Annotated in this window: 53 protein-coding genes and 1 pseudogene (1 of these 54 running past the window's edge); 35 read left to right on the top strand and 19 right to left on the bottom strand. The window is 60.8% G+C overall.

Features of this window, described 5'->3' with window-relative positions; all coding sequences use genetic code 11:
- The 4 genes in view from N554_RS0103275 to phnG are tightly spaced (at most 3 nt apart) and all read right to left on the bottom strand, a layout consistent with a single transcriptional unit that may run on beyond the window.
- Positions 1-371, bottom strand: partial view of an alpha-D-ribose 1-methylphosphonate 5-phosphate C-P-lyase PhnJ gene (locus N554_RS0103275; RefSeq protein ID WP_029582163.1) — the start only. Its footprint begins 514 nt before the window's first position; the window shows 371 of its 885 coding nt (coding positions 1-371); the start codon lies at positions 369-371; the stop codon falls past the left edge of the window.
- Positions 368-1474 carry a carbon-phosphorus lyase complex subunit gene (locus N554_RS0103270; RefSeq protein WP_029582162.1) on the bottom strand — a complete coding sequence of 369 codons (1107 nt, stop codon included), beginning with the start codon at positions 1472-1474 and terminating at the stop codon, positions 368-370. Before N554_RS0103270 ends, N554_RS0103275 begins: the two co-directional genes overlap by 4 nt.
- 2 nt (positions 1475-1476) lie before the next feature.
- Positions 1477-2085 carry a phosphonate C-P lyase system protein PhnH gene (phnH, locus tag N554_RS0103265; protein ID WP_029582161.1) on the bottom strand — a complete coding sequence of 203 codons (609 nt, stop codon included), beginning with the start codon at positions 2083-2085 and terminating at the stop codon, positions 1477-1479.
- A 3-nt stretch (positions 2086-2088) separates the two neighbouring features.
- The gene (gene phnG, locus N554_RS0103260; protein WP_029582160.1) at positions 2089-2550 is read right to left on the bottom strand and encodes a phosphonate C-P lyase system protein PhnG; all 462 of its coding nucleotides are present in this window, start codon (positions 2548-2550) and stop codon (positions 2089-2091) included.
- A gap of 118 nt (positions 2551-2668) precedes the next feature.
- Here phnG and phnF point away from each other — a divergent pair, with 118 nt between their 5' ends.
- Positions 2669-3397, top strand: coding sequence for a phosphonate metabolism transcriptional regulator PhnF (phnF, locus tag N554_RS0103255; protein ID WP_029582159.1), 729 nt, complete (start codon positions 2669-2671; stop codon positions 3395-3397).
- Positions 3398-3404: 7 nt separating this feature from the next.
- On the opposite strand, the gene phnE (N554_RS0103250) is transcribed toward phnF, so the two are convergent.
- The 4 genes from phnE (N554_RS0103250) to phnC form a co-directional block, all read right to left on the bottom strand.
- A complete protein-coding gene (gene phnE / locus N554_RS0103250; protein ID WP_029582158.1) occupies positions 3405-4253 on the bottom strand; it encodes a phosphonate ABC transporter, permease protein PhnE in 849 nt (282 codons plus the stop codon).
- The gene (phnE, locus tag N554_RS0103245) at positions 4250-5134 is read right to left on the bottom strand and encodes a phosphonate ABC transporter, permease protein PhnE (RefSeq protein WP_029582157.1); all 885 of its coding nucleotides are present in this window, start codon (positions 5132-5134) and stop codon (positions 4250-4252) included. The genes phnE (N554_RS0103250) and phnE (N554_RS0103245) overlap by 4 nt, the downstream gene beginning before the upstream one ends.
- Positions 5135-5212: 78 nt before the next feature.
- Positions 5213-6151, bottom strand: coding sequence for a phosphonate ABC transporter substrate-binding protein (phnD, locus tag N554_RS0103240; RefSeq protein WP_029582156.1), 939 nt, complete (start codon positions 6149-6151; stop codon positions 5213-5215).
- A gap of 72 nt (positions 6152-6223) precedes the next feature.
- Positions 6224-7039: a phosphonate ABC transporter ATP-binding protein gene (phnC, locus tag N554_RS0103235; RefSeq protein WP_029582155.1), complete on the bottom strand. Its 816-nt coding sequence runs from the start codon at positions 7037-7039 to the stop codon at positions 6224-6226.
- Positions 7040-7227: 188 nt separating this feature from the next.
- Between phnC and N554_RS0103230 the strand changes: the two genes are divergently transcribed.
- Genes N554_RS0103230 through N554_RS0103220 form a run of 3 tightly spaced genes read left to right on the top strand, consistent with a single transcriptional unit; the run spans position 7228 to position 9823 of the window.
- The gene (locus N554_RS0103230; RefSeq protein WP_029582154.1) at positions 7228-7890 is read left to right on the top strand and encodes a transferase hexapeptide repeat family protein; all 663 of its coding nucleotides are present in this window, start codon (positions 7228-7230) and stop codon (positions 7888-7890) included.
- Positions 7887-9080, top strand: coding sequence for an alpha-D-ribose 1-methylphosphonate 5-triphosphate diphosphatase (locus N554_RS0103225; RefSeq protein ID WP_029582153.1), 1194 nt, complete (start codon positions 7887-7889; stop codon positions 9078-9080). The genes N554_RS0103230 and N554_RS0103225 overlap by 4 nt, the downstream gene beginning before the upstream one ends.
- A gap of 20 nt (positions 9081-9100) precedes the next feature.
- Positions 9101-9823 carry a DUF1045 domain-containing protein gene (locus tag N554_RS0103220; RefSeq protein WP_029582152.1) on the top strand — a complete coding sequence of 241 codons (723 nt, stop codon included), beginning with the start codon at positions 9101-9103 and terminating at the stop codon, positions 9821-9823.
- 918 nt (positions 9824-10741) lie between these two features.
- Here N554_RS0103220 and N554_RS0103210 read toward each other — a convergent pair.
- Entirely contained in the window at positions 10742-11242 is a 501-nt protein-coding gene (locus tag N554_RS0103210) for an Lrp/AsnC family transcriptional regulator (protein ID WP_029582150.1), read from the bottom strand.
- Between the two features lie 139 nt (positions 11243-11381).
- Here N554_RS0103210 and ald point away from each other — a divergent pair, with 139 nt between their 5' ends.
- Positions 11382-12491, top strand: a complete 1110-nt coding sequence (ald, locus tag N554_RS0103205; protein WP_029582149.1) for an alanine dehydrogenase — start codon at positions 11382-11384, stop codon at positions 12489-12491.
- Positions 12492-12584: 93 nt separating this feature from the next.
- Here ald and N554_RS0103200 read toward each other — a convergent pair whose 3' ends face one another.
- Positions 12585-12797: a hypothetical protein gene (locus tag N554_RS0103200; RefSeq protein WP_029582148.1), complete on the bottom strand. Its 213-nt coding sequence runs from the start codon at positions 12795-12797 to the stop codon at positions 12585-12587.
- A gap of 537 nt (positions 12798-13334) precedes the next feature.
- Complete coding sequence (locus N554_RS0103190; protein ID WP_029582146.1) at positions 13335-14384, bottom strand: hydroxyacid dehydrogenase; 1050 nt, start codon at positions 14382-14384, stop codon at positions 13335-13337.
- Between the two features lie 246 nt (positions 14385-14630).
- Here N554_RS0103190 and N554_RS0103185 point away from each other — a divergent pair, with 246 nt between their 5' ends.
- The 3 genes from N554_RS0103185 to N554_RS0103175 all read left to right on the top strand — a co-directional run bounded on the left by N554_RS0103185 (position 14631) and on the right by N554_RS0103175 (position 16397).
- Positions 14631-15218, top strand: a complete 588-nt coding sequence (locus N554_RS0103185) for a thiamine pyrophosphate-binding protein (protein WP_029582145.1) — start codon at positions 14631-14633, stop codon at positions 15216-15218.
- Positions 15219-15226: 8 nt separating this feature from the next.
- Entirely contained in the window at positions 15227-15841 is a 615-nt protein-coding gene (locus N554_RS0103180; RefSeq protein WP_029582144.1) for a thiamine pyrophosphate-dependent enzyme, read from the top strand.
- A gap of 166 nt (positions 15842-16007) precedes the next feature.
- Positions 16008-16397 carry a VanZ family protein gene (locus N554_RS0103175; protein WP_245283505.1) on the top strand — a complete coding sequence of 130 codons (390 nt, stop codon included), beginning with the start codon at positions 16008-16010 and terminating at the stop codon, positions 16395-16397.
- A gap of 59 nt (positions 16398-16456) precedes the next feature.
- Here N554_RS0103175 and N554_RS0103170 read toward each other — a convergent pair whose 3' ends face one another.
- Together N554_RS0103170 and N554_RS0103165 are read right to left on the bottom strand one after the other, a co-directional pair.
- The gene (locus tag N554_RS0103170; RefSeq protein WP_029582142.1) at positions 16457-16846 is read right to left on the bottom strand and encodes a DUF1236 domain-containing protein; all 390 of its coding nucleotides are present in this window, start codon (positions 16844-16846) and stop codon (positions 16457-16459) included.
- Between the two features lie 189 nt (positions 16847-17035).
- Entirely contained in the window at positions 17036-19165 is a 2130-nt protein-coding gene (locus N554_RS0103165) for an acetate--CoA ligase family protein (protein WP_029582141.1), read from the bottom strand.
- A gap of 349 nt (positions 19166-19514) precedes the next feature.
- Between N554_RS0103165 and N554_RS0103160 the strand changes: the two genes are divergently transcribed.
- From N554_RS0103160 to N554_RS0103100, 11 genes are all read left to right on the top strand, one after another.
- Positions 19515-20210 carry a GntR family transcriptional regulator gene (locus tag N554_RS0103160; protein ID WP_051677303.1) on the top strand — a complete coding sequence of 232 codons (696 nt, stop codon included), beginning with the start codon at positions 19515-19517 and terminating at the stop codon, positions 20208-20210.
- Positions 20211-20290: 80 nt separating this feature from the next.
- The gene (oxc, locus tag N554_RS0103155) at positions 20291-22027 is read left to right on the top strand and encodes an oxalyl-CoA decarboxylase (RefSeq protein ID WP_029582139.1); all 1737 of its coding nucleotides are present in this window, start codon (positions 20291-20293) and stop codon (positions 22025-22027) included.
- A gap of 86 nt (positions 22028-22113) precedes the next feature.
- On the top strand, positions 22114-23391 hold the full coding sequence (frc, locus tag N554_RS0103150) for a formyl-CoA transferase (protein WP_029582138.1): 1278 nt from the start codon (positions 22114-22116) through the stop codon (positions 23389-23391).
- Positions 23392-23610: 219 nt separating this feature from the next.
- Complete coding sequence (locus tag N554_RS40785) at positions 23611-23748, top strand: hypothetical protein (RefSeq protein ID WP_197033400.1); 138 nt, start codon at positions 23611-23613, stop codon at positions 23746-23748.
- A gap of 502 nt (positions 23749-24250) precedes the next feature.
- Complete coding sequence (locus N554_RS0103135; protein ID WP_029582137.1) at positions 24251-25258, top strand: Bug family tripartite tricarboxylate transporter substrate binding protein; 1008 nt, start codon at positions 24251-24253, stop codon at positions 25256-25258.
- An 87-nt stretch (positions 25259-25345) separates the two neighbouring features.
- Positions 25346-25843, top strand: a complete 498-nt coding sequence (locus N554_RS0103130) for a tripartite tricarboxylate transporter TctB family protein (RefSeq protein WP_029582136.1) — start codon at positions 25346-25348, stop codon at positions 25841-25843.
- 42 nt (positions 25844-25885) lie between these two features.
- Complete coding sequence (locus N554_RS0103125; RefSeq protein ID WP_029582135.1) at positions 25886-27385, top strand: tripartite tricarboxylate transporter permease; 1500 nt, start codon at positions 25886-25888, stop codon at positions 27383-27385.
- Between the two features lie 205 nt (positions 27386-27590).
- On the top strand, positions 27591-28883 hold the full coding sequence (gene oxlT, locus N554_RS0103120; protein ID WP_029582134.1) for an oxalate/formate MFS antiporter: 1293 nt from the start codon (positions 27591-27593) through the stop codon (positions 28881-28883).
- Positions 28884-29176: 293 nt separating this feature from the next.
- Entirely contained in the window at positions 29177-29593 is a 417-nt protein-coding gene (locus N554_RS0103110) for a CBS domain-containing protein (protein WP_029582133.1), read from the top strand.
- A gap of 117 nt (positions 29594-29710) precedes the next feature.
- On the top strand, positions 29711-30727 hold the full coding sequence (locus tag N554_RS0103105; protein WP_029582132.1) for a 2-dehydropantoate 2-reductase: 1017 nt from the start codon (positions 29711-29713) through the stop codon (positions 30725-30727).
- A 233-nt stretch (positions 30728-30960) separates the two neighbouring features.
- Positions 30961-31929, top strand: coding sequence for a zinc-binding dehydrogenase (locus tag N554_RS0103100; protein ID WP_029582131.1), 969 nt, complete (start codon positions 30961-30963; stop codon positions 31927-31929).
- A gap of 25 nt (positions 31930-31954) precedes the next feature.
- Here N554_RS0103100 and N554_RS0103095 read toward each other — a convergent pair whose 3' ends face one another.
- Complete coding sequence (locus tag N554_RS0103095) at positions 31955-32278, bottom strand: hypothetical protein (protein ID WP_029582130.1); 324 nt, start codon at positions 32276-32278, stop codon at positions 31955-31957.
- Between the two features lie 401 nt (positions 32279-32679).
- Here N554_RS0103095 and N554_RS40780 point away from each other — a divergent pair, with 401 nt between their 5' ends.
- From N554_RS40780 to N554_RS0103075, 3 genes are all read left to right on the top strand, one after another.
- Entirely contained in the window at positions 32680-32844 is a 165-nt protein-coding gene (locus N554_RS40780; protein WP_197033399.1) for a hypothetical protein, read from the top strand.
- 91 nt (positions 32845-32935) lie between these two features.
- Positions 32936-33199 (top strand): hypothetical protein, encoded by a 264-nt coding sequence (locus tag N554_RS0103085; RefSeq protein WP_029582129.1) that lies wholly within the window; start codon positions 32936-32938, stop codon positions 33197-33199.
- A gap of 632 nt (positions 33200-33831) precedes the next feature.
- Positions 33832-35379, top strand: a complete 1548-nt coding sequence (locus tag N554_RS0103075; protein ID WP_029582128.1) for a L,D-transpeptidase — start codon at positions 33832-33834, stop codon at positions 35377-35379.
- 138 nt (positions 35380-35517) lie between these two features.
- On the opposite strand, the gene N554_RS0103070 is transcribed toward N554_RS0103075, so the two are convergent.
- On the bottom strand, positions 35518-36855 hold the full coding sequence (locus N554_RS0103070) for an ABC transporter substrate-binding protein (protein WP_029582127.1): 1338 nt from the start codon (positions 36853-36855) through the stop codon (positions 35518-35520).
- Between the two features lie 678 nt (positions 36856-37533).
- On the opposite strand from N554_RS0103070, the gene N554_RS39540 reads away from it, so the two are divergent.
- The 3 genes and pseudogenes from N554_RS39540 to N554_RS41690 all read left to right on the top strand — a co-directional run.
- The gene (locus N554_RS39540) at positions 37534-37797 is read left to right on the top strand and encodes a hypothetical protein (protein WP_156041753.1); all 264 of its coding nucleotides are present in this window, start codon (positions 37534-37536) and stop codon (positions 37795-37797) included.
- 185 nt (positions 37798-37982) lie between these two features.
- Positions 37983-38486 (top strand): type II secretion system pilot lipoprotein GspS-beta, encoded by a 504-nt coding sequence (locus N554_RS0103060; protein ID WP_036052308.1) that lies wholly within the window; start codon positions 37983-37985, stop codon positions 38484-38486.
- An 8-nt stretch (positions 38487-38494) separates the two neighbouring features.
- Positions 38495-38716, top strand: a pseudogene (locus N554_RS41690) (SOS response-associated peptidase); the annotation flags it as partial.
- Positions 38717-38840: 124 nt separating this feature from the next.
- Here the strand turns inward: N554_RS41690 and N554_RS39535 are convergent.
- The gene (locus N554_RS39535) at positions 38841-39236 is read right to left on the bottom strand and encodes a hypothetical protein (protein WP_029582124.1); all 396 of its coding nucleotides are present in this window, start codon (positions 39234-39236) and stop codon (positions 38841-38843) included.
- A 1036-nt stretch (positions 39237-40272) separates the two neighbouring features.
- On the opposite strand from N554_RS39535, the gene N554_RS0103045 reads away from it, so the two are divergent.
- Positions 40273-41649, top strand: coding sequence for a cation-efflux pump (locus N554_RS0103045; protein WP_029582123.1), 1377 nt, complete (start codon positions 40273-40275; stop codon positions 41647-41649).
- 223 nt (positions 41650-41872) lie between these two features.
- Positions 41873-44197: a PAS domain-containing sensor histidine kinase gene (locus tag N554_RS0103040; RefSeq protein ID WP_029582122.1), complete on the top strand. Its 2325-nt coding sequence runs from the start codon at positions 41873-41875 to the stop codon at positions 44195-44197.
- A 95-nt stretch (positions 44198-44292) separates the two neighbouring features.
- On the opposite strand, the gene N554_RS0103035 is transcribed toward N554_RS0103040, so the two are convergent.
- Together N554_RS0103035 and N554_RS0103030 are read right to left on the bottom strand one after the other, a co-directional pair.
- Positions 44293-47259 carry a bifunctional [glutamine synthetase] adenylyltransferase/[glutamine synthetase]-adenylyl-L-tyrosine phosphorylase gene (locus N554_RS0103035; RefSeq protein WP_029582121.1) on the bottom strand — a complete coding sequence of 989 codons (2967 nt, stop codon included), beginning with the start codon at positions 47257-47259 and terminating at the stop codon, positions 44293-44295.
- Positions 47256-48725 carry an ATP-binding protein gene (locus N554_RS0103030; RefSeq protein ID WP_029582120.1) on the bottom strand — a complete coding sequence of 490 codons (1470 nt, stop codon included), beginning with the start codon at positions 48723-48725 and terminating at the stop codon, positions 47256-47258. Before N554_RS0103030 ends, N554_RS0103035 begins: the two co-directional genes overlap by 4 nt.
- Positions 48726-48998: 273 nt before the next feature.
- On the opposite strand from N554_RS0103030, the gene N554_RS0103025 reads away from it, so the two are divergent.
- The 6 genes from N554_RS0103025 to N554_RS0102990 all read left to right on the top strand — a co-directional run bounded on the left by N554_RS0103025 (position 48999) and on the right by N554_RS0102990 (position 55203).
- Entirely contained in the window at positions 48999-50285 is a 1287-nt protein-coding gene (locus tag N554_RS0103025; RefSeq protein WP_029582119.1) for a tyrosine-type recombinase/integrase, read from the top strand.
- Positions 50286-50393: 108 nt separating this feature from the next.
- Complete coding sequence (locus N554_RS0103020) at positions 50394-50597, top strand: hypothetical protein (RefSeq protein WP_029582118.1); 204 nt, start codon at positions 50394-50396, stop codon at positions 50595-50597.
- Between the two features lie 64 nt (positions 50598-50661).
- Positions 50662-50946, top strand: coding sequence for a hypothetical protein (locus N554_RS0103015; RefSeq protein WP_245283504.1), 285 nt, complete (start codon positions 50662-50664; stop codon positions 50944-50946).
- 123 nt (positions 50947-51069) lie between these two features.
- Positions 51070-53334: a hypothetical protein gene (locus N554_RS40775; RefSeq protein ID WP_051677279.1), complete on the top strand. Its 2265-nt coding sequence runs from the start codon at positions 51070-51072 to the stop codon at positions 53332-53334.
- Positions 53335-53750: 416 nt separating this feature from the next.
- A complete protein-coding gene (locus tag N554_RS0102995; RefSeq protein WP_036052307.1) occupies positions 53751-54326 on the top strand; it encodes a hypothetical protein in 576 nt (191 codons plus the stop codon).
- Positions 54327-54816: 490 nt separating this feature from the next.
- Positions 54817-55203, top strand: a complete 387-nt coding sequence (locus N554_RS0102990; RefSeq protein ID WP_029582115.1) for a hypothetical protein — start codon at positions 54817-54819, stop codon at positions 55201-55203.
- Between the two features lie 73 nt (positions 55204-55276).
- On the opposite strand, the gene N554_RS40770 is transcribed toward N554_RS0102990, so the two are convergent.
- Entirely contained in the window at positions 55277-55441 is a 165-nt protein-coding gene (locus N554_RS40770; RefSeq protein ID WP_197033398.1) for a hypothetical protein, read from the bottom strand.
- 232 nt (positions 55442-55673) lie between these two features.
- Between N554_RS40770 and N554_RS41450 the strand changes: the two genes are divergently transcribed.
- On the top strand, positions 55674-56027 hold the full coding sequence (locus N554_RS41450; RefSeq protein WP_156041752.1) for a hypothetical protein: 354 nt from the start codon (positions 55674-55676) through the stop codon (positions 56025-56027).
- Between the two features lie 30 nt (positions 56028-56057).
- The coding region (locus N554_RS35315; RefSeq protein WP_156041751.1) for a hypothetical protein at positions 56058-57032 on the top strand (975 nt) is incomplete at its 3' end.

Below are 57032 nucleotides of genomic sequence, written 5' to 3'. Positions count from 1 at the left end.
ACCTGATAGACTAGTACCTGCCCGCCATGCAGCGGCGCTTCCGGAATGCGGTGCCGGGTCTGGATCACTGTTGCGTCGGCGGTGGCGGTCGTGGTCGCGACGCCGGCAGTCTTGGCGAAGAACTTACGGATCGAAATCGCATTGGTAGTGTCGTCGGAGCCCTGATCGATCACCTTCAGCACATCGTTGGGGCCGAGGATCGCCGCCGTCACCTGCACACCGCCGGTGCCCCAGCCATAGGGCATCGGCATTTCCCGGCTGGCGAACGGCACCTGATAGCCGGGAATCGCGATTGCCTTAAGGATCGCGCGGCGGATCATTCGTTTGGTCTGCTCGTCCAGATAGGCAAAATTGTAAGCCGGCGCGTTCATTCCGCGGCCTCCTGCATGGGCGACGAGGCATCCGCCGCCTCGGAAAACTCGTTTCGGAGTTTACGCAGCAGACCAAGTTCGGACTGGAAGTCCACATAGTGCGGCAGCTTGAGGTGTTCGACGAAGCCGGTCGCCTGCACGTTGTCGGAATGCGACATTACAAACTCTTCGTCCTGGGCGGGAGCAATGATCTCCTCGCCGAGTTCGCGGGCGCGCAGGCTTCGGTCCACCAGCGCCATCGACATGGTCTTGCGCTCACTCTGTCCGAAGGCAAGACCGTAACCGCGCGTAAAGCACGGCGCTTCCGTGGCCGAGCCTTTGAACTGGTTGACCATCTGGCATTCAGTCAGCGTGATCGAGCCAAGCGGTACGGCGAAACCGGCGTCTTCGGCCATAAACTCCACTTCGACCTCGCCAAGGCGAATTTCGCCGGCGAACGGATGGCTGCGGCCGTAGCCGCGCTGCGACGAATAGCCGAGTGCCAGCAAAAAACCCTCATCGGCGCGGGCCAGATTCTGCAATCGCAGATCGCGGTCCGCGGGGAAGCTAAGCGGCTCGCGCGTAAGATCGCCGACCGGCAACACGGCGTCCGCTCTAGGTGACGCTTCGATCAGGCCGTCGCGGCCGAGAATGTCGGTCACGCGCGGCATCGCCACGGGAGATGTGTCTGATGTCGCGGGCGGTTCGGGAAGGAAACCATCAGCGAGTTGCGGGTCCAGCAGGCGATGGGTGTAATCGAAGGTGGGCCCAAGAATCTGGCCTCCCGGAATATCCTTAAACGTCGAGGAAATCCGGCGACGCACCTGCATCTGGCCCGTATCGACTGGTTCGGTCGCGCCGAAGCGCGGCAATGTGGCGCGAAAGGCACGGATCAGAAAGATCGCCTCGATCATGTCGCCGCGCGCCTGCTTGATGGCCAGCGCGGCGAGCTCGCGATCGTACAGCGAACCTTCGGTCATGACGCGATCGACGCCAAGGCTAAGTTGTTCCGATATCTGAGCAAGTGTGACTTCCGGAACATCGCGGTCGCCCCGCCGCTCATGCGCCAGCAGCCGATGCGCATTCTCGATGGCGCGCTCGCCTCCTTTGACGGCGACATACATGTTCAGTCTCCCTTCGCGACCAGGCGTGTGGTTCGCGGTATCGCGACAATCGCATTATCGGCCACCAATACGACGTCGATGCCGCGTGGAAACAGCGTGGCGTTGATGGCGAGCCGCTCAAACAAATCCGCAGGCTGGATCGCAGCCTGCAGGACAGCCGTGCCGTCGATGCCGGGGCCGCGCAATTCGAGCGTCGGACCTTGCGTCAGGCTTTCGACCTGCAGGATCACGGTTGTCGAGCGGTCGGGATACTCGTTGCTGCCAAAGGCAAAACGATCGAGCCCTGGAAGCGATCGCGCGTCACCTATCAACGCAAAGCTGCAGATCGAGGGATCGGCAATCACCGGCGCGCCCGTGTGAAACTTGAGCCATTTGACGACATCCGATGCCTCGGACATCAATGGGTCGAGCCACAGCGGCGTATCGTGATCGAACAGGGTCAAGGCGATCGCGGCGGTGCCGCGCATCACGCCGGCCGGCGCGCCGGCAGCGGCAGGGATTCCTTGAACGGTGCCCGGGCGGGCCATCGCATCCATCACCGAACGGAAGGTCGACTGCGCCAACAACACCTTGTCGGCGACCCCTGCTGGCAATTCGGCAACTCTGGTCATCGTTCAGCCCTCACCGCGCACCAGCGTGTAGAAATCGACCCGCGTCGCCGCAGCCTCCGCCGCCTTTTGGTTTCCTCGGGAAAGCATGGCCGCACGCAGCGGCGTGAGCACGGTTGCTTCCACCGTATCCGCGAATTCATTCGACTGCAGCAATGCGTCGCACAGCGCGATGAGCCGCGCCTTTTGTCCGTCTCGGCCGAGCGTGTAGCCGAAGCCGACCTCGCCGGTCGCCAGCCGCACCGCGGCGCGCGAGACGGTCGCCTCGCCGAGATTGAACGGCGCGCCGTCGCCGCCGATGCGGCCTCGAACCATCACTAAACCGTTCTCGGGTTCGCGCAGATTTTCGTAAGCCGGCAACGCGATCGCCGCGAGCCGTCCGGCAATCTCCCCCCCGTCGGAATGCGCGAGTGCCGCCATCGCAGCTTGGCGCTGCACCTGCTTACTGTTTTCTCGTGCCGCGATCATGTCAGCCTTGCCTGAATCAAGTTGTCTATGATATTAGACAACTTGATATCGAAGCGCCATGACTGTTTCGTGACAACAGAGTGATTTTTCCGATGGGTTTCCCCGGCTTTTCAACGCCATGACTGCGCAGGATATGGCCTCCGGCGTCGCTTTGTGGCGTCAGGTCGCCGACGGGATCGAGCGCGGCATCGCCAACGGCACTTTTGCCGGCGGCGAACGGTTGCCGGGCGAGATGGAGATCGCCGAAACTTATCGCGTCAACCGCCACACGGTGCGCCGGGCACTGGCGATGCTGGCAGAGCGCGGTCTGGTACGCGCCGAGCGCGGCAGCGGCACCTATGTTGAGACGCAACGCCTCGCTTATCCTCTGCGCTCGCGCACGCGCTTTTCGGAGATCGTCGGTGCCGGCGGCCGCGAGCCGCGCGGCCAATTGATCGGCGCTACCGAAGAACACGCGACCCGCGAACTGGCCCGGCAACTTGATTTGAAGACAGGCGCGCCGCTGATCCGGATTGAAGCGCTGCGGCTGGCCGACCGCACGCCGATTTGCGTGGGCACAACCTGGCTCGCCGCAGAGCGTTTTCCCGGCGCGGGGCGGATCTATGAGCGTGCACGCTCGATGACCAAAGTGCTGGAGCACTACGGCATCCGCGATTATCGCCGGGCCTCAACCCACGTCACTGCCGCCATTGTTGATGCCACGGACGCGGCGCGACTGGATCTGGCGCTCGGCCGTCCGATTCTTGTGGTCGACAGTACCGACATCGACGCCGACGGCACGCCATTGCTAACGACCCGCGCGCGCTTTGCCGCCGAGCGTGTCGAATTCGTCATCGAGAACAATTAGCCGCGCATCATACGACCGCGCGCCGCCCGATGATCGCAAAGCGAAGCTTGCTCGAAATCCAGTCGATCGCGGCGACTGCCACCAGAATCATCAGGATCAGGAACGACACTTTTTGCCATTCGAGCACGCGGATCTGCTCGGCCAGTTGCAGGCCGATGCCTCCGGCGCCGACGATGCCGATGATAGTCGCTGAGCGCGTGTTCGACTCGATGAAATACAGCACCTGCCCGGCGATAACGGGCAGCACCTGCGGCATCAGGCCAAACCGTATTTCGTGCAGCGCATTACCGCCGGATGCACGGATGCCTTCGACCTGCTTTCTGTCGGCGGCCTCGATCGCTTCGGAGAACAGCTTGCCGAACGCGCCGAAATCCGCGACCGCAATCGCCAGCACACCGGCAAAGGGGCCGAGCCCCACGACGTTGATCCAGACCAGCGCCCAGATCAGCGTATCAACACCGCGTATCGAGTCGAGAAACCGGCGGACCGGAAAGCGGAAGATACTGGAAGGCACGATGTTCCTGGCCGCCAGGAGGCTGACCGGCAGCGCGAAGACCGCGGCAAGGGTGGTCCCCAACAGCGCGATCGACAGGGTTTCCCCGAGCGCGACCAGATAGACCGGGAGCGAGGAGCCCGGATCGGGCGGGATCATCATTAGCGCGATCCAGCCCAGCTGGTGGAGGCCGGAGAAGAAACGTGACGGCGAAAACTCGAGATCGATCAGCCCGAATACAAAAACGGAAAACGCGGCGATCATCATAGTGGGCGTAGCCAGCCGCGCGGAAAGCGGTCGGTCGAATACTTCAGGATGTCGCGCGCGCAGACCCTCGAAATCCGGTTTTGGCGATTCAGTCATGCGTGCCGATCCCTGCCGAATAACCGCCCGCGTATCCAGCCGGTGCCGATATCGATGACGAACACGGTAAGGACGATCATCAGCAGGATCGCACTGACGTCGGAGTAATAGAACTTGCGGATCGCAACTACGAGCTCCTGTCCGATACCGCCGGCGCCAACGAAACCCATCACCGAGGCGCCGCGCACATTGATTTCAAAGCGCAGCAGCGTATAGCCGGCGAAGCCCGCCGCCACCTGCGGCAGAACCGCAAATCGCATACACGATATCCAGCCGGCGCCGGTAGATCGCACCCCCTCAACCGGCCTCATGTCGATATTCTCCACGATTTCGGAGTACTGCTTGCCAAGCGCGCCGATGCAATGGATCGTGATGGCGAGAACGCCCGCCATCGGACCTAGACCGAACGCGATGACGAAGATCAGTGCGAAGACAATATCTGGAACTGTCCGGCAAAATTCCAAGAAGCGCTTGACTAGGATACGTAACCAGGCTGCAGGCGCGGTGTTTTCCGCCGCGAGAAAATTGAGCGCAAACGCAAGCACGGCACCAGCCAGTGTACCGACATAGCTGATCAGGATGGTCTCGCCCAGCAACAATGACCATTTTTGCCAGCCCCAGAGCCATTCGCCGATATTGGTCCAGACCCGTGTGCCATCCTCGAGAGTGAGGACGCGGTCGAAATAGCTTACGAAATTTCCAAAATGGGTGAAGAACGTCCGCAGATTCACTTCCGCGCCGACTGCGGCGATGATCAGCGTTGCAACAAACACCGCCGTTGCCAGCGCAAAGCGCAGGCGCTTGCGCGCGACCGCCTTGCGATAGGCGTCATTCAACACCGCCAGCTGTTGCGCCGGAAGAATGGAAACGGCAATCGTCATTGGACTTGCTGCTTTGGGAATTTTGAAACGGAAAAAGCCGGGTCGTTGCAGACCCGGCTTATCCCGTCCCGGCGATGCTTAGGACGCCTTCTTCTTGCGGAGATTATCCACAAACTTGATCAGGTCGATGGTCCCGTCCCAATCCTTGGTCGTGGCGGGATTGAACGCCTTTTTCTGGCCGTCGGACAGTCGCTCGAAAGCGGCTTTGTCTTTCGTCGGCGAGTCGAAGAACGCCTTGGCGATGGCGGCTTTCAGATCTTCGGGGAGCCCCGAATTGTACGCATAAGGCCCGTTCATGATCGGCGCCGATTTGTGGATGATCCGGAAATCCTCCTTCTTCATCGGCGTGCCGTCCGCGTTCTTCAGCATGCCCTTGTGCAACATCTGCACGAGGGTCGAGTCGTCGTCATTGGTCCATTGATTGGCCGCGATTTCCACGGTGCCTTGGGAAAGCGCCAGCATTGCGTTTTCGTGACTGCCGGTGAAGACGACCTTGCCGAAATAGCTATCGGCGTCGGAAATGCCCATTTTATCCAGTTCGAAGCGGGGAACGTTGTTGCCGGAAGTCGAGTTGGGATCGACCAGGCCGAGATTCTTGCCCTTCAATTGGTCAATGCTCTTGTATGGGCTGCTCGCCTTCACGAAGAACACCGAATAATAGCCCGTGCTGCCATCGGAATTGATGTCATTGGCGAAGGCATCGGTCTTGACGCCGGTCAGCCGTGCGCGAGCGAAAGACGCTGAACCGTAGCTCGCGATGTGAATGTTGCCGGCACGTTGGCCTTCGATCACCGCCGCATAGTCGTTGGCAATGCGCAAGGTAACTTTCACGCCGAGTTCTTTGGCCAGATAAGCCACGAATGGTGTCCAGCGCTCGGTGACACCGGAGGCGTTCTCTGCCGGCACCACCGCGAAGGTCAACTCCGGATACTTCGTTTTCCAGTCCTGCGCCGATGCGGCGGTGGCGCTGAAGGCCAGCGCTGCCGCGCCGGCCAGGATGATACGGCGATTGATCATGACGTCCTCTTTTTCCTCTGTTGAAGTCGGCGCTTGCGGGTTCGCAGAACGCGCTGATGATGAGGCGGATGTTCAGGCCGCGGCAGCCGTGCCGAAAGCCGGAATAGTCGAATCGGCAGACGCATGGGTTGGCGCGGTGCCCATCACTTCATTGGCCTCGAGATCGTAAAGCTCGCGTGCGATATGATCGGTCAGCATCGCAGGCGCGCCGTCGAACACTACACGGCCGGACGCCATGCCAATCAGGCGATCGCAGTAAGTCCGCGCCAGATCGAGCGAATGCAGGTTGCAAATCACGGTGATGCCGAAATGCTTGTTGATGCGCAGCAACGCGTCCATCACGATCCGGGTGTTGCGCGGATCCAGCGACGCGATCGGCTCGTCGGCAAGAATAATGTCGGGCTCCTGGACCAGCGCGCGGGCAATCGCGACGCGTTGTTGCTGACCGCCGGAGAGCTGGTCGGCGCGCTGCGCCGCCAACGAAGCCATATCGAATTGCTCGAGCGCCGACATGGCCAGCGCCTTTTCCTCATCGGGCCAAAGCTGCGTCAGCGAGCGCCAAGATGGGATTTCGGCGAGCCGTCCCATCAACACGTTGGTCAGCACATCGAGTCGGCCGACGAGATTGAATTGCTGAAATATCATCGCCGACCGTGCGCGCCATTGCCGCAGTTGCTTGCCGCGCAGCGCGGTCACATCGAGACCATCGAACAAAATCCTCCCCTCTGATGGCTCGGCGAGGCGATTGATCATCCGCAGCAGCGTCGACTTGCCGGCGCCGGACCGACCGATCACACCGACAAAGCCGCCGGGAGAAATTGAGAACGATGCATCATCTACCGCAGCCTTTGTACCAAAGCGGCACGTCAAACCTTCAACCACGAGCATGCGGTTCTCCAGAACGTTTAGCTGTCATCATCGCTAGCGTCTGGATTCTACAGTTGTGTGACAGTCTCGCTGCAGTGCGGCCGCCATCCACACTTGAGTCAGCTGTCATGCAGCCGTCATTATGCTGTCATCAAGCCCATCGATGACGTGCGGTCTTGGGACCATTGCCAACGCTCCTGGAATCTCACATGGCCGGCAAAATGCTTTCCGTTGAACCGACCATCGATCCAACCGCGAAATTGCACGACAGTAAGCTCGGCGCCTATTGCGAGGTCGGCGCGCGTACGGTCCTGCTCGACGTGGCGATGGACGACTATTCCTATGTCGTCAACGACGCGCAGATCACCTACACCACGATCGGAAAATTCTGTTCAATCGCGGCAATGACGCGGATCAACCCGGGCAATCATCCCATGCACAGGGCTTCGCAGGCGCACTTCACCTATCGCGCCAGCGCGTATTTTCCGAGCGAGAGTGACGAGGCGGAGTTTTTCGAATGGCGGCGCGGACATCGCGTCCACATCGGGCATGATGTCTGGATCGGGCATGGCGCAATCGTGTTACCGGGCCGCAGCGTCGGCAGCGGCGCCGTGGTCGCGGCGGGCGCCATCGTGACCAAGGACGTCCCCGCTTACACCATCGTCGCGGGAAATCCGGCGCGAACGATCAGACGCCGGTTTCCGGAAGCCATTGCCAACCGGCTGGCGGAGCTTGCGTGGTGGGATTGGGACCATGAAACAATCCGCAGCGCCCTGCCCGATTTTCGGAAATTGACGGTCGAGGATTTCCTCGCAAAATATGCGACCGTTTCCGGTCGTTCACACACCAGACGACGAAGTGCGACATCGTGACGGACATATCAGTCGAAGGCGGCCGAGCTCTTCTCGGCGGAGAACTTTTTGAAACTTCGCTACAGATCGCGGGCGGTATAATCGGCGCTGTGGGTGCAGAGCATGGGCGCGGATCGCTCGGCATCGATGCGCGGAACCTGCTGGTACTCCCTGGAATCGTCGACTTGCATGGCGACGCGTTCGAGCGGCAGATGATGCCGCGTTCAGGTGTCGATTTCCCTGTCGACATCGCTTTGGTCGATAGCGACCGGCAGGCAATCGCAAATGGCATTACCACGGTTTTTCACGCCACGACATGGTCGTGGGAGCCGGGCCTTCGAAGCGGCAACAATGCAAGGCAATTGCTTGAGGCAATCGAGGCCATGAGGCCGCAACTCGCGGCGGACACCCGCTTCCACCTGCGCCATGAAACGCACAATCTCGATGCCGAAACCGAAATCGGCCAATGGTTGTCCGAGCGACGCATCGATCTGTTCGCATTCAATGACCACATGGATTCGACGGTTGCTGACCTTGCGAAGCCGCAGAAACGAAGCCGCATGGTCGAACGTACCGGTCTTTCGAACGAGGAGTTCGATCGCCTGGTGAACTGCATCGTTTCCCGCGCTCACGATGTGCCGGCATCGATTGCGCGGCTGGCCAAAGCCGGGCAAGCCGCAGGCATCCGAATGCTGTCGCATGACGACGAAAGTCCGGAGATGCGCAGGTCATTTCGGGCCCGGGGCGTTGATATCGCCGAATTTCCGGTCAACGAGGAGACCGCACGCGAGGCCGCCGAAGCCGGCGATTTCATCGTGTTTGGCGCGCCTAATGTCGTGCGCGGCGGCAGCCATACCGGATGGACCAAGGCGGCCGACATGATCGCCAAGGGCTTATGTTCGATCCTTGCATCCGACTATTACTATCCGGCGCAACTATTGGCTGCGTTCCGCCTTGCTGCCGACGGCGTGCTGCCGCTTGCTGAAGCATGGGACCTGATTTCGGCAGCGCCGGCCCGGGCTGCGGGTCTTCCAGATCGGGGGGTTCTGGCTGAGAGATATCGCGCCGATATCATTCTCGTCGACGACGAAGCGCCGCTGCGCCCGCGCATCATTGCCGTCATCGCCGCCGGCCGTCTGGTACATCTGACGGACGCCAATCGTTTGATCCGCTCCTCAGCCGTTCCGCGAATGGCTGTTGCAGCCGCGTAAAGTGGCTCTATTCTCAGCTGATGGCCGACTATCCGCGCTACGCGATCTACTATGCTCCAGCACCGGGTAGCGACCTCGATCGCTTCGGCGGGCATTTGCTCGGCTATGACGCGCATTCGGGCGACGATCTGCGCTTTCCCGATGAGATAACAAAATCGGTGCCGGATTGGCGGGACCTGACCAAGGAGCCACGCAAATACGGCTTTCATGCTACGCTGAAAGCGCCGTTCTCGCGGTCGCCTGCCAAGAGCGAGGCCGAGCTTCTTGCCGCGTGCAAGGCATTCGCCAACAAGCCGCGGCCAATACCGGTCATCAGGCCCGTCGTGGGTGCGATCAGCGGCTTTGTCGCTGTGATCCCGGCGGAGCCCTCGGCGGAGCTCAGCCGGCTTGCCGCCGATTGTGTCCGCGAATTCGATCCATTCCGTGCGCTCCTTACTTCCGAAGACCGTGCGCGACGAAATCCTTCCCAATTGACGCCGATCCAACGTGAGCACCTCGACGGTTGGGGATATCCATACGTCATGGAAGACTTCCGCTTCCACATGACGCTGACGGGTCGACTTGCTGCTGAGCGACGCGAGCTGGTCTTGAAGATGCTGCGGAACAGCTTTTCGGCAATCGGTCTCAAGTCTCTTGCGATCGACAGGATCGCGCTATTCCGTCAGGACGACGTTGATCGGCCATTTCGGATCGTCAGCCATTGGCAACTTCGCATCGGGGATATACTCGATCGGAGTCCCTAGTCATGACAGACGAGGAACCCAGCGGAAGTGTCCGCGGTCAGGCAGGAAACAACGCCGGATGGATTGCCATCTTCTCTACGCCTGATGGCCTTAGAGGCGCAGGCCATGCCCTACGCAGGCCATGCCCTACGCAGGCCATGCCCTACAATGATGTCACTGCATTATGTGCGACGGGAGCAAAGGACTTTTGACTTAAGGCGGGCTTCTTCGGCTGGCGGTGCACCACCGTCGGGATGCGATCTCATTTCATAAGCATGGCCCGAACGGATTCGACGTCGGCGAACCGATCCAAAACCGCTCGACGACCGGCAAGCATGAGGTCATCGTAGGTCTGTTCACCTCTGCTGGCGCACTCCAGGATCCTGCTAGCGACGAAAGTGCGCGCCGAATTCGAGTTTGCAGGGATGTGCCGACAGACTTCGTCAAGAGCGGCCCGCATAGCCATAACAGTTTGACTGTCAAATTGCTTCATGCACGTCCTCCATTGGTGCTCTTGTAACGAAGGCTCGTCGCAATTTCAGTCCGATGGATGACATAGAGAAACACTTTTCCGGCTCGGAACTTTTGGCCAACGCTGCTCGCAACCGCCGGCCGCAGCACACGACTTTGCCGGCAGCAGAGGCACTAATCATGGCCGTGATCTGTCTCTGCCTGGCACTATGAGGGGTCGGGTATGCCCCGGCGGGCGGAAGCCGGGACCGTCTTGGAAAGCTCCGGCTCGACAGGGGATCAAAGCCGAAGCGCGGACTCGACTCTTTCGAGCCCGTAAGGTTCCGATGCGGAATGACGACTTACCAAGCAAGCTGCAAATGCGGTGCGCTTTATGCTGCTGCCAGGATCGACGTTCTTCGGCGTCTTCTTCTCTCGCTGTGGCGTCATCTTCGCAGGATCGGGAGCATCGGGGACGCCGCGCGGCGGTTATTTCCTGGCACGGCGTCGCGATGCAGCGAAGATCACTGGCGGCGCCGCCCGGTTCACGACCTCGCGCATGGCGAAACTCGATTGGATTCGCGCCACCCGCGGCAATCGAGAAAGCTCGGTTCGGTGAATGCGTTCGAAGTCCTCGATATCGCGCGCCATCACAATGACGATGTAGTCGTCGCTTCCTGACATCAGGAAACATCGAACCACCGACGGACAGTCGACGACCGCGGCCTCGAATGATTTTAGCGCATCCTCGTTTTGGCTTTCCAGCGTGACCCGGACCAAAACGGTGGTGGAGAGCCCGAAGCGCGTTAAATCCAGAACGGCCTGATAGCCGCGGATGAAACCTTCTTCCTCCAGCACCTTCTGCCGTCGGGCGATCGCAGTGCTCGAAAGCCCGACCCGCTTGGCGAGATCGACCTGGCTGGCTCGGGCATTGATCGCGAGCTCCGACAGGATCGTGGTGTCGATGTTATCGAGGTGATCGACCTTCATCTGTTTTGATTCCTGCGCAAATACCCATATTTGGGGCAAGTTCCGGCGAAAATTCGCAATAGGCCATCAAGATCGCAAGGATTCAAACCAAAGTCCTACCCATATTATTGGCATGGTTCGACAAGAGGAGTGTACAGCGATGCGCGTCGGTGTGCCGAAAGAGATCAAAATCCACGAGTATCGGGTTGGCCTGACACCAGGCACGGTTCGCGAGTATGCGGCTGCAGGTCACAGCGTGGTCGTCGAGACGAATGCAGGTGCCGGAATCGGAGCGACTGATGAGGACTACCGCAAGGCGGGGGCCGTTATCGCCGACACCGCCACCGAGATTTTCGCCGCAGCCGATATGATCGTGAAGGTCAAGGAGCCTCAGGCTCGCGAATGGTCCCAGCTACGCGAGGGCCAGATCATCTTTACCTACCTGCATCTGGCACCGGACCCGGAGCAGGCAAAGGGTCTGATGGCCTCCGGCTGCACGGCGATTGCCTATGAGACGGTTACCGATGCGAAGGGGGGCCTACCCCTGCTGGCTCCCATGAGCGAGGTGGCGGGAAGGCTTTCGATCGAAGCGGCGGGCTCCGCCCTCAAGCGCAGCGCGGGTGGCCGCGGCATCTTGTTGGGCGGTGTGCCGGGCGTGGTGCCGGCCCGCGTTGTGGTCATCGGCGGCGGGGTCGTCGGCACGCACGCTGCGCGAATGGCCGTTGGGCTCGGCGCGGAGGTCACGATCCTGGACCGGTCAATCCCCCGGCTGCGCGAACTCGACGAGCTGTTCACGGGGCGAGTCCGTACACGCTTCCCGACGACCGAGGCGATCGAGCAGGAGGTCTTTGCTGCCGACGTCGTGATCGGCGCCGTTCTCGTTCCCGGCGCGAGCGCGCCTAAGCTGGTCACCCGGGAGATGCTGAAGTCGATGCGACGGGGTTCGGTAGTGGTGGATGTTGCGATCGATCAGGGCGGCTGTTTCGAGACGTCCCGTCCGACGACCCACGCCGATCCGACCTATGAGGTCGACGGCATCATCCATTACTGCGTTGCGAATATGCCCGGTGCGGTTCCCCTCACCTCGAGCCAGGCCCTCAACAACGCCACGCTGCCGTTCGGCCTGGCGATCGCAAGCCAGGGCTTCGCAGCCGTAACGCAGGATCCGCATTTGCGGGCAGGTCTGAATGTTCACCGCGGCCGTATCACCAATAAAGCGGTGGCCGAGAGTCTCGGCCTCTCCTGCCCACCGGACGCGATTGCCGCCTGAACCCGGCGCGCTACCGGTTGCTATTTTATTCAGTCGTACGCGCCGGTATCGCGGCGCCGTCTCAGTGGCGATGCCACGCCGCATGAGGAATTTTCAGGACGGGAAGTTGGCTTCCCTGATCTGGATTCGGTCGGCATGCAGCGACCACTCGCAAAGCGCCTCGGTTTCGCAGAACTTCTTTTTTGCCAGTTCTTTGGCCTGGCCCTCATTTAAGGCGTCAATTTCCAGGGAGCGCTGGCAAATTTCGATCTCGCGGCCGTTTCCGCCGAGCACGTCCTTCATAAAGCGTACGACAAATCGCGACATGGGATATCTCCTCTTGGGCCCGTCGCGCCAAGTTGGGCGTATATAGCTTTACCACGTGGAGAGCGGTTTGACGCAAATTAAAACCGCGTAAACAAGCGAATCTTGCCCGCCGCGTTCCGCAAGCGGCTCTACGAGCACGACGTGCTCCAAGAGGCGCAAGCCGCGGCGGCAACGCGGACGTAGCTTGATGGTGGGGATTGCAGGTCTGCTTACGCGCCTGCAGCCGGCAGGCTGGCCGCCGCAATAGCAACGATCTGGGCCAGACGGCGTCCGATCCGGGACCGCATAGAGCGCAGCATTGAACCGAACCGCCGCATATTGCCGTTTCCCTCTCGCGCCCGCGCAAACAATCGTTCCGCGAAGAAGAGCGCAGCACGCAAAATGGCCCCGCCCGAGAGTTGTGTCGAGGCCGCGGCGAAAATAGCAACGCCGCCGTTGTGCGGCCGTTGACCCACAGGATGTATTGCCGCATTCCGCCCGGGAACGCTCGAAATTTTCTCTGCTAAACTGCGCGCTCGAAGCGCCGGTCCGAAACCGCTACGCCGGGGTAAAACCGAAAGTCCGCTCGAAACGCTCGGCGTAGCGAGGCCAAACTTCCGGGTTAATGATGCGCGGCGGCCGCTTTCCATCGAACGCATTGAGTATTTGCTCGGCGGCAATCCTGCCCATATTGGTCCGCGCTTCCCCAGTCACTCCCGCCGTATGCGGGCTGGCGAGCACATTGTCGAACTGCAGCAGCGGATGATCCGGAGGCGGCGGTTCTTTGGCCCAAACGTCGAGACCCGCGCCTGCAATACGCTTGTTGCGCAGCACCTCGAGGAGAGCGGCTTCATCGTGGATAAAGCCCCGCGCCGTCGTGATAAAATACGCATGCGGCTGCATCAGCGCGAATTCGCGCGCGCCGATCATGCCGCGGCTTTCCTTCGTCAGCGGACAGGAGATCGACACGTAGTCCGATCGGCGCAGCAGCTCATCCAGCTCGACCTTCTCGCCGCCGCGGGCCGCCATCTCGGCCGCCGAGAGATAGGGATCATAGGCCAGCACCTTCATGCCGAGCAGGCCGTGGCAGAGTGCGGCGATGCGGCGGCCGACGTTTCCTAGTCCGACGATGCCGATCGTCTTGCCCTGCGCCTCGGTGCCGATCAAAGCATTGCGATTCACATTCGCCTCGCGCCGCAGCGCACGGTCGGCCTCGAGGATTCGCTTCGACAGCGTGAGCAGCATTCCGAGCGCATGTTCGGCCACGGAGTGCGCATTGCCGCCGGATTGATTGACGACCAGCACGCCCGCGGCCGTGCAGGCCTCGACGTCAACGGGGTCATAGCCGGCGCCATTGCTCGAGACGATCAGCAGGTTCGGCGCCCGCCGCAGCAAGCCCTGATCGACATGGAAATGCTTCGCCAGTTCGTCGCGCGCCGCACCTATTTGATAGGCGTGCGCAGCCGCCAGAATCGGCGCGGCGATCTCATCGGTGCTTTCGTTCTCGAGCCGGTCGAGGCGCACATCGGGCCGCGCCCGCAGCATATCGGCATAGATCTCGTGCGCCAAATATTTGACGTAGAACACGCGCTTGTTGTTGACGGGCATAGCAGACCTTAAGTTCGGGGAGGCCATAGCGGGGTTGGTCACGAGGATGTGGTGCTGGGGTCGCCAGCTCCGGCGGTACTTGTTCTATCGCACGCCCGCATAGCCGTATCGCCGCGAGGCGCAGATCACGGGTACGATCAGGACATGTTGACAATCCCGCAGATCGCGTCAAGTTTTGGCGCCTCGGCAGGACGGCCGCGAGTACGTCACGAACGAAAAATCGCCGCGCAGTTAAGGGAGAGTTCAATGGCGGCTGCCGAGGGAAAAACCTCGTTCAAGAGCTTGGATGAGAAGGCGTTGGATGAGAAGCCCTCTCGTGAGAAAGCCTGGCATGAGGTGGTGCTGCAAACGCTCAAGCGCAACGACATCAGGCTGGTACCCTACGTTCCCGACCGCGTGCTGACGACGCTGATCAAGAATCTTCACGCCGATCCGTTCTTCACGACGTTTCCCACCGCGCGCGAGGAAGAAGCGGTCGGCATCGTCTCCGGCGCGTGGATGGGCGGCGTGCGCGGCGCCGTGCTGATGCAGACGAGCGGATTCGCGACGCTGGCAAATGTGCTGGCGTCGCTGGCGATCCCTTATCAGATTCCACTGATCATGTTCGTGTCGGAACGCGGCACGCTCGGCGAATTCAATTACGGGCAATCGCTGGTCTGCCGCACCATGCGGCCGGTGCTCGACTCTCTGGCGATGGAGCACCACACCGCGACCCGGCTCGACGAGTTCGAGTTCATCGTCGATCGATCGATCAAGCAGGCCATCACGACGCAGGCGCCGGTGGCGCTGATCCTGTCGCCGCTTTTGACCGGCGGCAAAGTGTTCGACAAGTGAGCGGCCGCATGAGCAAGGAAGCAAACAGCCCCGCCCGCAATACCAAGGTGATGAACCGGTTCGACCTCACCTCGCGCCTGGTCGCGAAGCTGAAGAACGAGGAAGCCGTCATCGGCGGCATCGGCAATACGAATTTCGATCTATGGGCGGCCGGGCATCGCCCGCAAAATTTCTACATGCTGGGCAGCATGGGCCTCGCCTTTCCGATCGCCCTCGGCGTCGCGCTGGCCCAACCCCAGCGCCGGGTTTTCGCGCTTGAAGGAGATGGCTCGCTATTGATGCAACTGGGATGCCTGTCGACCATTGCGACGCTGGCGCCGAAAAACCTCACCATGATCGTGATGGATAACGGCGTTTACCAAATCACCGGCGCGCAACCGACCCCCGCCGCGGAAGTTTCGGATATCGTTGCCATCGCGACCGGCTGCGGCCTCGCCAACAGTGCCTGGGCCGCCGACGAAGAGGACTTCGAGCGGCTTGTCGAACAATCCTTGTCAGGTTCCGGACCGACACTGATTGCGGTGCGCATCGACGAAAAGCCGGGGGTCGGGGCCACCCGCCGCGATCCCGTGCAGATCAGGGAACGCTTCATGCTCGGCCTCGGCGTGCGGCAAGCGCTATGACCAGAGGAACTTCGGGGTTAATGGGTTCAGCTAACCGGGAGAAAATTTCAGCCCAACAACTGGCGCCCATTTTTTCGGCAGACCTGTAGCCGCTTTTGCGGAACACGCGCGCGGGCCCCGTTAACTACAGGGACATCGCGAGTTATCGTGAGAGGATATCCAATCGATGAATCGTGATATCCTCATCTCCATGACAACAACCATCCTGAAATCATTGGCCTGGCTTCTGGCCGCCGCCGTCACCTTCGCAACCCTGGGACCGCCAAGCTTGCGGCCGCAGTTCGGTCTTGGTCAGGATGGCGAGCATGCGCTGGCTTTCATCCTGATCGGGCTGGCGTTTGGTCTGGCCTACACGTCGAATCGGCTGCTCATCTCGGCGATTTCCGTCGTGATGATCGGCGTCATCGAAATCCTGCAGTTATGGGCGCCGGGAAGGCATGCGAGGTTTGAGGACTTTGTGGTCGATGCGCTCGCAGCCTGTGTCGGGCTCGCCGTCGCTGCCGGACTGGATCGCGCAGTTCAACGATCGCGTCGAGCCAACGCCAACGCGTCATGACATGAGAAATCCTCGCGGGAGCGCATCCCGCGAGGATTGGCTCATAAATGTTTGTCCGACTACTCGATGATCTTGATGATCTTGCGCGTCCTCGGCTCGACGATCACGCGGCGGTCATTGACAACCGCATAGCGATATTCGGTGTAGTTGGGAACCGGCCGCAGTTCGACGGTCGAAGGCAGCGGCTCACCCACAACGATCCGCTCCCGCACAGTAACGGACGGCGCGCGCTCACCCTGAATCGAGCCGATCACGGCGTTCGGGATTTCCAGGCCAGCGCCGACGGCCCCGCCGACGGTGCCACCGACGACTTCGCCGACCGGGCCAGCGACTGCGCCGCCGGTCCTGGCACCTTCCGCCGCACCGGTCGCGGTGGTGGATTGAGCATACGCCGCGCCGGACGCAAAAAGCGACGCCGCAAGCAACGAAACAGCAAGACGGTTCTTCATCATGTCCTCCAGTAAAATTGGCGATACTGGTCAACAAACGGACAGGATGGATGTTCCGGCGTCTTGCGACGGTTCCACAATGGGCGCGCTTCACTTCCGATAACGAAGTTCCAAAAAAATGGAGCAGCGCCACAAAAATGCCGCCCGGAAACCGGACGGCATTTTAGGGGCTCTGCTTGTTTGAGGATTTTACAACAGGCCTGCTCCACGCGCCCATTTGTATTTGGCGCCGAGCACGGCGACCGGGATTTCAGTCGAATAGGCATAAGCGACAATGCCGTTCTGATAGAGATAATCGGCCGCTTCCTCGACCTCGATATCCCCTGCCAGCGACGCCACGATCGGTTTTTCGATGCCTTTCGCCTTCATCTCGTTCTTCACTTCGACCATGTTCTTCGCAAACACCATCGGCGGCGTCACAATGGTGTGCCAGTAGCCGAGGATCAGCGCGTGGATGCGCGGATCTTCGAGCCCGAGCTTCACGGTGTTGACGTAAGTGATCGGCGGCTCGCCGCCGGTGATATCAACCGGATTGCCCGCCGCGCCGAACGGCGGGATGAACTTGCGGAACGCCGCATCGAGATCCGGCGGAATGGTCATCAGGGAGAGCTTGTTGTCGACGCAGGCGTCCGACAGCAGCACGCCTGACCCGCCTGCCCCGGTGATGATGACGATGTTCTCGCCCTTGGGCGTCGGCAGCACCGGAATGCCGCGGGCGAATTCCAGCATGTCGCGCAGCGAACGGGCGCGAATCACGCCGGACTGGTTGAACACGTCCTCATAGATCTTGTCGTCACCGGCCAGCGCGCCGGTGTGCGAGCTCGCGGCCTTGGCACCGGCCGAGGTACGGCCGGCCTTCAGCACCACGATCGGCTTCTTCTTCGAGACCCGTTTCGCGACTTCGGCGAAGGCGCGGCCATCCTTCAGGTCTTCGCAATGCTGCGCGATGATCTGGGTGTTGTCGTCCTGCTCGAAGAACGTCAGCAAATCGTCCTCGTCGATATCCGACTTGTTGCCGAGGCCGACGATCGCGGAGACGCCCATCTTGGCGGAGCGCGAGAAGCCGATGATCGCCATGCCGATGCCGCCAGACTGCGACGACAGCGCCGCCGAGCCCTTGACGTCGTAGGCGGTGCAGAACGTCGCGCACAGATTGGCGTGGGTGTAATAGAAGCCATAGATGTTCGGCCCCATCAGGCGGATGCCGTATTTCTGGCCGATGGCCTGGATTTCCTCCTGGCCCTTCATATTGCCGGTTTCGGCATAGCCAGATGGAATCAGGATCGCGCCGACGATTTTCTTCTCGCCGCATTCGGTGAGCGCCGAGGCGACGAAATTGGCTGGAATGGCGAACACGGCGATATCGATCTCGCCGGGCACATCCTTGACCGACTTGTAGACCTTCTTGCCCATGATCTCATCGGCCTTGGGATGGATCGGGTAGATCTCGCCCTTGTAGCCGCCGTTGATGAGGTTCTTCATCACGGAGTTGCCGATCTTGCCGTTCTCGGCGGAGGCGCCGATGACCGCAACCGCCTTCGGCTTCATGATCCGGTTCATCTGACGCACGATGTCGTCGTGGTTAGGACGCGGACGCGGCGGTTTCGGCGCGAAGTCGACGACGATACGCACGTCGGCGGCAATCGCGTTGGCCTTGGTGGCGAACACCGGGTTCAGATCCATCTCGGCGATTTCAGGAAAATCGGTGATAAGCCGCGAGACGTTGACGATGATATCGGCGATCGCATCGCGGTTGACCGGGTCGCTGCCGCGCACGCCCTTGAGCATCTCATGGGCCTGGATGCCGTCCAGCATCGAGAGCGCATCCTGCTTGGTCGCCGGCGCGAGCCGGAAGGTGATGTCTTTGAGCACCTCGACCAGCACGCCGCCAAGGCCGAAGGCCACGAGCTTGCCGAACGATCCGTCGGTGACCGCACCGATAATGACTTCCTGCCCGCCCAGCAGCATCTGCTGGACCTGAATGCCCTCGATCTTGGCGTCGGACTTGTATTTCTTGGCGTTCGCCAAAATGGTGGCGTAATTCTTTTCGACGTCCGCAGCGGTCTTCACTCCCACCATCACGCCGCCCGCTTCAGTCTTGTGAAGAATATCCGGCGAGACAATCTTCATGACGACCGGGAAGCCCATGTCGGTCGCGATCTTCGATGCTTCACTTGCGGATTTGGCGACCCCCTCCTTCGGAACCGGAATTCCGTAGGCATCGCACACCAGTTTGCCTTCCGGCGCCGTCAGACTTGTGCGTTTGTCCGCTTTGACCAGGCCGAGGATATTGCGGACCGCATCTTTGGAATTCGACATTGGCTTCCTCCTTGAGATCGATTTTTTTGGTTCGTCGGCAGCGTGGGCGGCTTCAAAATCGTGACCGCCTGCGCACCCTTGATCGGTGTTCCCCGTGATGGCAACGCGCATTCACGCTTGCCGCGGCCTGGTTCCGGACGCAGGATCAAAATGGCTAGTGATGGCATTTGGTATGCCAGAAGCGAACTTGTCAAGGTACGGCATCGGACAGAACTACTGAAAACACACGCAACTTGACATTCTGGCATTTGGTATGCCAAAAATAAATGTGCTATCTTTTGTTAAACAGACGTCTCCCGCGAGGAGATCAGTCGTGCCCATACTGAAACAAACCAAGGCGTCGCCCACCATGGCCGAGCCAGAGATCGCAATCGTCCGAATTGCCCCGGAGACGAGCTTCAAGAACAAGGCTTATGAGGCCTTGAAGGAAGCCATCTTGAAGATGGACATTTATGCGACGCCCGAACCGGTCATGCTCGACGAGCGCGCCCTGTCGGAGCGCCTCGGGGTCAGCCGGACCCCGATCCGCGAAGCGATCGCGATGCTGGAGCAGGACGGCTTCGTCAGGACCGTGCCACGCCGCGGTATTGTGGTCGTACGTCGGACCAAGAGCGAGATCGTAGACATGATCCGGGCCTGGGCCGCGCTCGAGAGCATGGCCGCGCGGCTGATCACGACCACCGCCCGCAAGAAGGACATTTCCGCGCTGCGCGACTTTTTCAGGAATTTTGGCAAAGATCGCCTGCCGCAGGATCACGTCGAAGAATATTCCAAGGCCAACATCGCCTTTCACCAGGCGCTGATCTCGCTCAGCGAGTCGCCGGTGCTGGTCGATATGACCAACGATATCCTGCTGCACGTTCGCGGCTACCGGCAGTTAACGATCGGACGGGTGGATCGCACCGCGGTGTCGCTGCCCGAGCATCTGGCCATCATCGAAGCGCTCGAAGAACGCAACACCGAGCTTGCGGAAAAGCGCGCGCGCGATCACACGCTCGGCCTTGCCGCTTATGTCGAAGCCCACGGACAAGAACTCTTTAGCTAACTGCAGTCTTCACTTCGGGCGACGACTTGGAAGGCAATGAAACTCGTCCGCGTCAAAAAAACGATCAGGGAGAAAGCGGAATGTCCGCAGTAGTACAAAGCATTGATGCAAATAAAGCCGAAGCCCAGCAAGAGCTGACGGATGGCTTTCATCTCGTCATCGAAGCGCTCAAGCTCAACGGCATCAAGACGATCTACGGCGTACCGGGCATCCCGATCACCGACTTCGGCCGCATGGCGCAGGCCGAGGGCATCCGCGTCATCTCGTTCCGCCACGAACAGAACGCCGGCTACGCCGCCTCGATCGCCGGCTTCCTGACCAAGCAACCCGGAATCTGCCTCACGGTCTCGGCGCCTGGCTTCCTCAATGGCCTGACCGCGCTGGCGCACGCCACCACCAACTGTTTTCCGATGATCCTGATCTCGGGCTCGTCCGAGCGCGAAATCGTCGACCTGCAGCAGGGCGACTATGAAGAAATGGATCAGCTCGCCATTGCGAAGCCGCTGTGCAAAGCGGCGTTCCGCGTGCTGCATGCCGCCGATATCGGCATTGGCCTCGCGCGCGCGATCCGCGCCGCCGTCTCGGGACGGCCGGGCGGCGTCTATCTCGATCTGCCCGCGAAATTGTTCGGCCAGATAATGGACGCCGAGGCCGGCAAGAAGTCGCTGGTCAAGGTGATCGACGCGGCGCCTGCCCAGATCCCCGCCCCCGACGCGGTCAAACGCGCGCTCGACGTACTCAAGAATGCAAAACGTCCGCTGATCATCCTCGGCAAGGGCGCTGCCTACGCGCAGGCCGATGACGCCATTCGTGCGCTGGTCGAAAATAGCGGAATTCCCTTCCTCCCCATGAGCATGGCCAAGGGCATTCTGCCTGACACCCATCCGCAATGCGCCGGTGCGGCGCGCTCGACCGTGCTCAAGGACTCCGATGTCGTGATGCTGATCGGCGCCCGGCTCAACTGGCTGCTGTCGCACGGCAAGGGCAAGACCTGGGGCGATGCGCCGAAAAAATTCATCCAGATCGACATCGAGCCCAGGGAAATGGACTCCAACGTCGAAATCGTCGCACCCGTGGTCGGCGACATCGGCTCCTGTGTCGCAGCACTGCTGGCCGGCATCGACGGCAAATGGCCGGCGCCTCCTTCGGAATGGACCGGCGCCGTCAAGGCCAAACGGGACGACAACGTCGCCAAGATGGCGCCGCGGCTGATGAACAACAATTCGCCGATGGATTACCACGGCGCGCTCGGCGTGCTGCGCACCATCATCAAGGAGCGGCCGGACGCGATCCTGGTCAACGAAGGCGCTAATACGCTCGATCTCGCCCGCGGCATCATCGACATGTATCAGCCGCGCAAGCGTATCGACGTCGGAACCTGGGGGATCATGGGTATCGGCATGGGCTATTCCATCGCCGCCGCGATCGAAACCGGCAAGCCGGTGCTCGCCGTCGAAGGCGACTCGGCCTTCGGCTTCTCCGGCATGGAGGTCGAGACGATCTGCCGGTACAAGCTTCCCGTCTGCATCGTCGTCTTCAACAATGACGGCATCTATCGCGGCACCGATGTCAATGCGGTGAGCTCAGATCCCGCGCCGACCGTGTTCGTCAAGGGCTCGCGTTACGACAAGATGATCGAAGCCTTTGGCGGCGTCGGCGTCAATGCGACATCACCGGACGAACTCAGGCGCGCCGTCAACGCCGCGATGGATTCAGGCAAGCCGACCCTGATCAATGCCGTGCTGGACCCGGCCGCCGGCAGCGAGAGCGGCCGCATCGGCAACCTCAATCCGCAGAGCAAGCTGAAAAAGAAGTAACCGGCCCTTTCCGGCGGGACCCGCACACGGCCCCGCCCCCACTCCTTCCTGCACGCGCAGGAGCAGACACGACACGGAGCAAGACGATGACAAAGGCCCTGCAGGGCGTTCGAATTCTCGATTTCACCCACGTCCAGTCCGGACCGACCTGCACGCAATTGCTGGCATGGTTCGGCGCCGACGTGATCAAGGTCGAACGCCCCGGTGTCGGCGATATTACGCGCGGTCAATTGCAGGACATCCCGAATGTCGACAGCCTGTATTTTACCATGCTCAACCACAACAAGCGCTCGATCACGCTCGACACCAAAAACCCGAAGGGCAAGGAAGTCCTCACCGCATTGATCAAGAAATGCGACGTGCTGGTGGAAAATTTCGGGCCCGGCGTGCTCGATCGCATGGGATTTCCGTGGGAGAAGATTCAAAGCATCAATCCGAAATTGATCGTGGCGTCGATCAAGGGATTCGGCCCCGGACCTTACGAGGACTGCAAGGTTTATGAGAACGTCGCGCAGTGCACCGGCGGCGCGGCTTCGACCACCGGTTTTCGTGACGGACTGCCGCTGGTCACCGGCGCCCAAATCGGCGACAGCGGCACCGGCTTGCATCTGGCGCTCGGCATCGTCGCCGCGCTTTACCAGCGCACGATGACCGGTAAGGGACAAAAGGTCACCGCCGCCATGCAGGACGGTGTGCTCAACCTCGCGCGCGTCAAGTTACGCGATCAGCAGCGCCTCGCCCATGGCCCGCTCAAGGAGTACAGCCAGTACGGCGAAGGGATCCCGTTTGGCGACGCGGTGCCGCGCGCCGGCAACGATTCCGGCGGCGGTCAGCCGGGTCGCATCTTGAAGTGCAAGGGCTGGGAGACCGATCCTAACGCCTACATCTACTTCATCACCCAGGCGCCGGTCTGGGAGAAAATCTGCGATGTGATCGGCGAGCCCGGCTGGAAAACCCATCCCGATTACGCCAAGCCCCCTGCCCGGCTGTCGCGCCTCAACGAGATTTTCGCGCGCATCGAACAATGGACCATGACCAAGACCAAGTTCGAGGCGATGGAGATTCTCAACAAGGACGACATTCCCTGCGGTCCGATCCTGTCGATGAAGGAGTTGGCGGAAGATCAGTCGCTGCGCGCTACCGGCACGGTGGTCGAGGTGGATCATCCCGAGCGTGGCAAATACCTGTCGGTCGGTAATCCAATCAAGATGTCGGATAGCCCAACCGAGGTCACGCGCTCGCCCTTGCTCGGCGAACATACCGACGAAATCCTGCGGCGGGTTCTCGGCTTTACTGATCACCAGGTGGCGGAGATCCATGATTCCGGCGCGCTCGACCCGCCGCGAAAGATCGCCGCTGAATAGGCGCGCCCGCGCCGCATGTTTCAAAGGCCGCCGGTTTCCGGCGGCCTTTTGATTCATCTGTTATTTTGCCTGGATAGCGACAGTTCCATTTCCTATGTTGCGCTGCAAAAGCCAAAATGCTGCTATGCAAACAAAGCGGTGGTTGCTGGTATCTGGTATACGTAGATTGCCTCCGGATGATGATGCAGCGGCCTGCTGCTTCCAGAAAAGGGGACCTTTATGTCCAAGACTGCTTCCATTGGTTTGGCGCCCTCCAATGGCTTGTTTGGCCGGCTGATGGCTTCTATCGACCGTCTGCTGATGGCAAGCGCCCGCGCCGCGGTACGCAATGGCGATCTCCCCTATTTCGGCCTCTGAGCGCTTATCTGAAACGGCAAAACGAAACTGCAGGCATGCCGTTGGCACCTGAATGCTGGTTTCTACCCAAGAGCTATGGCCCCGATTTCGGGGTCATTTTCTTATGAGAGGTAGACACTTGACGATCTCACAACCTAGGCGTTTCTGCGACAAATTAGCCGCGCCAGCAATCCGGCGCGACTAGTCGTTGCACTCTGGCATATCGCATACCAATATGCGGCCGGCGGCGCTTGCGAATCCAAGGCAGAGCGATTTGGCAGGGTTTTGCCGTTCGTCATGCATCCCGTTCGTTGCTGTCGGAGAGTCGCAATGGTCCAAAAGAAGTGGATGCCGCCGCGGAAAGGTCCCCTTACAATTGTGGCCAGCAACAGCTCCGGGAAACGGGCAGTCGTCGCGACCTAATCGCTAATTGGAAGTCGGTAAGATCCGAAACTTGATTGGGATGAATTGATAGCAAAGTCGGCAAAGACCGGCGCATTTAAGTCTTACGGGGAGAGAAGCAATGAGACGTTCTGTCTTGTGTGTTGGACTAACGGCGATCGCTGCATTGTGCGCGAGCGGTATCGCGGCTTCTGCTGCATGGGAGCCGGTGCGGCCGGTTGAATTCATTGTCCCGGCCGGTACCGGCGGCGGCGCAGATCAGATGGCCCGCACCATCCAGGGTATCGTCACCAAGCATAATCTGATGAAGCAGCCGATGGTCGTCATCAACAAATCCGGCGGCGCCGGGGGTGAAGGCTTTCTCGACCTGAAGACATCGCCGGGCAATCCGCACAAGATCATCATCACGCTGTCGAACCTGTTCACCACACCGCTTGCAACCGGAATTCCGTTCAGCTGGAAAGATCTGACTCCGGTCGCAATGCTCGCGCTCGACGAATTTGTACTCTGGGTCAATGCCGAGAAGCCCTACAACAACGTCAAGGATTACGTCGACGCCGTGAAGAAAGCGCCGGCCGGCAGTATCAAGATGGGCGGCACGGGATCGAAACAGGAAGACCAGATCATTACGGTCGCCATCGAGAAGGCAGTCGGTACGAAATTCACTTACATTCCCTATAAGGGCGGCGGCGAAGTCGCGGTGCAGCTTGTCGGCAATCACATCGATTCCAGTGTGAACAATCCAATCGAAGCGGTGGCGCAATGGCGCGGCGGCAAGCTACGTCCACTCTGCGTGTTCGATAGTAAGCCGATGGCCTATGACGAACAGGTCGTCAACGGAAAGGGCTGGAAGGATATTCCGACCTGCAAATCGCAGGGCCTCGACATGGAATATCTGATGCTGCGCGGCGTCTTCATGTCACCCAAGGCCACCAAGGATCAGGTCGAATACTACATCGATCTTTTCAAAAAGGTTCGCGCTACTCCCGAGTGGCAGGATTTCATGAAAAGTGGCGCGTTCAACACGACCTTCTTGACCGGCGACGACTATGCCAAGTGGGTCGAAGTGGAGCAAAAACGCCACGAAGTCCTGATGAAAGAGGCTGGTTTCCTCGCCACGGGAAACTGATCGAAGGCAATAAATCGAACGCTGAACGAGCGCACAGCGCAGTGGCGGTTTCGAATCCAAGGGGTTCGATTCCCGGGGGGATCTTTGATGGCTACCAATAGTTCACACAATGCCGGCCCGACGCACAAGGCTGTCGAAGCCGGCATCGCGGTGCTGATCGCGCTCTTCGGAGCGCTCGTGATCATCGGCAGCCTGAAAGCTGGAATCACCTGGGGCGCTGAGGGCCCGCGCGCCGGCTTCGTTCCATTCTATATCGGAATCTTCATCGTCGCTGCCAGCGCGGTCAATCTCTGGAACGGGCTGCGTGACGAGAACGACGGACTGTTCGCAGAGTGGGGACAGCTTCGTCGAGTCATGAGCGTCGTTGTACCCACCGCGATCTATGTCGGCTCGATGCCCTTTATCGGCCTGTATGTCGCCTCGATCATCTTCATCGGGTGGTTCATGCGATGGCTCGGCAAATACAGCTGGCTGACAGTCATAGCCGTGGCGTTTGGCATGCCCATCGTCACGTACTTTATTTTCGAACGTTGGTTTTTGGTCCCGCTTCCCAAAGGTCCAATCGAGGAATGGCTCGGTCTCTAGAGTCATCGTGTAGTCAGCTCACGGTTTGCAGGACTTACCAAAATGGAAGAAATCGCCAACCTTTTTCAGGGCTTCAGCGTAGCTCTGCAACCCTTCAACATCATGGTGATGTTTGTCGGCATCATGCTCGGCGTTATCATCGGCGTGCTTCCGGGACTAGGCGGCGCCAACGGCGTTGCGATCCTGTTGCCGCTGACCTTCAGCATGCCGCCCACATCGGCCATCATCATGCTGTCCTGCATCTATTGGGGCGCGTTGTTCGGCGGCGCGATCACCTCAATTCTTTTCAACATACCGGGCGAACCGTGGTCGGTGGCGACCACATTTGACGGCTACCCGATGGCGCAGCAAGGCAAGGCCGGCGAGGCCTTGGCGGCCGCCTTCACCTCCTCATTCGTCGGCGCGCTGTTCGCCGTCATCATGATCACGCTGGTCGCCCCGCTGGTCGCAAGCTTCGCATTGCAATTCGGTCCTGCGGAGAAGTTCGCGGTATATTTTCTGGCGTTTTGCAGTTTCGTCGGCTTGAGCAAGGAGCCGCCGTTTAAAACAATCGCGGCGATGATGATCGGCTTTGCACTTGCCGCGGTCGGACTTGATTCTATCACCGGACAATTGCGGTTGACGTTCGGGTTCACGGAATTGCTCAATGGCTTCGATTTTCTGATCGCGGTCATCGGCCTGTTCGGCATCGGAGAAATCCTTTTGACGATGGAAGAAGGATTGAGCTTCCGCGGCGGCAACGCCAAGATCAATTTGCGGGTCGTGCTGCAAACCTGGAAGAGGCTGCCCGGATACTGGGTGACGTCGCTGCGCTCCTGCATCATTGGCTGCTGGATGGGTATCACGCCGGCAGGCGCAACGCCGGCGTCATTCATGAGTTACGGCATCGCCAAGCGGGTCTCGAAGAACGGCAACAATTTCGGCAAGGGCGAAATCGAAGGCGTGATCGCTCCGGAAACCGCTGCGCATGCCGCCGGTACCGCGGCATTGTTGCCGATGCTTTCGCTTGGCGTGCCCGGCTCCCCGACGGCGGCCGTTCTTCTCGGCGGCCTGCTGATCTGGGGCCTGCAGCCCGGCCCGATGTTGTTCACCGAGCAAAAGGAATTTGTCTGGGGTCTGATCGCCTCGATGTATCTCGGCAATCTCGTTGGCCTCCTCGTCGTGCTCACCTGCGTACCGATTTTCGCAGCAATTCTGCGAGTGCCGTTCAGCATCATCGCTCCGCTCATTCTGGTGCTCTGTGCGATCGGCGCCTATTCGGTACACAGCAGCACATTCGACGTGATGCTGATGTTGGTATTCGGTGTGGTCGGTTACCTTCTTAAGAAGTGCAATTACCCTCTCGCCCCGTTGGTATTGGCGATTGTGCTCGGCGACAAAGCGGAAGAGGCATTCCGGCAGTCGCTGCTCGGGTCACAAGGGTCGCTCGGTGTGTTCTTCTCCAACACGCTGGTGAGCACGATCATGATCCTGGGCCTGATTGCCCTGTTCTGGTCGGCGATCCAGAAAGGCTACACGCGCTTGCGAACAGCGGCCGCCTGAATACAATCGGGAAACACCCCTCTCCTATCGCTTGGATGAGGTTGATTGCATCGCAGCATCGAACGATGTTTGCGCACGAACGACCGGGCTTTTGGTCCCCAACCTCTGCGACAATTTGTCAAGATTCTGCTTGTCTACTGGCATATGATATACCAAACTCTCCCTAGCTGTCGGCTTCAACAAGAACAGCACTTGGGAGAGATTGATGACGGACATAGTTCAAGGCGCGGCGACCTCCACAGCGAACCGGGTCAGCGACGCCTATCGCTGGACGCAACTGGCCATCGGCGTCGGCGCGATGGTGATGATCGCCAACTATCAATATGGCTGGACCTTCTTCGTCCCCGACATCCAGAAAAAATTTGGCTGGGACCGCGCCTCGATCCAGTGGGCTTTCACGCTGTTCGTGCTGTTCGAAACCTGGCTGGTGCCGGTTGAAGGCTGGTTTGTCGATAAATACGGCCCGCGCCTTGTGGTCCTGATTGGTGGTATACTGTGCGCCATCGGATGGGCGATGAATGCCCAAGCGACTTCGCTCAATGGCTACTATCTTGGGATGATCATCGCGGGCATCGGCGCCGGTGGCGTCTACGGCACCTGCGTCGGCAACGCGCTGAAATGGTTTCCCGACAAGCGCGGCCTTGCCGCCGGTATCACCGCGGCAGGGTTCGGTGCGGGTTCGGCGCTGACGGTGGCGCCCATTCAGGCGATGATCAAGGATTCCGGCTTCCAGGCCACGTTCCTTTATTTCGGTCTCGGACAAGGCCTGATCATTGTCATCCTCGCCTTCTTCCTGTTCGCGCCAAAAACGGGACAGGTCCCCGCGGTGACCCAGAATACCAACATCATCCAGACCCGGCGCAACTACGCGCCAACCGAAGTCATTCGCCATCCGATTTTCTGGCTGATGTATTTCATGTTTGTGATCGTCGGCGCCGGCGGCTTGATGGTCACGGCGAACCTGAAGCCGATCGCGGCCGATTGGAAGATCGACAACGTTCCGGTCACGCTGATGGCAATGACGATGACCGCGGTAACGTTCGCTGCGACCATTGACCGCGTGCTCAACGGCCTGACCCGGCCATTTTTCGGTTGGATCTCCGACATGATCGGCCGCGAGAATACGATGTTTCTCGCCTTCGGCATGGAAGGCGTCGGCATCTACGCGCTCTATATGTGGGGCCACGATCCGGTCTGGTTTGTGCTGCTCTCGGGCTTCGTGTTCTTCGCCTGGGGCGAGATCTACTCGCTGTTTCCATCCACTTGCACCGACACCTTCGGCTCGAAATTCGCAACCACCAATGCCGGCCTGCTCTATACGGCCAAAGGCACCGCAGCGTTGCTGGTGCCGGTCGCGAATTACATGCAGCAGTCGTCCGGCACGTGGGACACCGTGTTCATCATCGCCGCGGGAGCGAATATTCTCGCCTCGCTGCTCGCGATTGCCGTTCTGAAGCCGTGGCGCAAAGTCGTGGTCGCGAAATCCCAAACGTCGTAATCCGCCCCGCACGGATCGTCTCAAAAGAGCGCGCTCATCCCAAGGGATGGGCGTGCTTTTTTGCGTTGAGCTCTCCGGCCGCTGGTATACCAGCGGCCCGTTCGGTCAAGTTTTCGCACGCCGCCGCATGGGACACACTCCCATCACGGGTAACGAAAAACGTCAGTGTTCCTGCCTCTTTCGCTGCTCTGTAAGGAGTTTTTGATTGAAATTTTGACATTGACAATTGGCATAATGTATACCAATTTGCTTCGCGTGAAAGGCGTCCTGCGGCTCATCTGAAGGAGGTTGCGATGCAAGTCGGAGACATCCTGCGCAAGAAAACTGCCCGCGTTGCGACGGTTCGAATGAACGAAACCGTCGGCATTGCCGCCCAATTGATGCGCGCCAGCAATATCAGCGCACTTGTGATCAAGGACGTGGTCCGGACCGAAGGCAATACCGCGGTCGGTATGTTCACGGAGCGCGATGTCGTCCGCGCGATTGCCGAGCACGGAGCAGCCGGCGTTAATCTGAAGATCTCGCAATTGATTCCTGTGCCGCAGCTGATCTCCTGCAGTTCGAGCGATACGCTCGAACATGTTCGTCATCTCATGAACAGGCACCATATCCGCCATCTGCCAGTGATCGACAATTACAGCCTGATCGGCGTCGTCAGCATTCGCGACATTTCAACCGCGTTCGATGATCAGGCGACCGCCGCGGCCTGATCTATTTCTGCCCGGTAAGGCGATCCGATAGCTGCAATCGAGCTGGCTTTGAAATTCTGATCAAAGCCCGGCGAGTGAGCTGCGCTGAAATTCCATCACTCGCTCGGAAAAATCCTCATGAAGATCTGCATCTACGGTGCCGGCGCGATCGGCGGGTATCTCGGTGTGCAGCTGGCGCGCGCAGGCGTCGACGTCAGCCTCGTCGCTCGCGGCGCGCACCTCGCCGCGATGCGCGCGAACGGACTTAAATTGCTGATCGGCGATGAAGAACGCGTGGTGCGGCCGCCCTGCACCGACAATCCTTCCGAGCTCGGACCGCAGGACTATGTCATCATCTGCCTGAAAGCACATTCCATCACCGGCGCGATCGAGCCGATGCGGCCGTTGCTCGGGCCGCGAACGCGCATCGTCACCGCCGTGAATGGGATTCCCTATTGGTATTTCTACAAGCACGGCGGCCGCTACGAAGGATCGACGCTGGAGAGCATCGATCCCGGCGGACGGCAATGGCGCGAGCTTACGCCGCAGCGCGCCATCGGATGCATCGTTTATCCCGCAACCGAGATCGAGGCGCCCGGCGTGATCCGCCACGTCTACGGCGATCGCTTTCCGATCGGGGAGCCTTCGGGCGAGTCCAGTTCGGACATCCAGCAGCTTTCCAACTTGTTTATGGAGGCTGGAATGCAGGCTCCGGTGCTCGACCGCATCCGCGACGAAATCTGGCTCAAGCTGTGGGGCAATGTCTGCCTCAATCCAATTAGCGCGCTGACCCATGCAACGCTTGACGTGATCTGCTCCGATCCGGCAACCCGCGCATTGTCCAAGGCGATCATGCTGGAAACCCAGGCGATCGCCGATATCTTCGGCATCCAATTCCGCGTCGATATCGAGCGGCGCATCGAGGGCGCGCGCAAGGTCGGTGCCCACAAAACTTCGATGCTGCAGGATCTCGAACGCGGGCGGCCGATGGAGATCGACCCGCTGGTTACAGTGGTTCAGGAAATGGGCCGCCTGACGCAGATTCCGACACCCGCGCTCGACACAGTACTGGCGCTGGTTGCGCAGCGCGCGAAAATCGCCGGACTGTATGGGATGAACCCGCCGGTCGAAGTAAAATCCCGCGTTTTTGCATGATCGCGTTGTCCTGACCTCTATTGGGCCCCGTGGACATTTCCGGGGCGTGACGGCATCCTGCTGCCCGAAAATTCAGAAACGGCAGGCGTGCGCGGGTGCCCGCGTCGCGGAAATAGTCAGGGATCAGAAATGATAAAGACGCGATTTACCGAACTGCTGGAAGGCATGATGTCCGGTCCGCGCCGTCAGGCCGCTGAATAGCGGCTTTCATCCCGACCCAAAGGAATCACGTCATGAAGGCTTATGTCTACGGCGCCAATGGCACTGCAATCACCGATGTCCCAAAACCCGCGCCGAAGGGCACGCAGGTTCTGGTTCGCGTGCGCGCCTGCGGCCTCAATCGCGCCGACCTCGGCATGACCAAAGGCCATGCCCATGGCAGCGCCGGCGGCGTCGGCGCCGTGCTGGGGATGGAATGGGCGGGCGAGGTCGCCGAGGTCGGACCGCAAGCCAAAGGCATTAAAGCGGGCGACAAGGTGATGGGCTCCGGCGCTGCCGCCTTTGCGGAGTATACGCTCGCCGATCACGGCCGGCTGTTTCGCACACCCTCAAATATGAACTTTGAGGAAGCTGCCACCCTGCCCATCGCGCTCACCACCATGCACAATGCGGTCGTTACCAACGGCGCCCTGCAGCCCGGCCAGTCCGTGCTGATTCAAGGCGCAAGCTCCGGCGTCGGCCTGATGGCGCTGCAGATCGCAAAGCTCAAGGGCGCCAAGATGGTCATCGGATCTTCAACTGATGCGATGCGCCGCGGCCGGCTGAAGGAATTTGGCGCCGACCTGGCGGTGGATTCCAGCGACCCCGGTTGGGTCGACCAAGTGCTGAAGGCTACCGGCGGCGAAGGCGTCGACCTGATCGTCGATCAGGTCTCGGGCAAGGTCGCGAGCCAGAATCTCGCGGCCACCAGGATCAAGGGCCGTATCGTCAATGTCGGCAGGCTCGGCGGCACCCATGCTGATTTCAACTTCGACCTGCACGCCGCGCGCCGCATCAACTATATCGGCGTGACCTTCCGCACCCGCTCGATCGAGGAGATCCGCGAGATTTTTGACGAAGTCCGCAAGGATATCTGGCCGGCGGTGGAATCGCGCAAACTGCAACTGCCGATCGACAGGGTGTTTGCAATCGACGATATCGGCAAGGCGTTCGAGCACATGGAAGCCAACCGGCATCTCGGCAAGATTGTGGTGACGCTGTAGCCGGACGCTGTGGCGATTGAGATCGTCATTGCGAGCGCAGCGAAGCAATCCACGCTTCCGCCCGAGGATAGATGGATTGCTTCGTCGCGGAGCCTGTCATCGGGCGCGCATGCTTGATCGCCCAGAGCCTGTAGGCTTCCTCGATGTACGGGTCCGGTGCTGTCGGCTCCGGTACCGGCTTCGCACCTTCCTTGCGGAAGTGATCGAGACCACGGCCCAGCTTTTTCCCGGCGAGTGTGTGCTGGTCGAGCGCGAACTCGGGGATCGTCGGCGTAAAGCTCTCAAGCAGTGACCGCAGCCCGATCGCCGCACCGAAGTGATCGCCCTCACGGCTCTTTGGGCGCGGCACATCAACCGGATCGCATTGCCTATAGCCAACCGCGATGCGCCCAGCTTCTCGGGGTCATACCATCGCATCGCCTGCGCGACGGCAGTCGCGACGAACGGCACGATAACCGGGTCGGCCTGAGTGTCGATGTCCTCGTGGGAGATGATCTCAAGGCGTTTGCAGCCATCGAGAGATGTAGCTCGTGAGCGGGTGGCGGATCGGCAGCGGCTTGTCGGAGAAGATCGTTTCCTCGACCTTGTGCGCGACGGGCCTTGCCGCAGAAGCAGCACCCGCCCTGACAATAGGGCTGAAGGGTTTCTTCACCTTGATCCAAGGGTACACCCGAATCGGCTATAGTCAGGCACGCGCTTTGCGTTGATAGAGTTAGACCGCCGCTGCTGGGGGCCAAACGGAGTTTCCGAATGGGTGTGGCAGGCTGGCGTTTCGCGCATATGAAGAGAACTCTTAGCGGGCGGGCGGGCGTTGTCGCCGTGCTCGAAGAGTTGCCGGTGATCTGCTCGGTGGTGGTCGCAGTCGGCTCGATGATTATGATCGGGATCATGCTCTACACGGATTGGCCGCAGTAAGCCGAGATAGTTATAAACCACTTCGTGCCAGCATCGCTCGCTGATCCCAGTCATCTGGCCACAGTGTCCGGCTTCATCGTCGTGTGTCCTGATGATCGAGAAACCTTCCGCCGGGGATCAAGCGCCGCAGCACGCGCGCTGCCTCGCGCTCGATCACCTCGGGCGGCAGATCATGCCAGCACTGGTCGCAGAACGCCGAGACGCTCGCGATGTCGGCGCGACGGCTGGTGTCGCGAACAAGAACGCGCCAGGATGCGCATCGTCGGCAAAGCTGGCCCTGCATGCGGGGCAGAACGGTCGCCGCTGCTGGATGTTGCTGCGCCAATACGAAAGCCCGTGTGAAAGCAGCGGATGACCGTCGAGCGGCGCATCAGCGGCGATCAGGTGCGTCACAAGGTGCGCTCTGTGCGCCTCGCGCTTGAAACACCGCAGATCGCTGCGGCGCTGGTGGCGGTTCATGGTCATGATCCATCGTTGTCGTGCTACAGTGCCGTGATGGCTCCCGCCATCTGTTTTGGTCGGCGTCGTCGGCCAGCTCCCAAACGGCTGACCGGCGGCGTTGCTATTCAAGCACCGGCCCGACACACTTTAACAGCGGAAGCCGCAGAACCCCGCGCTCGATCCGTTGCTGACGGCGTTGCTGTCTGCGTTCGACTTCCTTGCGCTCCGGCGGCTGCGGCCTGAGTTTTGACGGTCGTTTCTTCGGCAGCGGTCCCTTTTTTGCGAAGCCGCGCTCCGCCCGCCATTCTTGCTCGGCCTCCCGCGCACGCACGCGCATTCCCTCTGTGATTCCGGTAACGGGTTTGAGGCTGCATTGATCGACGATTGTCGCTCGTTTCGTCTTTTCGCGGAAAATTAGCCGATCGGCATTTTGGCAGTTTTGCAGCAATATCTGCGAACTTCAGCCGCGCTTCCTCCTGCGCGGGCTGTGGTATATGACACTTGAATCGACGCAGGCGCGGACGGGCATTTCCACCGGAGCATGGCATGGCAATTCGATTTGCGACGGCGCAACCTACCGTGGAGATACGGCGTTGGGGGCTTCTCGCCATTGTTACGCTCGTGGCGTTGGCCGCACACACGGCGCTGACCGCCGGCGCCGCGGCGAGACAGGCGCGCCCCGCGGCACCCACCGAGGCGACGGCGCCGCGCGATGCAGGCGAGCCGATCATGGCGATCGTGTCGATCAAGACCCAGCAGGTCACTTTCTACGACGCCGAGGGCTGGATCCTGCGCGCGCCGGTGTCGACCGGCACCACGGGACGCGAGACGCCAGCCGGCGTCTTCGCCGTCGTCGAAAAGAACGAGGACCACCGCTCGAACATGTATGACGATGCCGAGATGCCGAACATGCAGCGCATCACGTGGAACGGAATCGCGCTGCACGGCGGGCCGCTGCCCGGATATGCGGCCTCGCACGGCTGCGTGCGGATGCCTTACGGCTTTGCTGAGAAGCTGTTCGACAAGACGCGGATCGGTATGCGGGTGATCATCTCGCCGAACGACGCGGCCCCGGTTGAGTTCTCCCACCCGGCACTATTGGTGCCGAATGCGAAGGCGGTCGCGGCGGCTCCCGCGCGTGCCGAGACGCTTGTCCGCGAGGCCGCGGAGGCCGCAAAGACGGCCGACGAAACGAAGAAGGCCGCCGCGACCGCGGCGCGCGAGACAGCTTCGCTCGCGGCGTCGCTGCGCAAGCTGGAAGGGCTCAAGACCCGCGCCGACGCCGAGCTCGCCTACGCCGACAAAGTGCTCGCCGCGGCCAAGACAGACGAGGCCAAGGCGCGGGCCGAGGACCTCAAGCAAAAGGTGGCCGCCAGGGCGGCGGACCTAGGGACGCAGCTCGACACCGCCAGGGCCGACGCGAAATCGAAGCTCGAAGCAGCCGCCGCCGCAAAGGACACCGCCAAAGCGGCCCAGACGAGGAAGCCCGACACCGCCAAAGCAGCGAGCGAGGCGAAGCTCGCGCTCGAGCCGGTCTCGGTCTACATTAGCCGCGCGACGCAGAAGCTTTACGTGCGGCGCACCACGCGCAAGCCGGCGCCGGACGGGGGCGGCGAGGTGTTCGATGCGACCATCGAGGTTCCGGTCACGATCCGCAATCCCGAGAAGCGGATCGGCACGCATGTGTTCACGGCGGTGGCGCGCAACGACGCGGGCCTGCGCTGGACCGCGGTCACGATCGACCACGGGGACGACGCCAGGAACGCGCTCGACCGCATCACCATCCCGCAGGATGTGCTCGATCGCATCGCGCCGACCGCATTGCCGCGATCCTCGATCATCGTCTCGGACGAGCCGCTGAGCCGCGAGACCAACTATCGAACCGAGTTCATCGCGGTGCTTAGCAACCAGCCCCAGGGCGGCTTCATTACGCGCCCGCGCACGCCCGATGTCCTCGTTGCGGGCGGCAACGACTGGGGCGCCGACAGCTTCTTCCCCTTTTTCCAACCCAATTCGAACCCCCAACCGCCTGCCAATACGCGCCGGCGCGGCGGGCAGTACTATCAACAGGTGCAACCGGGCTGGTCGTGGTAAGACGCGGCACGCCGCGGGCAGGCGCATGGTTGTTCGGGGTCCATTTCCAGCGAGTAGCCCGCATGAGCGCAGCGACATGCGGAGGCAGTGCGATACAAGACCTGGATGTCGCGTTGCTCGGCCGTACCATCCCCGTCTTCAACGACGCATGAAGCCTTCGCACTCGCCTTCCGCCCACGCAAGCGTCTTCTCCATCGCCTCGCCTTGGAAGTACCGGAGGCACATCTTAGTCATAGTCGCATGCGCGCTGATCTGCTGCGCAACTTTTGGCGGGGCTGGAGAGCCTGCGAGTGATAGCTTCTGGTGGTTGTAAGGGTTGGGATAATGAAAAAGGGTGCCCTTCGGCGGGCCCGCTTCTGCCCAGACCTCCAACATCGTGAGGCTCTCGTAGGGTGGCAAGTCATAGCCGCCGCTGGCCACGACCAGTTTCTCGATTGAGGAGGGCCGCGAGAGATGTACGAGCAGGCTCTTCGCGGCATCCTTGTTTTTCGAAAAAGCCCAAATGCTCCAGAAGAATGGCGCATATGCGGTAAAGCGGCCTTTGGGCCCGGCAGGGAACCCGTGCGTCCAGCAGTGTTCGGCGACAAGCGGTGCGTCCCGCTTTGCAACCGCCCAAGCGCTCGGCGGGTTGAAGATTAGCGCTCCCTTGCCGGCAATCAACCATTTGTTGTTAGAAGCGTCGTCCCATGCGGGGACATCCGGCGGTAGGAAGGCGATTAGCCTTTTATAGAAATCGAGCGCCTGCCGAACGGCGTCGGTCCTAACCGTTACGTTGCCCTTAGCGTCAACAAGTTCTGCGCCGAAAGACTGGAAAATAGCGCCCGCAGTAGACACGCTATCGGGTGTTTCACCCAGACCGATGCCGAACGGGAAGCCGCCCCTGTAGCAATCTTCTGCGGCTTTCAAGAAAGCTTCCATCGTCCAATTTTCGGCTCTGGGCGGCTCTCCTGCCGGATACATCGCTTGAACGTCGATATTGGCATACTTCTTCATCAGGTCCATACGTGAGCAAGGCCCCCTTATCTGACTTCCGAAACAAGACGGAACGCCCAGCCATTTGCCATCGGCTTGTCCCAGATATTTGACTGTATCGTTCACGGTGCCGTTCTCCGCGAGGACGGGGACCATGATGTCGTTTACGGGCTCAAGCAGCTGGGCGTAGGTATGAGGCCACCATGTCGGCGTGGTATAAATATCATGACCAGCTTTGGCTTGCGCCTCGGCGGCGATGGTCAAGAGGAGCTTGTTGCCTTGGCTTGTTATAAAATCGATTTGCGCCTCGACCTTCTCGCGTGACGCCCATTCATTGACGAGATCGGCAAGTGCCTTATTCGAGCCGGGCACCCAATGGTCCCAGAACCCCATCGATAGTCTGCCGCCCGCGTAGGCGCCGCGCACATAGGGCGCGGTGATGAGCGTTGCGGAGGTCGCGGCGGTGGCAGCTACGAATTGTCGTCGAGACAGTTTTCGTGACATTTGCTCCCTCCATGCTGACCAATTGTCGTGTCCTCCATCGGCACTGCGCGAAAAAGCGAGCGCACAAGCTTATAGAGATTTGCTTCACGTGAGATCAGAGCGGAATTGACTGCTCGAAGCACTGCAAGCGCTAAAAGTCCGCGTATCCAACGCTCGAAGTTGTATTAGAGCAAGCGGAGTTATCCGACAGCCACCCTGCCCCAATGTTGATGCTGCGGATGGCTGTCCACTGTGTCTTTCAAGTGCATGGTGTTGATGCGGTCGGCCAAATGGCCGTACGTCAATTGAGGCACCGTATGTCCCTTGGGCGTTGCGGGTGCGGTCAGCGAGAGGCCAAACGTGGTAGCGAGACGACGCAGGGACCAAGCGCGCGCCAGCGGCCCTCCTATTGGAGCTGGGGTCCTTTGAGGCGCGTGAATTCATGGGGGCCGCGCGACGGCGGCGTGTAAACGTATTTCACTCCGCGCATTCCGGGTTTAATTTTATGCCGGTTGGTACACAAAGGGCCATGCATCACGAACGCGCAATGTCAGGCCACTCTGAAACGCACAACGCCACCACGCGGAATATGATCGCGTGGTGACGTTGCTATTCCAGGGCTGGGCCCTGAAATCCCCAGCAGCCTAATGTAGCAAGTGATTTGCAATGCTGGCTGAACGGTGCATTTAGAGCCCGTTCATGAACAGCCCGGTAGGTCGTTCACGCCGAGACCGGCCCGCGTCACTTGCCCTGCTGCTTGACGGCCCAGAGCCTGTAGGCTTCCTCGATGTACGGGTCTGGTGCGGTTGGCTCTGGTATCAACTTCGCGCCCTCTTTACGGAAATGATCGAGACCGCGCCCCAGCTTTTTCCCGGCGAGTGTGTGCTGATCGTTGGCCCAATCCGGTATCTCCGGCGCGAAGCCTTGAGCATCGACCGCAGCCCGATGGCCGCAGCGAAGTGATCGCCTTTCCAACACGAGCTGGCATACCCGACTTCAAAATATCGAGTTTCAAGCCGCCGCCGCTGCCTTTGTCTGCACCAACGTGGCAGCACCAATGGGTCATTTATGTTTTATACAAGTCCACGTCGGAGGTTCCGTTCGGTGGTGGTGCATGCAAAAGTGGTTTCATCGCTTAGGAGGCGAGCATGAGTGCAAATACTGCCCCCGATCTAGTGGAACAGACACAAGGCAAAAAAGTGCGTCGTACTGCCCGCGTGCTCTTATGGACAACGCTCCGGGCTACGGTTCTACTTGGGTTGTTGATGGTCAACCTGCTGGCTCCGAGATTAATTTCAGTCCAGGCTAAGATTGAAGCAGCAATTGAAGCAGCAATAGTAAAGTCAGAAGAGGCAATACGGCCGACCCTACCAAAGAAAATCGACGAACTCACCACTTTGGTTGCAATCCGTCACGCTGGAAGCAAGGTGCAATTCGACATGGTCGTCGATTTAAGCAAGGCCGCATCGAGGCCCACCACTTCCTTTGCATCGCAAATGCGCACTCTAGTTCTTCCGAAGGTTTGCAACAGCGAGATGCTGCAATCTCTCAGAATTGGAGTTTCCTACGAATACGTATATCGCGATCAAAAATCTAACGACTTGGGCGGCTTCATTATTTCAAACTCTGATTGCCAAAGTTTATCTAAGTAAGTGTCAGGAAGTCTAAGCGAATACCCGGCCCGCACCTGGTCTACGGGTTCCTGACGACGGCACCGAATGCGGTCGTGGAGCCGATCCACCCGAAGGCGATGCCGGTGATCCTGACCACCGACGAGGAGCGCGACGTCTGGATGCGCGCGCCGTGGGACGAGGCGAACGCGCTGCAGCGGCCGTTGCCAGATGATGCGCTGCGGATTGTCGCGCGCGGAGCAGACAAGGATCGGACCTGTTTTCGCTTGAGCACGGGACCTGCGGGTTCGGAAAGCAATGCGGCGTATCGAGGATGCCGCCTTCCGAGGTCAGCGAGCGATTCGGCCGCGCCTTCCACAATCATGCGATATTCCATCAGGAACGGCAGGAAGTCGCCACCGTCGACCGGTGTCTATCGTCGAGTGCCGCTGCCCTCATCACCGGCGAGTTGCTCATAACGTGCTGCCATTTAAACAGCTCGTAGTGCTGAAAGTGGTGAAGCATTTTTGATACGCCGTCCATCACGAACCGGCACCATTCGAGACCGTCAAAACTGTCTGCACCGGCGGCTGTCAGTAAGGCCATTGCCGTTGGATTGCCCGCGCCCAACACGTGGACAGGCTGATGGAAAGAGAGCTCCCGCAGCGCCAGCCGGATAGACCGCATGGTGGCAGCGCGTTCAAAGACGCTTCCCCCAAGCTCGCGCTCTGGAATTCCAATAAGGGCAGGCTCGAGTTCTCGAGCAACATCGACGATCAATTTCGGGGCCATACTAAGATCGTAAAAGCCCGTTGAATTCTTTGGCAGATGAACGATCGGTTGAATTGGTCGCTTAGTTCGTTTGGCCGCCACAGACAGTCCTTTGTCTCATCCGACTGCGCTACTTCTGCGTGATTCTTTGACTGTCGATCAAGAGTTGGTTGCGCCCAGGACAGCGTTTCCCCAGCAAGCCGCCCTACTGGGGGCTTTCTGAGGCTTGTTTGGTTGCGGCGATAGGATTCGAACCTATGACCTTCAGGTCATGAGCCTGACGAGCATCCGCTCCGGTCAGATCTGGGGCCAGTCGCCCTGCGCCTTCCGCCTGATTTTCACAACCAGATCAACGTGATGCTACCTGTCCAGATCTAGCTAAGAAAATATTCCCCTTCCCGCCTGACCCAAATCAGATCTATGTCGCCCCTATCCCGTGCCGGTAGAGGGGCGTTGGCCATCGTCACGAACGTTGGGGCGGGATGCGGTGGACGCGGCAGCGTCGGGCGCGTGGTCGTGTTTGCAGGGCGGGCTTCGATCCGTGAGCGAACACAGCGTGCAGACGACCGGCGAGGCTGCGTACGGCAAAACCGTGTGGTCCTGGCACCCGTTGCTGGTGTCAAGCTGGCGGAGGAACGTCGACCCAACCGGGTTTAGACAATCCTTCAATCCGTCAGCGACGGTGACAAGCCGAATTCGTCGCCGGGGAGAGCACGGCATAAGCCGTAAAACCATTGCGCAGGGAATGCCGGACTGCTCCGACTGTACCTGTATGCTCGTGTGCGTTTCTTTTGCACACATTTGCACACGAGACCGCGGGTGCAGCAAGCACCCGGCATTCCCTGCGCCCTCTTACTTTTGGGGCGAATGATTTTACAGACCTCGGGCGCATCGCGCCGCGAGATTGCGGAGTTGCATCTGAAATGTCGCCTATTCTCTTAACTCAGAACAATTCGCAACAAATCGCGCTTCCGCTAATCGCTCCTGCAATTGAGTGGCGATTGCGCGGACGACTGTCAGCTTTAATGTTGGGACATGGACTGCTAAACCGCCACCCATGACTCCCATTCACAACGTCAAATCCCGCGTCGCCGTCATTTCGATTTTTGCCAGCGCCGCCATGGCCGCGGCCAAATTCGTGGTCGGTATTGCCATCGGCAGTCTCGCGCTAATCTCCGAAGCCCTGCACAGTTCGGTCGACCTGGTCGCGACCGTCATCACCTGGATGGTGGTGCGGGTTTCCGACCGCCCGGCCGACGAGGAACATCACTACGGCCACGGCAAGATCGAAAGCCTGTCGGCGCTGGGCGTGATCGCGATGCTCTACGTTCTGGCGGGCGGCATCTTGGTGCAGGCGTACAGCCATCTGCGTGAAGGCGCGCCTCCGCCGACGCTGTCCGCCATTCCATTTGTTCTTCTGCTGGTCGATATCGCAGTGAATTTCTGGCGCGCCCGCGCGTTGCATCGCACCGCTCTCGATACCAAAAGTCAGGCGCTGGAAGCCGACGCCCTGCATTTCGCGTCGGACGTGTTCGGGTCAAGCGCGGTTATCATCGGACTTGGATTGTCGGCGTTCGGCTTCGCCTGGGGGGACGCCGCCGCTGCGATCGCAGTGGCCGTCCTTATCTCCTTGCTGGGATTGCGGCTGGCGCGCTCCACCGTCGAAACCCTGCTCGACCGCGCACCGGAAGGCGCGTCTGAGCGAGCCACGGCCGCGATCCGGACCGTGCCCGGCGTGGTTGATGTCGGACGGCTGCGGATGCGGATGGTCGGGTCGACGCACTTCATCGACGCGATCGTGCAGGTGCCGCGCACCTACCCGATCGATCGTGTCGAGGAGATCAAACGCAGGGCGCAGGAGGCGGTCACAAAAGCCCTGAAAGATGCCGACCTGACGTTTACCGCGGTGCCGGTCGCGCGCGACAACGAGAGTGTGCGCGAACGCATCATGGTGATCGCCCGCAATTCCGGTCTCGCCGTCCACCACGTCACCGTGCACGATCTCGGCGGCAAGTTGACCGTCAGCATCGACCTCGAAGTCGACGGCGATATGCCGCTCGCGGCGGCGCACGCTATCGCCCATGAGCTGGAGCGCAGCATCCGCGATGAATTCGGCGAGGACGTCGAAGTCGACACCCATATCGAGCCGCTCGAACCGGAATTGCCGCTGGGCACCGATGCCCCGCCCGATCGCGTCGAAACCATCAAGGGCGCACTGTCGGGTTTCGCCGCTAATGGCGCGATCCATGACATCCATAGTGTGCGGGTACGCAATACCGACGCCGGTGAGATCGTGAACTTCCATTGCCGCGCCGCGCCCTCGATGAGCGTGATCAAGGTTCACGAGAGCGTCGATGAGATCGAGCGTGCGTTGCGCCGCGCGTTTCCGACCGTGAAACGCGTCATCAGCCACGCCGAGCCGCCAGACGCATAGCGAGATTTTTTGAACGCCGGCGCGCGTTCCCGTTTCGGACTCACTTTGGGTGTAATTTTGCAGGCATTCAACCGCCTCGATTCGGCGTGGACAATATTTATTTGCATTAACGAATCGTTGACTCTCGACAGCCCGCAAAAACTGGATTCAAATCGCTGTGATTCGGAGGCGGCTGGGGCTCTTCCGAACGGGGTGCAAAAGAGATTTCCGAGGGGGTCAAAGCATGGCGCGCGCACACGCGGCGAGCACGTGCGTCCAATCCGATTCGATCAAGGGATTGGCGCAATCGATCGCGAAACCGGCCTATCACCGGCTGTTGGTAGCGGAGCCTGCGCTTCGCCGTGCAGTGCCTACCCTGATTATTGCCTTCCTGATCACCATTTGTCTTGGCGCGTTCGTGCAGGTCGTCGATCATAACCGGCAAAAGCGCGCGTCGATGAAGCGGGATCTGGCGGCTGTCGCCGATTTTCTTGCCGAGCGTCTCGACCGCATCGCGTCTGTCCGACAGGATCGCGCGGCATCATTTGATCGCCTGCAGCTCCTGCTGCCCGGCCTCATTCCGTCGTGGGCCGTCGCCGCCGGCCGGCATGTCATCGTCACCGGCGCGGACCAGCGCGTACTCGCCCGCGTGCCGATCGAAGCTGCGCTCGGCGATACCGCCAAGCTTCTGGACGTTGTCAGTGCGGCGCTGCCGCTGAGCGCGCCGGGGCAGCAGGCTGGCGTGACCGACATTACGTTGCCGAACGGCAATAGCGCGCTGGCTGTTCAGCACGCCGTCAAATCGCTGCCCGGTCAGGTCATTATCATCCAGGAAGAGGTCGACTCGCTTTGGCGGTCGGACGCGGCCTTATCGGTGACGCTTTCGGCTACTACCGGTTTTGTCGTCCTGATCCTGGGCTTTGCATTCCATTGGCAATCGACCCGCGCACGCGAAGGCGATCTCATTAATGACGCCGTGCGCGGCCGTATCGATACCGCGCTCAATCGCGGACGTTGCGGATTGTGGGATTGGGACTTGTCGCGCGGCAGAATCTTCTGGTCGCAATCGATGTTCACGCTGCTGGGGCTAGACACCCGGAGCGACCTGCTGACTTTCGGCGAGGTCAACGCGCTGGTGAAATCCGATGACATCGACCTGTTCGCGATCGCCGAGCAGCTTATTTCCGCCAAGATCGACCACATCGACCAGACCTTCCGCATGCAGCACACCGACGGCCACTGGATCTGGCTGCGGGTCCGCTGCGAGCTCAGCCACGGCGCCGCCGATGCAGGAATGCACCTGATCGGCATTGCCGTCGATATCACCGAGCAAAAGAGCCTCGCCGAAAAGACCGTGGAGGCCGACTTGCGGCTGCGCGATGCGATCGAGACCATCCCCGAAGCGTTCGTGCTATGGGATGCGGGCGACCGCCTGGTGCTTTGCAACTCGCATTTCCAGCGACTGCACAAGCTGCCGGATTCGGCGGTAACGCCGGGCACGTCTTATGAGACCGTGATCGAAGTCGGCAGTATGCCGGAGGTTCGCACCCGGCTGCACGAAACCGGCAGCCAGGCGCCGGGCGCCCGCACCTTCGAGGCGCAGCTCGAAGACGGCAGTTGGCTGCATATCAGCGAGCGTCGCACCAAGGACGGCGGCTACGTCTCGGTCGGCACCGATATCACCCGCATCAAGGAGCACGAGCAGAAACTCGTCGACAACGACCTCCGCCTGCGCGCCAGCGTGATCGACCTGAAACGTTCGCAAACCGCGCTCGAACAGCAAGCCCTCGAACTCGCCGACCTCGCCGAAAAATATTCCAAAGAAAAAACTCGCGCCGAGGAAGCCAACCAGACCAAATCCAAATTCCTTGCCAATATGAGCCACGAGCTACGCACGCCGCTCAACGCCATCATCGGATTTTCCGAGATCATGGAAAGCGGCATGTTCGGATCGCTCGGTTCGGAGAAGTATCAGGAATACTGTCACGACATCCTCACCAGCGGCCACTATCTGCTCGAAGTCATCAACGACATCCTGGATATGTCGAAGATCGAAGCCGGCCGGATGAAGCTCGACCTGGAGCAGCTCGACCTTTCCAAAACGCTGGCGGAATCCCTGCGCGTGGTCTCCGGGCGCGCCGAAGACAAGAATCTGGTGCTCGACGCCGATATCGAGGGAACGATTCCGGTGGTGGCGGACCGCCGCGCCATCAAGCAGATCATCGTCAACCTGCTGTCGAACGCGGTCAAATTCACACCCGAAGGCGGCAAGGTGGTGGTCCGCAGCCGGGTGCGGCGCGGTTCGATCATGCTGATGATTGCCGACACCGGTATCGGGATCGCGCCGCACTCGCTGGCGCGGCTCGGCAGGCCATTCGAGCAGGTCGAGAGCCAGCTCACCAAGACCTATCATGGCTCGGGGCTTGGATTGGCCATCGCGCGATCCCTGACCACTCTGCATGGCGGATCGATGCGGCTGCGCTCGAAACTTGGCACCGGCACCGTCGTCTGCGTATCGCTGCCGCGCGATGTGCGCATCGACAGAGCGAGAATTTCCGTCGCCGCCTAGAGCTCTTTTCCGTTTCGATAATCGAGACGGGGCCCTGGCTTCTCGATTTGACGTTTTGTTGATGCGAACCGGTCTCCACTTCGCTTGAAAGCGCTCTAAGTTCGGCCTCCGACAAGGTCGCGAAATATCAGGCGCACCTCGGTTTGCGTCTCCTTGACGCGCGCCTCGAGCGACGAGAAGTCCGGTGCGTCGCCGGCCCGCGCCATCACGCGCAACAAATCCTCGCCTGTTGTTTCCGGCTTGAACCTTTCACTGACGCAGAGCCGCAGAATTTGCGTGAGGTCGTGATACAGGCGCGTCGCCGGACGCAAGATCTCTGCGGCCGATTGCGGCAGGACGCCGAGCCGCACTGCGTTATCGAGCACATGCAGCGTGCTGACGTCGAGAATGTCGGGCTTTTCGGCAGCGTGAACAAGCTGGAGATATTGAGCGATGAAATCGATATCGACCATGCCGCCGGCGGCATATTTCAGGTCCCAGCGGTCGGCTTCGCCCTTCTCCAGCGCAATGGCGCGACGCATCTCCGCCACGTCGTTGGCAACAGCGGCGGCATCGCGCCGGCGCGTCAGCACGCCGCGAATTATTCTTTCGATTCTGCTGCGAAATTCCGGCGGCGCTGAAATCACCCGGGCGCGGGTAAGCGCCAAGTGCTCCCAGGTCCAGGCTTCGCGCTCCTGATATTCGGCGAATGATTGGACGTGCGAAGCCACCGGGCCGGCCCGCCCCGAAGGACGCAGCCTCATATCGACCTCGTAGAGCACGCCGTAGTTCGTCCGCGTCGTAAATGCGCTGATCAGCCGCTGGGTGAAGCGCGCAAAATATTGCGCGCCATGCAGGGATCGCGAGCTATCGGAGTCCGGGTGTTCGGGATCGAAATCATAAAGCAGGATCAGATCGAGATCGGACGAGGCGGTCATCTCACGGCTGCCAAGCCTGCCCATTGCGAGGATCGCGGTCTCCTGATCCCTAATCCGGCCGTGCTGGGCCGCGAACCGATCGGTCACCAGGCCATGCACGGTATGGACGATGCCCTCGGCGACGTCCGCGAACGCGACGCTGGCGTGTTGGGCCGAGACCGTGCCGGACAGAATGCGCGTGCCAATGAGGAACAGGCTCTCCTGGCCGAACAATCGCAATCGATCGAGAAACTCCTCGTAGGAATTCGCATCCGCCAGCGTCGCCGCAAGCCGCAGCGACAATTCGCGCCGGTCCGGCATCGCGCCGAAGAAGCGTGGATCGATCAACCCGTCCACGATCTGCGGCTGCCGCGCCAGCATGTCGCCGAGACGCGGCGCGGCGCCGAGGATCAGCGCCACCAACGCCACGAGGTCGCGGTTCTGGTTGAGCAGCGAAATCAGTCGCCCGCCGCGCTGCAGCGCCTGCAGGAAGCGGTCGAACGCCGCCACCGCGTTATCAGGTTCTTCGGCGTGTGCGAGGCCAACGATCAGCGCCGGCACGAATTCGACAAAGGCGTTGCGCGTCGCTTCCCTCCTGAATGCGCGATAGTCGCCGATCATCCATTGTTGCACGGTCTGCGCCACCATGATCGGCTTCTTGAAGCCAAGCGTGGTCAGCTGTTCGAGCAGGCGCGGATCGTCCGGACCGGCGCTGTAATCGGCTGCCGGCAGTTTCGCAGTGCCGGTCGGATCGCCTTCGAACAGCTTGCCGTAATGCCGCTGCACGATGTTGAGATGGCCAAGCAGATCCCTGGCGAAGGCCGCTCGGCTGTCGTAGCCGAGGAAGCAAGCAAAACGCTCCACCGCCTCGGCGCTATCAGGCAGGATATGGGTCTGCTCGTCCGCTATCATTTGCAGCCGATGCTCGACGCGTCGCAAAAACAGATAGGCCGCCGTCAGCTCGTCGCGCGCCTCGAAGGTGATCCAGTTGCTCGACGCCAGCACATTCAAGGCTTCCAGCGTCGGCCGCACCCGCAATTCGGGATGCCGGCCGCCGGCGATCAATTGCTGGATCTGCGCAAAAAACTCGATTTCGCGGATGCCGCCGCGGCCGACCTTGACATTGTGGCTCTCGACCGCGATTTCGCTTTGCCCGCGAAACGTCTGCATCTGCCGTTTCATGTCGTGCACGTCGGCAAGGGCTGTGAAATCCAGATGCTTGCGCCAGACGAACGGCGCGATTTCCGCGACCAGCGCCTCGCCGGCTAAGACGTCGCCGGCGCAGGGCCGCGCCTTGATCATGGCCGCGCGTTCCCAGGTCCGTCCCTCGCGTTCGTAATAATGCAGCGCCGCTTCCGTCGAAATCGCCACTTGCGTCGAGGCCGGATCTGGCCGCAAACGCAGGTCAACGCGGAACACGTAACCGTCACCGGTGCGCTGCTGTAACAGCCGTGATAGCGCCTGCGTGACGCGCACGAAGAACGGCTGCGGTTCGATATCCGGCGCAAGCGTCGGCGCGGCAGGATCGAAAAACACGATCAGGTCGATGTCGCTGGAGTAATTCAGCTCACCGGCACCCATCTTGCCCATGGCGAGCACGACCAGACCGCTATTGTCCTCGGGCGAATCGAGGTGCGGCGGCGACAGCCGTTCTCGCGCAGCCTCCTGCCGCAACACAAAGCGCAACGCCGATTGCACCGAGGCGACCGCCAGGTCGGTCAAGGCCGCCGTCACCTGCATGACCGGCCAGACGCCACCGATGTCGCACAGCGCAATCAGCAGGGCTGCCTCCGATTTCATGCGGCGGAGCAGCCGCATCACATCGACTTCGCTCGAGGCAGCTGACACCTCGCGGCGCGTCTTTTCGATCAAGCGCGCCAGATGTGTCTCCGGTTCGCTTTTCAACAACCGGATCGCGCGCGCGGCATCGGCGCGAGCGAGATCGAAGAGATAGGGAGAGGCTTCTGCGATGCCCAACAGAATGGTTTTAGCGAGCGGAAATCGGCTGATGAGGTCGTCGATCGCAGCCGCCTGTTCCGGTGCGATATCGCTCCGCCAGCCCGCCAGTCGCTGCTCGGCCTTGTCAGGAGCGGACACATGCGGGCCGTCCACGAACCGCGCGGCCAGACAATGTTGGTCCGCGTCGTCCTTCGCGGATGAGATCATGCCACCTTCTGTGGCACATCAGGCGTTTGAGCCGCAAGCCTGTCGCTGACGCCCGAAAGCGCCGGGATTGCCAGTGTCGCGGTCAGGCCCGGGTGAGCGTCCCCAAGCCTGAGTTCACCGCCATGCAATGTCGCCACCGCCGACGCCAGACTTAATCCAAGTCCGGAGCCGGGCCGGGTGCGGCTGGCCTCAAGCCGCACAAATCGTTCCACCGCATGCTTGCGGTCGGCTTCGGGAATTCCCGGCCCGTGATCGATGACGCTCAGCAGCACCTGATCGCCTTCGCGCCGGGCTTCGATCAATATCTCACTGTTTTCAGTGCCTGCGACCGCGTCGGCACTCAGCGGCTGTGCAGCCGGGACGGGCTTGCCGTATTTGATCGCGTTCTCGACGAGATTGGCCAATGCCTGGCTGATCAATTCGCGGTTGCCGTGAAGCCGCGTCGATTCGGTCCTGACGCGCAGGGTCTTGCCGTCGTCTTCTGCAAGCGGCTCGTAGAGCTCGTGAATGTCGTTGGCGACGTCGGCGGCGTCAAAATCGTCCATATTGCCGCGTGCCTGCCCGGATTCGGCGCGCGCGATCATCAATAGGGCATTGAACGTTCGGATCAGGCCGTCGGATTCCTCGATGGTCCGCTCCAGGGCGCCGCGGTATTCGGCCTCACTGCCGGATTTCGCCAGCGCCTCCTCGGCGCGATTGCGCAGCCGTGTCAGTGGCGTCTTAAGGTCGTGGGCGATGTTGTCAGAAACTTCCTTCAGCCCCATCATCAGGGCTTCTATCCGCTCCAGCATGGCGTTCAGATTTTCCGCCAGACGGTCGAGTTCGTCGCCGCTGCGCCCGACCGGCAACCGGCCGCTCAGATCACCCGCCATGATGCGCTGGGTGGTGCCGGTCATGGCATCAATACGCCGCAACACACGCCGCGCAACAAAGACGCCGCCGCCGAGGCCAAGCACGATGACCACCAGCAGCGACCATTGCGCCGCCTTCGCGACAATGCCGAACAGCCGCTTGCGTTCCTCCAGATCGCGCCCGATCAATAGCCGGAAGCCGCCCAAGTCGGTGACGTGCACCAAGGCCCGGTGATCCCCCCTGTCCTGATCGTCAAGCCGCCGATAGACGGTTTCGGACCAGCCTGAGGTCGCCATCACGCCCGGCGCCAGCGAGCCGACATTGCCGGCGATCGCCTGCCCCGCCGGCGTGGTCACGAGGTAGAGGTTGGCGCCGGGCCGCAGCGCCCGGTTCTCGATCGTGGAAACCAGACCGCGCAGTCCGCGCCGCGCGAAAATGTTACTGATCTCGCCGGTTTCCGCATTCACCGTAGTGGTGATCTGTTCGGTGATCAGCCGGCGCGTGTTCCAGGCGAAATAGCCCAACAGGGAAGCGGCAAACAGCGCGAACAAAAACAGATAGGCCAGCGTCAACCGGAACGCCGTGGTTCGGATCAGCTTACCGAATGCCGTCACGGATCATGTACCCAAAAAACGGGTTATACCGCCATCCATACGCTTCCACCCGCCTCCAAAAGTCCAATAAAACCTGGCACTTCCTTCCACCGCGTTCCACTCCTTTCCACCCGACGCCACCCGCCGGGGGTAAAAAACCGGTAATATCGCGCCCTTCGCCATAGCAAAGTATCCGTATCGGCAGTACGCTCGATTTCAGGCCGGGAATGCTCCCGGCCCCGGCACGGGCCGAGCATCCGTGACGGCAATCGGTAAGCGCTCAGGAACCCTAAAATGCCGCTCAATTCGAACCAAGTTAAATCCCTGTCACCCGGCTCCCACGCCGACGGCGGCGGCCTGTACCTCATCGTCCGCGACAGCGGCGAGCGCATCTGGCAGTTCCGCTTTACGGGTCTCGGCGGCAAGCGGGCGGCCATGGAATTCGCCAAGGTCGGCGACCGCGACGAGGGCGACAGAATGACCCTGAGCAAGGCCCGCGAAACCGCCCGCGATTACAAGGTCGCCCTCAAGCGCCACGGCATCGACCCCCGCGTCAAAAAGAAACTCGAAACCAAGGGCGGCACCACGTTCAAGGAATATGCCGAGCAAACCTATCCCGGCTGGTGCGTCGGCAAGCACAAGGACGAGGTGAATAATTGGAAGCGCTCGATCGCCGACATGGAGAGCCTTCATTCCATGAAGCTGCACGAGATCGACAATACCCATGTCATCGCGGCTCTAAAACCCATCTGGTGGGAAAAGCCCATCACCGCCGACCGCACCCGCCAGCGTCTCGAAAAGCTCTTTGACGCGGCCAAGGTCGAGAAGCTGCGAACCGGCGACAACCCGGCGGCGTGGAAGGGTAACCTCAAGCACGTCCTGCCATCCGCCCGAAAGCTCAACGCCAAGACCAAGAAGGGCCACGCCTCGGTGCCCTACGCCAAAGCTCCGCAGCTCATGATCGCGCTGCGCTATGAGACCGGCAACTCCGCCCGCTGCGTCGAGGTCGGCATGCTCACCTGCGCCCGCAGTCAGGAAATCCGCTGGATGGAATGGACCGAACTCGACTTCGACAAAAAGGCGTGGCTCATTCCCGGCGAGAAAATGAAAATTAAGGGCGAGACCGCCGAGGGCAAGCCGCATCTGGTCCCGCTCACCGATCAGGCCATCGAGATAATTCAGTCGATGCCGCGCGTCGGCAAATACGTGTTTCCCTCCGATGGCAAACAGGTCGAAGGGCATGAGCCATTTCTCGCCAATGCCCTCACCGGCTGCATCAAGCGTTGTGGCGTCAAGAGCACCATGCACGGTCTGCGCACCACGTTCCGCAACTGGGGAGCCGACAGCCGCGAGCATAATTTCCGGCGCGAAGTGCTGGAGTTCTGCCTCTCGCACCGTGTCGGCGACGAGGCCGAGCTGTCCTACTGGACGAGCGAGATGTTGGACCGGCGGCGGGAGGTGATGCAGGCGTGGGCGGACTTCATCAAGCCCAAGGTCGATACGAAGGCCGAGACAAAGGCCGAGACAAAGGCCGGTGCAAAACCGAAAGCCAAGAAGCCGTCGCTGCGGCTGGTCGCCTGACCAAAGGCGTCAAACCAAAACACAAAGGGCCGCCCCTCAATCCGGGCGGTCTTTTTTTGTTCGCACCACGTAGGTGGCAACGTGGTCCCGTTGGTGCGGTGATCTGCCATGGCCCGGAAGCGCAAGCAGCCACCTGCGCGCCCGCTGTTGGAAATCTGGCGCGAGCAAAATCGCGACCGCGACCGCGAACCGTCATCGCTGCTTCTGGCCCGCGAGACGCGCCCTTATTTCGACACAGAAATCCGCGTTTCGACACAGCGCCCTTATTTCGGCACAGCAATCCGCGTGTTGACACAGAAATCCGCGTGTTGACACAGACAGGAGCGGCATTCAGCGCGATCCTTCTGCGCATTGATATGGACGCGAGGGATCGAGAATGGCCCGCCCGGAAGTGACTGGTCGCAAGATGGCCGTGGCCAGTGTTGAAGCAACACCGGCCCGTGCACGCGGGCCGCCAGCCGCGATCGACGACGCCGACGCATACTCCATTGAAGAGTTCTGCCGCAGGCACCGCATCTCCGTGCAGATGTATTACAAGTACCAAGACGAAATGCCCGCGTCGTTTACCATCGGCTCGCGCCGTTTGATCTCGCGCGAAGCCGCCGCCGCTTGGCGGCGCGCGCGTGAAGCCGCCACCGCCGCCGAAACCGAGGCGCAATAAGAAAGCCGGGCGCTGCAAGCAACAACGCACCGGCCAAATTGTAGGGCACTCGAACAGCCCTGCTGTTAGACCCTCGCGCCGTCCGCTTCAAGTGTCCCGGCCCTCACCCATGGGAGGGCCAACGTGGACTTTCAAATTCCGAAAGGCCGCTTAGCAAGCCAACCGCCGGACCAGAACTTGAAGTTCGAGCGGGCCGACTGGACCAGCTTCCGCACCGTCGAGGGGCTGCAGCAGAAGGCCGGTGTCGCGGCGGGCAAGCTGCGCCGTCTGGTCATGAAGGAGCTGACCGACAACGGCTTCGACGCCGGAGGCAGCGTCAACGTCGGTCGTCTGCCGGATGGCGGCGGATACTTTGTCGAGGACGATGGCGACGGCATCGACGGGACGCCGGAGGATATCGCCCGCCTGTTTAGCATCGCCCGGCCCATGGTTTCGACCAAGCTACTGAGGCTGCCGACGCGCGGCGCGCTTGGCAACGGTCTGCGCGTGGTTGCCGGGGCGGTGCTGGCCGGGGAAGGATTCCTTGCCGTGATTACCCGCAATCGCCGGATCGAGCTGCGCCCCGAGCGCGACGGCACCACGACCGTCGTCACCGTGACGCCGGTTGACTTCCCGGTCGGCACCCGCATCGAGATCGGTTTTGGCCCGGCGATCCCGGAGGACGCGAACGCGCTCTTCTGGGCGGTCGTTGCGACAGAGATGGCGCGCGGGCAGTCCTACGCCGGCAAGTCATCGCCCTACTGGTACGACGCCCCGCAGTTTCACGAGCTGCTGTCTGCGAGCGGCAACGTGCCCGTGCGCGAACTGGTCGCGAGCCTCGATGGCTGCACTGGCGGGCGGGCTGGCGAGATCGTTGCCGAGGCCGGGCTGGTCCGCATAGCTTGCAACGCGCTCAGCCGCGAACAGGCCGACACGCTGCTGAAGGTCGCGCGGAAGTATGCACGCGAGGTCACGCCGAAACGGCTCGGCGCGGTCGGCCCTGATCTATTTCCCGACCGGGCCTATGCCGCGTCGAGCGGGGAAGTGTCGTTCGGCATTAGCCCGAATGCCGCTATCCCGTTCGTCGTCGAGGTTTGGGCCGCCGACAGTGCGGACATGCGGCTCATCGCCTGCGTCAACCGCACGCCGGTTACCGGCGACGTCTATGCGGTGCACAACAGGCAGAAGATCAACCTGTTCGGATGCGGGCTTCGTCACACCATGGCCGAAGCGCCGAAGGACAAGAACTTCACCATCCTGCTGAATATCACGACGCCCTACATGCCGATAACGTCGGACGGTAAGGAGCCGAACCTCGAACCGTTTTTCGACGGGATCAGCAACGCGGTGGCGAAGGCGGTTCGTAAGGCACGACGCCCCGACGCCAAGACCGAGGAGGTCGTGCTCGACAATCTCCTGCCGAAGCGTCGGCGGGGGCGGCAATCGGAAGCCGCTACCATCGAGTACGAGGAGCAGGTCGCGCGCTTTTGCAGCCTGATCCTGCAAATCAAGTCGAGATTGGATTTGGCCGTCGGCTCCCGGAGCTGGTGCTACCTTCTCGAAGACTATGGACTGCGCAAGGGCGAATTCGACGCGGCGGAGCGGCTGATCACCGAGTGCCGGAAGTCCGGCGCGTTGCCGCTCGACATTTGCGCTGAGGATGATGCCCGCAAGGTCGTCGGTCTGGAGCGGCTCGACGATCCCGACATCGAGCGTGAGGCCGCGAGGCTGATCGACTACATCAACAACGCGCACAAGACCCACATGCCGATCAGCTTCTGGGATGATCTCGACGTCTATGTCGAGGTGGCCGTCGAGAAGCTCGACCTCCGAAATCTGTTCGAACCTGTGTGCGCGGAATTCCACGTTCCGGTTCAGAATTTCAAAGGCTGGAGCGATCTCAACCTCCGTGCGGCCATGATGCGGCGGTTCGCCGAGCATGAGGCGGCGGGTCGTCTCTGCGTTCTGCTGTTGTGCGGCGATCATGATCCGGGCGGCCTGCACATCACCGATAAGGTGCGGAAAAATCTGTCGGACCTGAGCGGCGCGGTCGGCTGGACGCCGGAAAACCTGATCATTAGTCGGTTTGGACTGAACGCCGATTTCATCGATGCGCACGGCCTCACGTGGATTGATAATCTGGAAACGTCGAGTGGCGGACAGCTCGATGATCCCGAACATAGCGATCACGACAAGCGATATGTGAAGGACTACATCCAGCAATTTGGTGTCCGCAAGTGCGAGGCCAACACGCTGGTGAAGGTGCCCGAGATTGGCCGCGAACTCTGCCGCGATGCGATCCTTGAATTCGTCCTGGCGGAGGCCCCGGCGCGCTACCAGCTCAAGCTCGACCGCGAGCAGGCGAAGCTGCGGGAGGCGATCCGCCGGCAGATGGGTGCTGCACGATGAGCGCGCCCGTGCGCTATCCACGCAAGGACCGGAGCCGCATCATGATCCGCATCGATAGTGGCGCGATGGGGTGGACATTTGCAGATCGCTGATGTTGAAATAGATGAAGGCGGCGACGTTCTCGCGTCCCGCCTTCTGGAGCAAGCAGATCATAACGCCAACGGAGCTTGGCACATGACACTTGCTCGCTACAACACTATCCCAGCCCCACCGAAAAACCAACGTCGCTTGCGCCGCGCCGTCGTGCCTTCGCATGGCTGTGCGCTAGGAGGGATTACCGGCACGCACAAATGAAAAAGCGCAGCCTCGCGGCTGCGCCTTCTCCAAAACACATCCCTGATCACAGCCGGGCGGGCGGTCGATCAGGACCATCATTCCTCCAGCTTGCCACAGCGTTGGAAGGACGCGCGCAAAGTATGGCGACACCATCATATATGCAAGCCCGCCCAGGCGATGCCGACATCGCCCGCGCCCAAGCCCCGCAAGCGGGAGCCGCGCGGGACAATCCGCACGAGAAGCGGTCCTTCGGAAGCTTCAAATTCGATTGGATGAGGGCGCTGGCCGCTGACCCTCATCTCGACACCCGCGCCAAGATGATCGGCAATTGCATTATCAGCCACGTCAACCAGCACTCGCGCGATGCGATCCTTTCTGATCGCGCGATCAGCGACGAGACCGCAATTCCGCTGCGATGGATTACCAGAGGCCGCAATGACCTTCGTGACGGTGGCTGGATACATTGGAAACGTACCGGCGGCGCAAACGTGTATCGCGTTCTTGCCGATCATATCCCAGCGATGAAAGAGCGCTTGGCGACCCTCAAAGCGGAACGGGGTGCCGCTGCAAAGGCGCGGAAAATGGAGCCGCGCGTTCGGCCACGGGTGGCGGATCGGAACCCGCGGGGCGATCCGCCACGGGTGGCGGAACGGAAAGCCGACCAGCCGGACGCGATCAGCCACGGGTGGCGGTTCCGTTCAGCCACGGGTGGCTGACAAACACCTTAGAGTAACACCTACTCAAACACCTAAAGAGAGAGGCGCACTCTCTCAGCGGTCTGACGCTAAGTCGATCGCGCCAAGCAGCGAGACCTTGGCCAACGACTGGCAGCCGTCATCAGCGGACAGGGCCTTTGCGAGGTCGCGCGGGTGGACTGAAGCGCGGATCGATCATGTCGCGCTGAAATTTCGCGTCTATTACCAAACCCGTCCGATGGGAAGTTCCGGCGTCTCAGCGACATGGCAACTGTGGGTCGCTCGCGAGAGAGACGATCCGCAAGACGAGAAGCCTCGGGTGATCATATGACCGCGCCGGTCCGCATCGATCTCGAACTGGCAGGGCGAGACGCAGGCACACCACCGCCCCGCTCGATGCAGAGAGTAGGGCCGATAGTGCCAGCACTGAAGGCGGGAAAGCAGCCAGTGCTGGACCAGACTACCACGATCAGACATGATCGCATCAGCAACGCGATCGGGAGGTGGTGACATGAGCACCCGTCACGAACGTCGCCGCTACCGGCACGAGGCGTCCGGTGCGCTGTTGACCTATCTGGTCGATATCGAGGATCCGCTCGATGCCCATGCGCTGTTGCAACGCGCTGCACGCTACTGGTGTGATGGTCTCTCGACACCACCACACCGAGAATGCGTCACCTGCGGCGTTCGGATGCCAGGCAAGAAACATGTCGGGGCATTGCTGCTCACCACTCCGGCAATCATCAAGCCAACCACCGCCAGTGTCGTCGGGGTCTGTCGCGAGTGCTGGCTTGTTCGTGATCTGTCACTGGAGGCGATAGAACGCAAGGCAACGGAAGTACTGCAGGCGGTGGTCCCCAATGGGAGGTTCGAGCCACATCAGGACACACGACGATGAAGCCGGACACTGTGGCCAGATGACGAGGATCAGCGAGCGATGCTGGCACGAAGTGGTTTATAACTATCTCGGCTTACTGCGGCCAATCGTTGTAGAGCATGATCCCGATCATGATCATCGAGCCGACTGCGACCACCACCGAGCAGATCACCGGCAACTCTTCGAGCACGGCGACAACGCCCGCCCGCCCGCTAAGAGTTCTCTTCGTATGCGCGAAACGCCAGCCTGCCACACCCATTCGGAAACTCCGTTTGGCCCCCAGCAGCGGCGGTCTAACTCTATCAACGCAAAGCGCTCGCCTGACTATAGCCAATTCGGGTGTACCCTTGGATCAAGGTGAAGAAACCCTTCAGCCCTATTGTCAGGGCGAGCGCTGTTTCTGCGGCAAGGCCCGTCGCGCACAAGGTCGAGGAAACGATCTTCTCCGACAACCCGCTGCCGATCCGCCACCCGCTCACGAGCTACATCTGGTGCAGCGCATCGGGTTAACGCATGCTGTGCCGGTCGACGGTCGCGGTCGTCGCACGCCGCAGACGCAATTGCTGATCGATGAGCGCGACAAGCTGCTGATCGAGGCGGCGAAGTTCTTTCCCGGTGCATCTGATCGCGAGATAGCGCGACGACTGCGCATCGCGTTGGTGAGGTACCGCAATGGCCGCTGGCGCAGAGACGGCAGCGAGGCAACATGCCCGGTGCAGCATTGTGGCAAGCTGATGCAGACGTTGTGGTGCCTGTTGAAAACGAGGGACGCGATACCGGGCGAGCGAACGATCAGAGCGGTGCTGTCGCGGACCTCTATTCGTTGCCCACCATCCGATGGATGATCGAGCATCATCGAGATTGAGAGGCACACCATGACGTTCGAACCTGGACCCGCAAACCCACAACCGTTTTCCGCTCCTATGCCCCTCGTGCCGTCGTTCGACGTGATCGAGGTTCTGCCACCCGGTGCTGCCGACCGGCTGCGGGCATTGCGCCAACGTTTCCACGACCTGAATAAGCTCATTCCCAAGTTCGAGGAAATCCGCGAGGCGAGCGACGCGCGCATACAGGCCGAACAAAGGCTAGCGAGGCTGCAAGCCCATCAGCAAGAGGGCGGCTTCAATCTGCCGGAGACCGATGGCCGCGTCATCGAGCAGCGACGACTGCTCGACAAGCTGACTGACCACCTCAAGCGGCTCAGTGAACTCAAGGAGACGCGGTCGGCGACATGGCGCGCGGCATCGCACGTGTTGACGGCGGTCGAGAACTGGCTGAAGAACGGCGTTCCGCCCGGTGTGGTGCTGCAGGACATCGAAGGCAAGCCGCCGCAGTTGCTCAAGAATGAGAGCCTGCCTGATGGCATCCTTCGCCTGCAGAGACGTGGTCGGGAGCTGAAGGCAGACTTCAACCGCATCAGGTCCGCGCCGTACCCAAGCGCACACGTTCGCGCCAAGATCAGACAGGAAGTTGAGGCTCTAGCGACGCGGGGGACGCCCGTGGTGAGTGATGTGCTTGAACACGACCGATCAGTGGTCTGGCCCATGCAGCGGCTGCAAGGGTCGATCGTCAATGCCCAAGTGCCATCATTTGCGGTCACCGAAGTGCCTGATGTGCTCGCATTGTTTGCGTTCGTTCACAAGGATGCACTGCTCGCCAGCTTGGATACCTTGGTGTCAGAGGAAGCCGATGACGCCGCCGCATTGTCAGCCACCGAGCGCGAGACCCGTGCCGCCGTCGTGATGGGCGATCTGTTGGCGGTCGAGTACGATGAAGCGCGTCTGGTGTGGCAAGCACAGGCCGACAAGCTGCCGAGTGAGCATCGCAGCGACTGCGCACCGCAGGCGATC

It is taken from the genome of Bradyrhizobium sp. URHD0069, assembly GCF_000701345.1.
Lineage (GTDB): Bacteria > Pseudomonadota > Alphaproteobacteria > Rhizobiales > Xanthobacteraceae > Bradyrhizobium.
Note: the sequence above shows the minus strand (reverse complement) of the source record. Positions and strands in the feature narration are given on the sequence as shown.

Coding starts and splice junctions, on each gene's coding strand:
- N554_RS0103025 (WP_029582119.1), top strand. CDS start 48,999: ATGCCGCTCAATTCGAACCAAGTTAAATCCCTGTCACCCGGCTCCCAC.
- N554_RS0103085 (WP_029582129.1), top strand. CDS start 32,936: ATGATCGAGAAACCTTCCGCCGGGGATCAAGCGCCGCAGCACGCGCGC.
- N554_RS40780 (WP_197033399.1), top strand. CDS start 32,680: ATGGGTGTGGCAGGCTGGCGTTTCGCGCATATGAAGAGAACTCTTAGC.
- N554_RS0103035 (WP_029582121.1), bottom strand. CDS start 47,259: ATGATCTCATCCGCGAAGGACGACGCGGACCAACATTGTCTGGCCGCG.
- N554_RS40785 (WP_197033400.1), top strand. CDS start 23,611: ATGTCCAAGACTGCTTCCATTGGTTTGGCGCCCTCCAATGGCTTGTTT.
- N554_RS0103100 (WP_029582131.1), top strand. CDS start 30,961: ATGAAGGCTTATGTCTACGGCGCCAATGGCACTGCAATCACCGATGTC.
- N554_RS39535 (WP_029582124.1), bottom strand. CDS start 39,236: ATGGCCCCGAAATTGATCGTCGATGTTGCTCGAGAACTCGAGCCTGCC.
- oxlT (WP_029582134.1), top strand. CDS start 27,591: ATGACGGACATAGTTCAAGGCGCGGCGACCTCCACAGCGAACCGGGTC.
- N554_RS0103175 (WP_245283505.1), top strand. CDS start 16,008: ATGAATCGTGATATCCTCATCTCCATGACAACAACCATCCTGAAATCA.
- frc (WP_029582138.1), top strand. CDS start 22,114: ATGACAAAGGCCCTGCAGGGCGTTCGAATTCTCGATTTCACCCACGTC.
- N554_RS0103180 (WP_029582144.1), top strand. CDS start 15,227: ATGAGCAAGGAAGCAAACAGCCCCGCCCGCAATACCAAGGTGATGAAC.
- N554_RS0103020 (WP_029582118.1), top strand. CDS start 50,394: ATGGCCCGGAAGCGCAAGCAGCCACCTGCGCGCCCGCTGTTGGAAATC.
- N554_RS0103125 (WP_029582135.1), top strand. CDS start 25,886: ATGGAAGAAATCGCCAACCTTTTTCAGGGCTTCAGCGTAGCTCTGCAA.
- N554_RS0103160 (WP_051677303.1), top strand. CDS start 19,515: ATGGCCGAGCCAGAGATCGCAATCGTCCGAATTGCCCCGGAGACGAGC.
- ald (WP_029582149.1), top strand. CDS start 11,382: ATGCGCGTCGGTGTGCCGAAAGAGATCAAAATCCACGAGTATCGGGTT.
- N554_RS0103070 (WP_029582127.1), bottom strand. CDS start 36,855: ATGTCACGAAAACTGTCTCGACGACAATTCGTAGCTGCCACCGCCGCG.
- phnG (WP_029582160.1), bottom strand. CDS start 2,550: ATGATCGCGGCACGAGAAAACAGTAAGCAGGTGCAGCGCCAAGCTGCG.
- N554_RS0103170 (WP_029582142.1), bottom strand. CDS start 16,846: ATGAAGAACCGTCTTGCTGTTTCGTTGCTTGCGGCGTCGCTTTTTGCG.
- N554_RS40770 (WP_197033398.1), bottom strand. CDS start 55,441: ATGGGTGTGGCAGGCTGGCGTTTCGCGCATACGAAGAGAACTCTTAGC.
- N554_RS0103015 (WP_245283504.1), top strand. CDS start 50,662: ATGGCCCGCCCGGAAGTGACTGGTCGCAAGATGGCCGTGGCCAGTGTT.
- N554_RS0103045 (WP_029582123.1), top strand. CDS start 40,273: ATGACTCCCATTCACAACGTCAAATCCCGCGTCGCCGTCATTTCGATT.
- N554_RS0103270 (WP_029582162.1), bottom strand. CDS start 1,474: ATGTATGTCGCCGTCAAAGGAGGCGAGCGCGCCATCGAGAATGCGCAT.
- N554_RS0103230 (WP_029582154.1), top strand. CDS start 7,228: ATGGCCGGCAAAATGCTTTCCGTTGAACCGACCATCGATCCAACCGCG.
- N554_RS0103200 (WP_029582148.1), bottom strand. CDS start 12,797: ATGTCGCGATTTGTCGTACGCTTTATGAAGGACGTGCTCGGCGGAAAC.
- N554_RS0102990 (WP_029582115.1), top strand. CDS start 54,817: ATGAGCACCCGTCACGAACGTCGCCGCTACCGGCACGAGGCGTCCGGT.
- N554_RS0103190 (WP_029582146.1), bottom strand. CDS start 14,384: ATGCCCGTCAACAACAAGCGCGTGTTCTACGTCAAATATTTGGCGCAC.
- phnD (WP_029582156.1), bottom strand. CDS start 6,151: ATGATCAATCGCCGTATCATCCTGGCCGGCGCGGCAGCGCTGGCCTTC.
- phnH (WP_029582161.1), bottom strand. CDS start 2,085: ATGACCAGAGTTGCCGAATTGCCAGCAGGGGTCGCCGACAAGGTGTTG.
- N554_RS0103040 (WP_029582122.1), top strand. CDS start 41,873: ATGGCGCGCGCACACGCGGCGAGCACGTGCGTCCAATCCGATTCGATC.
- phnC (WP_029582155.1), bottom strand. CDS start 7,039: ATGCTCGTGGTTGAAGGTTTGACGTGCCGCTTTGGTACAAAGGCTGCG.
- N554_RS0103165 (WP_029582141.1), bottom strand. CDS start 19,165: ATGTCGAATTCCAAAGATGCGGTCCGCAATATCCTCGGCCTGGTCAAA.
- N554_RS0103135 (WP_029582137.1), top strand. CDS start 24,251: ATGAGACGTTCTGTCTTGTGTGTTGGACTAACGGCGATCGCTGCATTG.
- phnE (WP_029582157.1), bottom strand. CDS start 5,134: ATGACGATTGCCGTTTCCATTCTTCCGGCGCAACAGCTGGCGGTGTTG.
- N554_RS0103105 (WP_029582132.1), top strand. CDS start 29,711: ATGAAGATCTGCATCTACGGTGCCGGCGCGATCGGCGGGTATCTCGGT.
- N554_RS0102995 (WP_036052307.1), top strand. CDS start 53,751: ATGGCGACACCATCATATATGCAAGCCCGCCCAGGCGATGCCGACATC.
- phnF (WP_029582159.1), top strand. CDS start 2,669: ATGACTGCGCAGGATATGGCCTCCGGCGTCGCTTTGTGGCGTCAGGTC.
- N554_RS0103130 (WP_029582136.1), top strand. CDS start 25,346: ATGGCTACCAATAGTTCACACAATGCCGGCCCGACGCACAAGGCTGTC.
- N554_RS0103185 (WP_029582145.1), top strand. CDS start 14,631: ATGGCGGCTGCCGAGGGAAAAACCTCGTTCAAGAGCTTGGATGAGAAG.
- N554_RS0103075 (WP_029582128.1), top strand. CDS start 33,832: ATGGCAATTCGATTTGCGACGGCGCAACCTACCGTGGAGATACGGCGT.
- N554_RS0103210 (WP_029582150.1), bottom strand. CDS start 11,242: ATGAAGGTCGATCACCTCGATAACATCGACACCACGATCCTGTCGGAG.
- N554_RS0103220 (WP_029582152.1), top strand. CDS start 9,101: ATGGCCGACTATCCGCGCTACGCGATCTACTATGCTCCAGCACCGGGT.
- N554_RS0103060 (WP_036052308.1), top strand. CDS start 37,983: ATGAGTGCAAATACTGCCCCCGATCTAGTGGAACAGACACAAGGCAAA.
- phnE (WP_029582158.1), bottom strand. CDS start 4,253: ATGACTGAATCGCCAAAACCGGATTTCGAGGGTCTGCGCGCGCGACAT.
- N554_RS39540 (WP_156041753.1), top strand. CDS start 37,534: ATGAACAGCCCGGTAGGTCGTTCACGCCGAGACCGGCCCGCGTCACTT.
- N554_RS0103110 (WP_029582133.1), top strand. CDS start 29,177: ATGCAAGTCGGAGACATCCTGCGCAAGAAAACTGCCCGCGTTGCGACG.
- oxc (WP_029582139.1), top strand. CDS start 20,291: ATGTCCGCAGTAGTACAAAGCATTGATGCAAATAAAGCCGAAGCCCAG.